Genomic DNA, 57,671 nt, shown 5'->3' with positions numbered 1-57,671 from the left:
GGCGGTGCTGCGGCTGGTGCTGCCGGTGCGGCGCGTCGGGTTCCTCGCCGTCCGCAGCCGCCCGGTCGACGTCGTCCTCATGGCCGGCGCCGGGGTCGCGGTCACGGTGCTCTCCGTCCTGGTGCCGGGCAGTTGAGCGGACCGGCCCGCGGGCGCGGCGACGAGGGTCCCGGGTCTAGGTTGACGCCCATGGCAGAGCAGCCCAGGAACGGCAAGGTCACCGTCGTCGGTGCCGGCTTCTACGGCTCCACCACCGCCCTTCGACTGGCGGAGTACGACGTCTTCGAGACGGTCGTGCTCACCGACATCGTCGAGGGCAAGCCCGAGGGCCTGGCCCTCGACATCAACCAGTCACGCCCGATCGAGGGCTTCGAGACGCGCGTCGTCGGCGTCGGCGGGGGCTCCTACGAGGGCACCGAGGGCTCCGACGTCGTGGTGATCACCGCGGGCCTGCCCCGCAAGCCCGGCATGAGCCGCATGGACCTCATCGAGACCAACGCCGGCATCGTCCGCCAGGTCGCCGAGAACATCGCGCGGAGCTCGCCCGACGCCGTCGTCATCGTGGTGTCCAACCCGCTCGACGAGATGACCGCCCTCGCCCAGCTGGCCACCGGCTTCCCGAAGGAGCGGGTCATGGGCCAGGCCGGGATGCTCGACACCGCCCGGTTCACCAACAACGTCGCCGAGGAGCTCGGCGTCCCGGTCTCCTCGGTGCGCACCCTGACGCTCGGCTCGCACGGCGACACGATGGTGCCGGTGCCCTCGCGCTGCACCGTCGACGGCAAGCCGCTGGCCGACGTGATGGCCCCCGACCGCGTCGAGCACCTCGTGCAGCGCACCCGCAACGGCGGCGCCGAGGTGGTGGCGCTGCTCAAGACCGGCTCGGCGTACTACGCGCCGTCGGCGGCCGCCGCCCGCATGGCCCGCGCCGTCATCGAGGACTCTGGCGCGGTCATGCCGGTGTGCGCGTGGGTCGACGGCGAGTACGGGATCTCCGGCGTCTACCTCGGCGTCGAGGCCGAGATCGGCCGCGGGGGTGTGCGCCGGGTGGTCGAGGGGGACCTGACCGAGAGCGAGCTGGCCGGGCTGCGCGAGGCCGCCGAGGCGGTCCGTGCCAAGCAGGCCGACGTCGCGGACATGTGAGAGCCGGCCGCGACCTGACCGACTCCCGGCCCGACGGGCCGGGGCTGCAGAGAGGGAATGTCTGACGTGAGCAAGATCAAGGTCGAGGGCACCGTCGTCGAACTCGACGGCGACGAGATGACCCGGATCATCTGGCAGTTCATCAAGGACCAGCTGATCCTGCCGTACCTCGACGTGAACCTGGAGTACTACGACCTGGGCATCGAGCACCGCGACGCCACCGACGACCAGGTCACGATCGACTCCGCCAACGCGATCAAGAAGCACGGCGTCGGCGTCAAGTGCGCCACCATCACGCCGGACGAGGCGCGGGTCGAGGAGTTCGGCCTGAAGAAGATGTGGCGCTCGCCGAACGGGACGATCCGCAACATCCTCGGCGGCGTCATCTTCCGCGAGCCGATCATCATGCAGAACGTGCCGCGGCTGGTGCCGGGCTGGACCAAGCCGATCATCGTCGGCCGCCACGCCTACGGCGACCAGTACCGCGCCACCGACTTCAAGTTCCCCACCTCGGGGAAGCTGACCGTCACCTTCACCCCGGACGACGGCTCGCAGCCGATCGAGCACGAGGTCTTCCAGGCGCCCGGCGCCGGCGTCTCGCTGTCGATGTACAACCTCGACGACTCGATCCGCGACTTCGCCCGCGCCTCGCTCAACTACGGCCTGTCGCGCGGCTACCCGGTGTACCTGTCCACGAAGAACACGATCCTCAAGGCCTACGACGGCCGGTTCAAGGACATCTTCGAGGAGACCTTCGAGGCCGAGTTCAAGGACCAGTTCGACGAGGCGGGCATCACCTACGAGCACCGCCTCATCGACGACATGGTCGCCGCGTCCCTCAAGTGGGAGGGCGGCTACGTGTGGGCCTGCAAGAACTACGACGGCGACGTCCAGTCCGACACCGTCGCGCAGGGCTTCGGCTCGCTCGGCCTCATGACCTCGGTGCTGGCCACCCCGGACGGCCGCACGGTCGAGGCCGAGGCCGCCCACGGCACGGTGACCCGCCACTACCGGCAGCACCAGCAGGGCAAGGAGACCTCGACCAACCCGATCGCGTCGATCTTCGCCTGGACCCGGGGCCTCGCCCACCGCGGCAAGCTCGACAACACCCCCGAGGTCACCCGGTTCGCCGAGACCCTCGAGAAGGTCTGCATCGACACCGTCGAGGGCGGTCAGATGACCAAGGACCTCGCGCTGCTGATCAGCAAGGACCAGCCGTGGCTGACCACCCAGGACTTCCTGGCGGCCATCGACAGCAACCTGCAGAAGGCCATGGCCTGAGCAGTGCACCCCCTTCCGTCGCCCTCGGGGTGACGGACACACGTCAGTGGCCCTCTCGGCGCGTCCGAGGGGGCCACTGCCGTGTCGTCGTCCTGTGGACGACGGCCGGGGGCAGGCCGCGGGGCGGCAGGCTCGCCGTCGTGCCCGTGTCGCCCTCCCGTCCCCTCCCGCTGCAGGGGCGCGTGTTCCGCGGCTCCACGGCGATCGGCCGCGGCTGGCTCACGCGGAAGCAGCTGCGCAGCAGTGCCTGGCGCCGGCTCCGCCAGGACGTCTACGCCGACGCCCGGCTCCCGGTCACCCACGGGCTGCACGTCGCGGCCGTCGGGCTCGTCCTGCCGGTCGGCGCGGGCCTCGCCCGGCGGAGTGCCGCCCTGGTCTGGGGCGTGACCGGTATAGCGGGCGCGGACGACGCGGTCGAGGTCGTCGTCCCTCCCGGCGCGCGGTGGAACGCCGGCGACGGCGTCCGCGTCCGCGCGCTCCGGGACGGGCAGGCGCTCGCCGTCCGCCGCGGGCTGCCCTGCACCGGCCGCGTGGACACCGCCGTCGACCTCGTCCGGGACGGGGACCGTGACGAGTGCGTCGTCCTGCTCGACCGGCTCGTCCGCGCGGGGCTCGCCGACCTGGCCGCGGTGCGCGCCGCGGTCGCCCGGCTGCCGCCGTGCCGGGGCAGTGCCCAGGCCCGGGCGGTCGCCGCACTCGCCGACGGGCTCGCGGAGTCGCCGCAGGAGACCCGGCTGCGCCTGCTCCTGGTGCGAGCGGGACTCCCGCCTCCCGTGGCCCAGTACGTCGTCCGGGACGCTCAGGGGTTCGTCGCGCGGGTGGACCTCGCCTACCCGGAGCTCCGCATGGCCATCGAGTACGACGGGCTCTGGCACGGGGTGCGGGCCGCCTTCCTCGCCGACCGGCGACGGGCCAACCGGATGACGGCGGCCGGCTGGGTGACTCTCTCGGTCACCACCGAGGACATGCGCCGGCCCGACCGGCTCGTCGCTCGGGTCCTCGCGCTGCGCGCCCGGCAGGCCGTGGCCGTGGCGCGCTGAGGGTCAGGCGAGCAGGAGGGTCCAGAACGGGCCGCCGGGGCCGCCGACGACCGCCGCGCCCGCGCCGGTCAGCGAGCAGTCGAGCAGCTCTCCGGCAACGGAGCCGGCGAGCCAGCCGGCCACCACCGTGCCGCCGTCGCGGGTGCCGGAGGCCACCGCGCCGCTGCCGACGGGCACCTCCCCGCCCGCGCGCCGCATCTCCTCGCCGTGCTCCTCGGCCCGCGCGGTCAGGCCGGCGTCGCGCACGAGCGGGTCGCAGCCCGCGGCCACCCGCGCGGCGTCCAGCGCGGCGAGCACCGCGGCCGCCCCGCCGGGCACCGCCGCGGCCACGTTGCCGGGCGTCGGAGGGGAGGTGGTCGGGCCGGGTGAGGGTGCCGGCGCGCTGCTGCGCGATGGCGACGGCGACGGCGACGGCGACGGCGACGGCGACGGGGCGGGGGCCGGGGCCGGCGAGCCGGGAGCGGGCTGCGGAGCCGGAGCGGCCTGAGGGGCGGGTGCGGCAGCCGACGAGGACGACGAGCCGGCGGAGGACGAGCCGGCCGCGGAGGGCGATGTCGTCCCGGCCGGAGGAGCCTCCGCCGAGGCGGACGGGGCCTCCGCGGCTGTCGGAGCCGGCGCGTCGGCGGAGGACTCAGCGGAGGACTCAGCGGAGGACTCGACGGACGCGGCGGAGGACGGGGCGCCCGCCGACGCGGACGACGAGGTGGTCCCGGGAGCGGTGGCCGACCCGGTCGACGGAGGGGTGGACGCCGAGCCGGCCGATCCCGGCGCGGGCTCGCCGTCGACGCCCATCGTCACCACACCGGTGCGCGGCCCCGCGTCCTCCGCGGTGGTCGTGACGGCCGACTCGGCCGTCGACAGCGCGCCGCGGCCGGCCATCACCAGCGGGACCACCAGGGCGATCCCGGCCACGACCACCGCCACGGCCAGGGCGGACAGCGTGCGCCGGCCGACGAGGACCCGGAACAGCGACGGCAGCAGCCGACGGCCCGCGGCGGCGAGGCGAGCGGGCAGCGGGGAGGACCGGCGGTGGCGCACGAGCGGGACGTCCTCACGGGACTCGACAGAAACGGACCGTGACTTCGTCGAGACTAGCCGTAGCGGTCCTTCACCCGGGAGGGGGACGTGACCGAGCTCACACGCCTCCGCGCGGAGAGCCCCGGACGCCGTCCTCGCGGCCGGGCGGGCAGCATGGACGGCTCACCCGCCCCGAGTCCCGAGGAGCACGCCGCCGTGAGCGACGTCTGGCTCGACATCGTCCTGGTCGTCGTCTTCGTGCTGGTCGGGGGGTTCTTCGCCGGCGCGGAGATCGCACTGGTGTCGCTGCGGGAGGCGCAGGTCCGCGTGCTGTCCGAGCGGGGCGGCCGGGGCCGCGCGCTGGCTCGCCTGCTCGCCGACCCCAACCGGTTCCTCGCCGCGGTCCAGGTGGGCGTCACCCTCGCGGGGTTCCTCTCCGCGGCCTTCGGCGCGAGCACCCTCGCCGAGCCGTTCAGCGACTGGCTGGTCGCCCGCGGCCTGGGGGAGGGCGTGGCCGACCCGCTGGCCCTCGTCCTGGTCACCGTGGCGATCAGCTACCTGTCGCTGGTGGTCGGCGAGCTGACGCCCAAGCGCCTGGCCCTGCAGCGCGCCGAGGGCTTCTCGCTCATGGTGGCGCGCCCGCTGAACACCATCGCGCGGCTGTCGCGGCCGGTCATCTGGCTGCTCTCGGCCTCCACCGACGTCCTGGTGCGGCTCCTCGGCGGCGACCCGAAGGCCAGCGGCGAGGCGATCAGCCAGGAGGAGCTGCGCGACCTCGTCGCCGCCCACGAGTCGCTCTCCAGCGACGAGCGCCGGCTCATCGACGAGGTCTTCCGGGCCGGCGACCGGGAGGTCCGCGAGGTGATGACCCCGCGCACCGAGGTGGAGTTCCTCGAGGCCTCGACGACGGTCAGCCGCGCCGCGCGGCAGGTGGCCGAGTCCGGCTGGTCGCGCTACCCGGTGACCGGCCGCGACCAGGACGACGTCGTCGGGTTCGTGCACGTCCGCGACCTGCTGCTGCCCACCCACCCCGCCGGGCGCGCGGCCACCGTCGGTGACCTGGCCCGCGAGGTCAAGCGGCTGCCCGGCACCGCCGGCGTGCTGACCGCCCTGTCGGAGATGCGCCGGGAGAACCAGCACCTGGCGATCGTGGTGGACGAGTACGGCGGCACCGACGGGATCGTCAGCCTCGAGGACCTCATCGAGGAGGTCATCGGCGAGATCTACGACGAGTACGACGAGGAGGTCGTGGCCGACGCCGACGAGCGCCCCGGCGGCCCGCACGAGGTCGACGGGCTGCTGAACCTCGACGACTTCGCGGAGGCCACCGGCCTGCGGCTGCCCGAGGGCCCCTACGAGACGGTGGCCGGCTTCGTGCTCGCCGAGCTCGGCCGGATCCCCGGCGTCGGCGACGCGGTGGAGGTGGAGGGCCGCACGCTCACCGTCCTCGAGCTCGACGGGCGGCGGATCGCCCGCCTGTCGGTCACCCCCGCGCCCGACGTCGAACCGGCCGGGGAGGACGCCCCGGCCGGCTGAGCCGGCTCAGCCGCGCCCCTGCGCGGCGCCCGTCAGCCGCGCTCCTGCGCGACCTCCCAGGCGTCGCGCACGATCCCCGTCAGGTCGGTGTGCCGCGGGCTCCAGCCCAGGTCGGCGCGGATCCGGTCGCTCGCGGCCACGAGCTGCGCCGGGTCGCCGGCCCGCCGCTCGCCCACCTGCACCGGCACCGGGTGCCCGGTGACCTCGCGGACGGCGTCGACCACCTGCTGCACCGAGAAGCCGGTGCCGTTGCCCAGGTTGTAGACGCGGTGCTCGCCCGGCTGCGGCGCGGTGAGCGCGAGCAGGTGCGCGTCGGCGAGGTCGGAGACGTGGATGTAGTCGCGGATGCAGGTGCCGTCCGGCGTCGGGTAGTCCTCGCCGTAGACCGTCATCGCCTCGCGCTTGCCGGCCGCGACCTGCAGCGCGATCGGGATCAGGTGGGTCTCGGTGGTGTGCCGCTCGCCGAGGCCGTACGCGGCGCCGGCCACGTTGAAGTAGCGCAGGCTCACCGCGGCGAAGTCGTACGCGGTGGCGTAGGAGGTGAGCATCGCGTCGACGGCGAGCTTCGTGGCGCCGTAGGTGTTGGTCGGCCGGGTCTGCGCGTCCTCGCGGATCGGCACCTGGTCGGGCTCGCCGTAGGTGGCCGCGGTGGAGGAGAACACGATCCGGCGGCAGTCGACGGCCCGCATCGCCTCGAGCAGCGCCAGCGACCCGCCGACGTTGTGCTCCCAGTAGATCTCCGGCTTCACCTGCGACTCGCCGACCAGGCTCTTCGCGGCGAAGTGCAGCACCGCCTCGGGCCGCACCTCGGCCAGCACCGGCGCCGACTCCTGCAGGGTCGCCCGGACGAACCGGGCGCCCTCCGGGACGGCGTCGGCGTGCCCGGTCGAGAGGTCGTCGAGCACGGTGACCTCGTGGCCGCCCTCCAGGAGGGCGGCGGTGACTACGCTGCCGATGTAGCCGGCCCCACCGGCGACGAGAACGCGCATGGGGCCACCCTAGGAGCCGTCGCCCGGGAGGACCTGTCCGTGGTGAGCGCACGTCCGGCGGTGCAGGCGCTGCCGGCCTACAAGCCGGGCCGCAACCCCGCCGACCTCGCCCGCGAGCTCGGCGTCGAGCGCGCCGTCAAGCTGGCCAGCAACGAGGTGCCGTTCCCGCCCCTGCCGGCGGTCGTCCAGGCGCTGTCGGCGACGGCGGGGGAGACCTACCGCTACCCCGACAACGGCGCCGCGGTCCTCACCCGGGCGCTGGCCGAGCGCTACGACGTCGACCCGGCGCAGGTCGTGCCCGGCTGCGGCGCGGTGATGCTGTGCCAGCAGCTCGCCCAGTCGTTCAACGACCCCGGGACGGCGATCGCCTTCGCCTGGCGCTCGTTCGAGATGTACCCGCTGCTGGCGCAGGTGGCCGGGGCGCGCAGCCTGCAGGTGCCGCTGGTGCCCTCCCGCCCCGGCGGGTCGCCCGACACCCACGACCTCGACGCGCTCGCGGCCGCGGTCGACGGCGACACCCGCCTGCTGTTCGTCTGCAACCCCAACAACCCGACGTCGACGGCGGTGCGCCGGGCCGAGCTCGAGCGCTTCCTCGACCGGGTGCCCGACTCCGTGCTGATCGTCCTCGACGAGGCCTACCGCGAGTTCGTCACCGACCCCGACGTCCCCGACGGGCTCGAGCTGATGCGCGGCCGCCCGAACGTCGCGGTGTTGCGGACGTTCTCCAAGGCGTGGGGCCTGGCCGGCCTGCGGGTGGGCTACCTGGTGGCCGAGGACCCGGCCGTCGCCGACGCCGTCCGCCGCACGCACGTGCCCTTCAGCGTCTCCAGCCTCGCGCAGGCCGCCGCGGTCGCCGCGCTGGCCAGCGCCGACGAGGTGGGCCGGCGGGTCGCCGCCGTCGTCACCGAGCGCGACCGGCTCACCGCCGCGCTGCGCGGGCGCGGCCACGAGGTGCCCGACAGCCAGGCCAACTTCGTGTGGCTGCCGCTGGGGGAGGCGACGGCGGGGGTCGCGGCGGCCCTGGAGGCCCGCGGTGTCATCACCCGGCCGTTCGCCGGCGAGGGCATCCGGGTCACCGTCGGCACGCCCGAGGAGGACGACGTCTTCCTCGCCGCGCTCGACGAGGTCACCACCGGCGCGTCGGGTGCGGCGGGCGACGACGTGCGCACCGGCGCGCCGCTCGGCTGAGCCGCGGCTGGTTTGATGGCCGCCGTGCCTCTTCCCCGTGTCCTCTCCGGCATCCAGCCGACGGCGGGCTCCTTCCACCTCGGCAACTACCTGGGTGCGCTCCGCCAGTGGGTCGCGCTGCAGGACACCGCGGAGGCGTTCTACTGCGTCGTCGACCAGCACGCGATCACGATGGACTGGGACCCGGCGCAGCTCCGCCAGAACACCCTCGTCTCCGCCGCGCAGCTCGTCGCCCTCGGCGTCGACCCCGACCGCAGCTCGCTGTTCGTGCAGAGCCACGTGCCGGAGCACGTGCAGCTGTCGTGGGTGCTCGAGTGCCTGGCCCGCTTCGGCGAGGCCAGCCGGATGACGCAGTTCAAGGACAAGAGCCAGCGCGAGGGCGCCGCGGGTTCCTCGGTCGGGCTGTTCACCTACCCGGTGCTGCAGGCCGCCGACATCCTCGTCTACCAGGCCGACGAGGTGCCCGTGGGCGAGGACCAGCGCCAGCACCTCGAGCTGACCCGCGACCTCGCCACCCGCTTCAACGGCCGCTTCGGCGACACCTTCACCGTGCCCGCCGCCCGCATCCCGCAGGGCGCGGCGAAGATCCTCGACCTGCAGTCGCCGGAGAAGAAGATGAGCAAGAGCCTGCCGCCGGCCGGCTGCGTGCTGCTCCTCGACGACCCGAAGGTGTCCGCGAAGAAGATCCGCTCGGCGGTCACCGACACCGGCCGCGAGGTGCTGGCCGACGCCGAGAACAAGCCGGGCGTCACCAACCTGCTGACCATCCACAGCGCCCTGTCGGGCACGCCGGTCCCCGAGCTGGAGGAGCGGTTCGCCGGGCGCGGCTACGGCGACCTCAAGAAGGAGCTCGCCGAGGTCGTCACCGACTTCGTCACCCCGGTGCGCGCCCGCACGCAGGAGCTGCTCGACGACCGCGCCGAGCTCGAGCGGCTGCTCGCCCGGGGCGCGGCGCGGGCGCGGGAGGTCGCCTCGGCCACCGTCGCCACCGTCTACGACCGGGTCGGCTTCCTCCCGCCCGCGGGGTCGGCGTCGTGAACGACGACACGTTCGTCCCGCGCAGCCGGACGGCGCCGCCGCAGACCTCCGTCGTCGGCGTGCTGGTGCCCGTTCCCGAACCGTGGGCGCAGCTGCTGGTCGACTGGCGCGCCAAGGTCGGCGACCTGCAGGCCACCGTCGTCCCGCCGCACGTCACGCTGCTGCCGCCCACCGAGGTGCCGTGCGCCGACCGCGCGGCGATCAGCGAGCACCTGGCGCAGGTGGCCTGCAGCCACCCGCCGTTCGAGATGCACCTGTCGGGGACCGGCACCTTCACCCCGGTCTCCGACGTCGTGTTCGTCGCCGTGGCCAAGGGCATCGGCAACTGCGAGCTGCTGGCCTCCGACGTGCGCACCGGCCCGCTGGCGCGCGACCTCTCGTTCCCGTACCACCCGCACGTCACCGTTGCCCACGACGTCACGCCCGACATGCTCGAGCTGGCCTACAGCGGCCTGGCCGACCTCTCGGCGGAGTTCCTCGTCACCTCGTTCACCGAGTTCGAGCAGACCCCGGCCGGCACCTGGGCGGTCGCCCGCGAGTACCCGCTGACCGGACCGCCGCACCGGCGCTGACCTGCGCCGCGCTCCCCGAGGCAGCAGACTGGACGGGGTGGGCACCCCTCGGGACGACCGGCCGCCCGCCGACGCCGGACGCAGCCCCTGGGCCCGCGTCACCGGCGCCGGCGCGCGGGTCACGGGCTCCGTGGAGACCCTCGTCCGCACCCAGCGCCGCAGGCGGCCGTGGCTCGACCACCTGGCCCGGGCCGGCGGCCGCTACCAGCGCAGCCAGGGTGACCTGCTGGCCGCCGGGGTCACCTACTTCGTCTTCCTCGGACTGTTCCCGGTGCTCCTGCTGGTCGCCTCGGTCATCGCCCTGGTCCTCTCCGGCGACGCGCTCCTGCAGCGGGAGCTCTACACCGCCATCCGCGAGTCCTTCCCGGGCAGCACGGGGCGGCAGATCGTCGACGAGCTGCGTTCGGCGGTGGGCGCGGCCGGCCTGACCGGGATCATCGGCGCGGCCGGCTTCCTCTACGCCGGGCTGCGCGCCATGGACAAGCTGCGCATCGGCATGGAGCAGATCTGGAAGGGCTCCGTCGACGAGCCGGAGTTCTGGCGCGACAACCTCGCCGACGTCGTCGCGCTGGTCGCCCTCGGCGCCGCGGGCCTGCTGAGCATCGGCCTCACCGGCTTCGCCACCCAGGCCACCTCCGTGGTGCTCGACGTCCTGGGCCTGGAGGACGCGCCGGGGCTGGCAGTGGGGACCAGCCTGCTCGGGATCGTGCTGGCCTTCGCCGGTGACGTCGTCGTCTTCCTGTGGCTGCTGCGGGTGGTGCCCTCGATCTCGCACCCGCTGCGGCTGCTGCTCCCCGGCGCGCTGTTCGGCGCCGCCGGGTTCGAGCTGATGAAGCTGGCCGGCAGCCTCTACCTGTCGCTGATCTCCGGCAGCGTCACGTCGTCGGCCTTCGGCGGCGCGGTCGGCGTCCTGGTCTGGATCAACCTCGTCGTCCGCTTCGGGTTCTTCACGGCGGCGTGGACGGCGACCCTCCCGCGCCTGGCCCCGGCGGTGCCCGCCGCCCCGGAGACGCGGCCGCCGGTGGCGGCGACGAGCGGCGCACCGCCCGCCGCCGGCCGATGAGCGTGGCGGCGACGACCGCGACCGCGGCCGCGCCGAGCGCCAGCAGGCCGAGCGCGGGCGGCCCGTCGTCGGCGGCCGCCGGGCCCGTCGCGGGAGGACCCGCGGCCACCCCGGCCGGGCCCGCCGGCGTCGACGTCGCCGTCCGGGTGGGGGCGGGGGAGGGGACCTCGTCGGCCGAGGCGACCAGGCGGCCCACCCCCTCCAGCGACGGGGGGACGGCGAAGCCCCAGTCGAGCAGCCGCGCGGCCTGGTCGGCGGCGCGCAGCGGCACGTTCTCGGTGCCCATGACGCTCACCACCAACCGCCGGCCGTCCCGCTCGGCGGCGGTCACGTAGGTGTGCCGGGCGGCGTCGGTGAAGCCGGTCTTGCCGCCCAGGGTGCCGGGATAGCCGGCCAGCGGGTTCTGGTTCTGGATCTGGAAGCCGGGGGAGCGGCCCTCCACGGCGGGCATCTGCGCGGTCGGCGTGAGGAGGATCCCGGCGGTGACCGGGTCGGCGACCAGCGCCCGGAAGAACAGCGCCAGGTCATAGGGGGAGGAGGACTGCCCGGCGACGTCGAGGCCCGAGACGGAGCCCGCGACCGTGTCGAACGCGCCCATCTGCAGCGCCCGGGCGTTCATCGCCGCGACCGTGGGCGCGGTGCCCCCGGCCGCGCGGGCGAGCGCGTTGGCCGCGTCGTTGCCCGACTGCATGACCAGTGCCTGGAACAGCAGCCCGACCGGGTAGCGGCCGCCGGCCACGATGCCGACCTTGCTGCCCTCCATCTGCTCGTCCTCGACGGTGCCCTCGACCACCAGCGCGGGGTCCAGGCGGTGGGCGAGGGTGAGCAGGGTCAGCGTCTTGAGCGTGCTCGCCGGGTAGTAGCGGCCGTGCGGGTCGCGGGCGGCCAGCACCTCGCCGGTGCCGGCGTCGGCGACCAGCCAGCCGGCCGCCACGACGCCGTCGGGCAGCGGCGGCGCGCCGTCGGCTACCACCGTGCCGCGGGTGTCGAGACCCTCCCCGCCGACGGGGACGCCGCCCGGCGCCGAGCCCTGCGGGGGCCCGCCGGCCGGGGGCGCGGTGGGCGTGGGCGCGGCCGGGTCGGCCGTGGGGCGCGGGGTGTCGTCGGCCGGTGCCGCCGCGGCGGGCGCCGTCCCCAGGAGCACGGCGAGCGCGGCCAGCAGGGCCACCAGCGCACCCCACCGTCGCCGCACGGGGACGACGCTAGCCGCGCCCCGGCCCGGGCCCGCCGCCGGGCGCGGGCGGCCGTGGCCGGGGCCACGCCGGGACGGCTGTTCACAACGATCCCGTCTCGGTCCGTCGCACGGATGGCGGCGGGGGGCGCGAGCGCGGTTAGCGTGCCGGGGTCGTCGCGTCCGGCGTCCCCGGCCGTGCCGGGGCGTCCCCGGGCGTGACGGACCAGGACCCACGGGAGCTCCCCCGTCTGTGCCGGGAGCTCCCCCCAGAGAGGAGTGCGTCTTGCGCCGAGCGCGGAAGATGAAGGTCGCGGCCCTGCTGCTGGCCGGCAGCATGGCCCTGGCCGCCTGTGCCAGCGACGAGACCGGTGGCGGCAGCAGCGGGAGCGGCGGCGGCGAGGGCGGGGGCAGCGAGGAGCCCCGCATCGGCCTGGCCTTCGACACCGGCGGCCGTGGCGACCGCTCGTTCAACGACGCGGCGGTCGCGGGCCTCGAGGCCGCCGTCGAGGAGCACGGCGGTGAGTTCCAGGACCTCAGCCCCAACGCCGACGCCTCCAACCGCGCCGACCTGCTGACCCAGCTGGCCGACGAGGGCTACAACCCGATCATCGCCGTCGGCTTCGCCTACGGCGAGGTCATCGGCGACGTCGTCGAGCAGTACCCGGACACGACGTTCGCGATCATCGACTCCTCAGCGGCGGAGGTCGGCGCGGACAACCTCACCGGCCTGCTGTTCAGCGAGGAGGAGGGCTCCTTCCTCGCCGGTGTCGCCGCGGCGCTGAAGTCCGAGACGGGCCACATCGGCTTCGTCGGCGGCGTCGAGACCCCGCTGATCCAGAAGTTCGAGGCCGGCTACGTGGCCGGTGCCCAGGCGGTCAACCCGCAGATCATCATCGACCGCCAGTACATCTCGCCGGCCGGTGACTTCTCCGGCTTCAACGCCCCCGACCGCGGCCTGCTGGTCGCCCAGGGCATGTACGAGGCCGGCGCCGACATCGTCTACCACGCGGCGGGCGGCTCGGGCCTCGGCGTCTTCCAGGCGGCCGCGGCGGCCGGCAAGCGCGCCATCGGCGTCGACTCCGACCAGTACCAGACGGTCGACGACCCGGCGCTGCAGGCGGTCATCCTGACCTCGATGCTCAAGCGCGTGGACACCGCGGTGGCCTCGTTCATCGACTCCTACGTCGACGGCAGCGTCCAGGGCGGCGAGGACATCGTCTACAACCTGGAGCAGGACGGCGTCGGCCTGTCCACCTCGGGTGGCTTCATCGACGACATCCAGGACCAGATCGACGAGTACCGCCAGCAGATCGTCGACGGCGAGATCGAGGTCCCGTCGACCCCGTGACGGCGGCCGGCCACGAGGCCGGCTGACCCCACGCACGACCGGAGGGCCCGGGGGAGCGCACGCACCCCCGGGCCCTCCGCCGTCAGGGGGATCCCCGCCCGTCACACTCGTCGGGGAGGATGCCCAGCCGACGCACCTGCCGGTCGCCGGCGGGTGCGCACACCGGGGACCGCGGTCGATCCCGCGGCACCGGTGCAGCAGAGTGGACGCGAGCCCGCGCACCCGCGGGCCGCAGGAACGCAGGAAGGGCCCACCATGGCCACACCAGGCTCCCCGGCAGGCGTACCGGCACCGACGCCGGTCGGCCTGAGCAAGGGCGCGACCGGGGACGGCACCGAGGGCGGCGGCGCTGCCCCGTCGGCCCCGCTGGCCGTCGAGCTGCGCGGCATCACCAAGCGCTTCCCCGGCGTCGTCGCCAACAAGGACATCGAGCTGCGCGTCCGGCGCGGCGAGGTGCACGCCATCGTGGGCGAGAACGGCGCCGGCAAGTCGACGCTGATGAAGACCCTCTACGGCATGCACCGCCCCGACGAGGGCCACATCCTGCTGCACGGCCGCGAGGTGCACTTCAAGAGCCCGGCCGACGCGATCGCCGCGGGGATCGGCATGGTGCACCAGCACTTCATGCTCGCCGACAACCTCACCGTGCTGGAGAACGTCGTGCTGGGCGCGGAGAAGGCGCACGGCATCGGCGGGGAGGCCCGCCGGCGGATCCGGGAGATCTCCGACGCCTACGCGCTCGGCCTCGACCCCGACGTCCTCGTCGAGGACCTCGGCGTCGGTGACCGGCAGCGCGTCGAGATCGCCAAGGTGCTCTACCGCGGCGCCACCACGCTGATCCTCGACGAGCCGACCGCCGTCCTCGTGCCGCAGGAGGTCGACGAGCTGTTCGGCAACCTCGCCGAGCTCAAGCGCGAGGGCCTGACGGTCATCTTCATCTCGCACAAGCTCGACGAGGTCCGCAAGGTCGCCGACTCGATCACCGTCATCCGCCGGGGCACCACCGTCGGCACCGCCGACCCGAGGACGACGACGGCGCGCCAGCTCGCCGAGCTCATGGTCGGCACCGAGCTGCCCTCGCCGGAGATCCGCACCTCCACGGTGCGGGAGACGCCGGTGCTGCAGCTGCGCGACGTCACCGTCGCCGCCCCCACCGGCCGCCCGCCGGTCGACGACGTCACGCTGACCGTCCGCGAGGGCGAGGTCGTGGGCATCGCCGGCGTCGAGGGCAACGGCCAGGCCGAGCTCGTCGACGCCGTCATGGGCCTGCGCCCCCTCGCCGCCGGCACGGTGCTGCTCGGCCCCGACGACATCACCGCGTGGAGCACCCGCGCCCGCCGCGAGGCCGGGCTCGGGTTCATCCCCGAGGACCGCCACCGCCAGGGCATGCTGCTCGAGGCGCCGCTGTGGGAGAACCGCATCCTGGGACACCAGACCCGGCCGCCGGCGGTGAAGGGACCCTTCATCGACCGCCGCGGCGCCCGGACCGACACCGCGCGCATCATGCGCGACTACGACGTCCGCGCCCCCGGCCCGGACACGCTGGCCGTCGCGCTGTCCGGCGGCAACCAGCAGAAGCTGATCGTCGGCCGCGAGATGAGCGCCGCCCCGCGGCTGCTGCTAGCCGCCCACCCGACCCGCGGCGTCGACGTCGGCGCGCAGGGCGCCATCTGGCGGCTGCTCGAGGAGGCCCGCGCCGAGGGGATGGGCATCCTGCTCATCTCGGCCGACCTCGACGAGCTGATCGGCCTGTCCGACACGCTGCACGTCATGCTGCGCGGCCGGCTGGTGGCCACCCTCGACCCGTCCGCGGTCACCCCCGAGGAGCTCGGCGGGTACATGACCGGGGCCCGGACGACGGCGGGTGCGGCGTGAATGTCCTCCGCCGGATCGGGCTGGCGCTGTTCGCGCCGGTCCTCGCCGTCGTCGTCGCCGTCGTCATCTCCTCGGCGGTCATGGCGGCCCTGCAGGTCGACCCGCTGCGGGTCTTCGCGGTCATGGTCGACTTCGGCGACACCCCGTCGCAGCAGGTCACCGCGCTCGTGGTGATCCTCAACCGGGCGGTGCCGCTGTTCCTGGCCGGCCTCGCGGTGGCCATCGCGTTCCGCATGGGCCTGTTCAACATCGGCGTCGAGGGCCAGTACCGGCTGGCCACCATCCTCGCCGCCGGTGTCGGGGCCGCCGTCGCGCTGCCGGGCCCGCTGCACGTGCTGCTCATCGTGGTCGTGGCGATGGCCGTGGCCGCGATCTGGGCCGGCATCGTCGCGGTGCTCAAGGTGACCCGCGGCGTCAGCGAGGTCATCAGCTCGATCATGCTCAACGTCATCGCGCTGGGCATCGCGTCGTTCCTGCTCACCGGCCCGCTGCGGGGCAGCCCCGAGGGCGCCTCGATCATCAGCACCGCCGAGATCCCCGAGTCGGGCTGGATGCCGAGCCTCAACGGCATCTTCGGCGCCCTCGGCCTGGCCAACCCTCCGCGTCAGCTCTTCGGCTTCCTGATCGTGGCGGTCGTGGTCGGCGTGCTGGTCGCGGTACTGCTCAACCGCACGCGGTTCGGCTTCGACCTGCGCGCGGCGGGCCTGTCGCCGTCGGCGGCCAGCGCCAGCGGCGTCGACTCCCGCGGCATGGTCGTCAAGACGATGCTGCTGTCGGGCGCCGTCGCGGGCCTGATCGGCATGCCCGACCTGCTCGGCTCCACGCACGCCTACACCACCGACTTCGTGTCGGGTCTGGGCTTCCTCGGCATCGCGGTGGCGCTGCTCGGCCGCAACAAGCCGGTCGGCATCGCGCTGGGCGCGCTGCTGTTCGCCTTCCTCGACCGGTCGCTGGTGCCGCTGCAGATCCAGGACTTCCCGGCCTCGGTCGTGACGATCATCCAGGGCACGATCGTGCTGGCCGTCGTGGTGGCCAACGAGATCGCCCGCCGGGTGGCCCGCCGCTCCGCCGAGCGCGGCTCGGCCACCCCGGCCGTCGTCGCCGGCGACGGCAGCACCGGCCCGGGGCAGGCCGCCTCGGGCGCGGCCTCCACCGGAGGGGCCGCCGACGGCGGCGAGGGCACCGGGGCCGGCGTCAGCCGCGGCACCGGCGCCGGCCAGCGCACCGACGAGCGTCAGGAGACCGGCGCGTGAGCACCGTGGCGACCCCCTCCGGCACCCGGCCCAGCCGCGGACCGCTGACCGACCTGTTCACCGGCGGCGGGCGCTCGCGCCGCCTCGTGTGGCTGTTGCTGGGCATCGTCCTGCTCGTCTCGCTGGTCCGCGTGATCAGCGGCGAGCAGCAGCTCACCAGCTCCTCCACGATCGCCGCGGCCCTGCTCCTGGCGGTGCCGATCGGCCTGGCCGCGCTCGGCGGCCTGTTCAGCGAGCGCGCCGGCGTCGTCAACATCGGCCTCGACGGGATGATGACGCTCGGCACCTGGGGCGCCGGGTTCGCCGGCTACCAGTGGGGCTGGGGCGCCGCGGTCGTCGGCGGGCTGCTGTTCGGCGCGATCGGTGGCCTGCTGCACGCGCTGGCCACCGTCACCTTCGGCGTCGACCACGTCGTCTCCGGCGTGGCGATCAACATCCTGGCCGGCGGCGTCGTGCGGTTCCTCTCCGAGCTGCTCTACACCGACAACCCGGCCGGCGGCGGTGTCACGCAGTCGCCCCCGGTCGACGGCAACCCGCCGTCGTTCTCGGTGCCGGTGCTGTCCTCGGGACCGGACCTGCTCGGCTCCCTGGAGCGGCAGCACTGGTTCCTCGTCAGCGACGTCGCGGGCATCCTGCGCGGGCTCACCAGCGGCATCGGCCTGCTGACGCTCATCGCCGTGCTGCTCGTGCCGGCGAGCTACCTGCTGCTGTGGCGCACCTCCTTCGGGCTGCGCCTGCGTTCCTGCGGGGAGAACCCGGCTGCCGCCGACTCGCTCGGCGTGCCGGTCTACCGGCTGAAGTACATCGCGGTCGTCATCTCGGGCGCGCTGGCCGGCCTGGGCGGTGTCTTCCTCGTCTTCATCGCCGGGATCTACCGCGAGGGCCAGGTCAACGGGCGCGGGTTCATCGGCCTCGCCGCGCTGATCTTCGGCAACTGGCGTCCCGGCGGGCTCGCGGCCGGCGCCGGCCTGTTCGGGTTCACCGACGCGCTGCAGCTGCGCAGCCGCTCCGCCGTCGTCGCGCTGTTCCTGCTGGTGGCGATCCTGCTCGCGGTGATCGCGGTCGTCCAGGCCCGGCGCGGCAAGCTGCTGCCGGCCGGCATCGCCGCCGTCGTGGCCGCGGCCGCGCTGGTCGGGTTCCTCACCGTCGACGAGCTGCCGCCGGGCCTGGTGTCGTTCACGCCGCACCTGACCACGCTGCTGGTCCTGTCGCTGGCGTCCCAACGGCTGCGGATGCCCAAGGCCGACGGTCTGGTCTACCGAAGGGGAGAGCACTAGTGCCGGAGCTGGACTGGGACGCCCTGCGCGCGGCGGCCCGGGAGGCCATGACGCACGCCTACGCGCCGTACTCGCGGTTCCCCGTGGGCGTGGCCGGGCTGGTCGACGACGGGCGGCTGGTCACCGGCTGCAACGTCGAGAACGCCAGCTACGGCCTGGGCCTGTGCGCCGAGTGCGGGATGGTCAGCGACCTCGCCCGCACCGGCGGCGGCCGGCTGGTCGCGGTGGCGTGCGTCGGCGGCGACGGGCAGCCGCTGATGCCCTGCGGGCGCTGCCGCCAGCTGCTGTGGGAGCACGGCGGCCCGGAGATGCTCATCGAGACGGTGTCGCTGGGCATCGTGCCCATGCGCGAGGTGCTGCCCGACGCCTTCGGCCCCGAGGACCTGGTGGCCGCGGCCGCCCGGGACGGCGGCGCGGGCGCGGCCGAGGGGGGACGGGGCTGATGGACGCCATCGACGTGCTGCGCGCCAAGCGCGACGGCGAGGAGCTCACGCCCGAGCAGATCCGCTGGGTCATCGGCGCCTACACCGACGGCACGGTCCCCGACGAGCAGATGAGCGCGCTGCTCATGGCCGTGTTCTTCCGGGGCATGTCGCCGGGCGAGCTGTCGGTGTGGACGCAGGCGATGATCGACTCCGGCGAGCGCAAGGACCTGTCCTCGCTGGGCCGCCCGACCGCCGACAAGCACTCCACCGGCGGGGTGGGCGACAAGATCACGCTGCCGCTCGCGCCGCTGGTCGCCGCCTGCGGTGTCGCGGTGCCGCAGCTGTCGGGCCGGGGCCTCGGGCACACCGGCGGCACGCTGGACAAGCTCGAGTCGATCCCCGGCTGGCGGGCCGACGTCCACGAGGACGCCTACCTGCGGCAGCTCGCCGAGGTGGGCGCGGTGATCTGCGCGGCCGGGCACGACCTGGCGCCGGCGGACAAGAAGCTCTACGCGCTGCGCGACGTGACGGCGACGGTCGAGTCGATCCCGCTGATCGCCAGCTCGATCATGAGCAAGAAGATCGCCGAGGGCGCCGACGCGCTGGTCCTCGACGTCAAGACCGGGTCCGGGGCGTTCATGAAGGACCCGGAGGCCTCCCGCGAGCTGGCCCGCACGATGGTCGGCCTGGGCGAGGCCGCCGGGGTGAACACCGTGGCCCTGGTGACCGCGATGGACCGGCCGCTCGGGCGCGCCGCGGGCAACGCGGTCGAGGTGGCGGAGTCGGTGGAGGTGCTCGCCGGCGGCGGCCCGGCCGACGTCGTGGAGCTGACGCTCGCGCTGGCGCGGGAGATGCTCACCGGCGCCGGGCGCCCCGACGTCGACCCCGCCGACGCGCTGCGCGACGGCCGGGCCATGGACGTGTGGCGGCGCATGGTCGCCGCGCAGGGCGGGGACCCCGACGCCCCGCTGCCGCAGCCGGCGGAGCGGCACGTGGTGACCGCTCCCGCCACCGGCACGCTGACCCGCCTGGACGCCTACGCCCTCGGTGTCGCCGCCTGGCGGCTCGGGGCCGGGCGGGCGCGCAAGGAGGACCCGGTGTCGGCCGCGGCCGGCGTCACCTGGACGGCGACGGTGGGGGAGCAGGTCACCGAGGGCCAGCCGCTGCTGGAGCTGCACACCGACGACCCGGCGCGCATCGATCGGGCGCTGGAGGCGCTGGAGGGCGCGGTCGGCGTCGACACCGGCGACGAGCCGCTGCCCCTGCTGCTGGACCGCATCTCGGCCTGACGAGCGGGGCCCGGAGGGTCCCCGACGAGGGCCGGGACGGGCTCCGCTCCACCGGGGGACGGCACCTGGTCGCGAGGCGGCGGGAGGAGCGGGGCCCGGAGGGTCCCCGACGAGGGCCGGGACGGGCTCCGCTCCACCGGGGGACGGCACCTGGTCGCGAGGCGGCGGGAGGAGCGGGGCCCGGAGGGTCCCCGACGAGGGCCGGGACGGGCTCCGCTCCACCGGGGGACGGCACCTGGTCGCGGTGCGGCCCGGAGGGTCGCGATGTGGCAGTGGAACACTGGGTCCTCGTGACCAGCACGTCCGCGGCGCCGACCTCCGCCGCCGCCCCGCACGCCGGGGCGCCCCTCGACCCGGACGCCGCGATCTCGGTCCGCGGCCTGGTGAAGCGCTACGGCGCCGCCACCGCCGTCGACGGCCTCGACCTCGACATCCGGCGGGGCGAGATCTTCGCGCTGCTCGGCCCGAACGGCGCCGGCAAGACCACCACGGTCGAGATCTGCGAGGGCTTCCGCGACCGTGACGGCGGCGAGGTGCGGGTGCTCGGCACCGACCCGGCCTCCGGCGGGCGCCGGTGGAAGGCGCAGCTGGGCATCGTGCTGCAGTCCGGCGCGGGCGACAGCCAGCTGACCTGCCGCGAGCTGCTGCGCGCGCAGGCGTCGTACTTCCCCGACCCGCGCGACCCCGACGAGGTGCTCGAGCTGGTCGGCCTGACGGAGAAGGCCGGGGCGCGCGGCCGGTCGCTGTCGGGTGGGCAGCGCCGCCGGCTCGACGTCGCGCTCGGCATCGTCGGCCGGCCGACGCTGCTGTTCCTCGACGAGCCGACCACCGGCTTCGACCCCGAGGCCCGCCGCCAGTTCTGGTCGCTGATCCGCTCGCTGCGCGACCTCGGCACCACCATGCTCCTGACCACCCACTACCTCGACGAGGCCGAGGCGCTCGCCGACCGCGTCGGGGTGATCGCCCGCGGCCGGCTGGCGGAGGTCGCCGTCCCCTCGGAGCTGGGCGGCCGGGGCCGGGCGCCCGCCGTGGTCACCTGGAGTGAGGACGGCGTCCGGCGCACCGAGGCCACCGACACCCCCACCGCCCTCGTGCGCGACCTGGCCGCGCGCTTCGGCGGCGAGGTGCCCGACCTGGCCGTGGCCCGGCCGACGCTCGAGGACGTCTACCTGCAGATGATCGGGGAGGAGCGCGCGTGAGCGCCGCGACGACCGACCGCCCCGCCCCGCCGCTGCCCGCGCTGGGCGCCGTCTACCGCTCCCGCGCCGGGGTGGAGCTCAAGGAGTTCTTCCGGCAGCGCGAGTCGGTGGTCTTCACCCTCGTGTTCCCCGTGCTGCTGCTGGTCGTCTTCGGTGCGGTGCTGGACTACGACCTCGGCAGCGGCGTCAGCTTCACCCAGTACTTCCTGGCCGGGGTGATCGCCGCGGGCATCCTCGGGGCGAGCCTGCAGAACATGGCGATCTCCATCGCCACCGAGCGCGCCGACGGCACGCTCAAGTCGCTCTACGGCACCCCGATGCCGCGCAGCGCCTACTTCGTCGGCAAGGTGGTGCAGGTCCTCGCCGTCACCGTGCTCATCATCGCGATCCTGCTGCTCGTGGGCGTCGTGTTCTACGACGTCGACCTGCCGACCGGGGCCGACTGGCTGACCTTCGCCTGGGTGACCGCGCTCGGCGCCGCCGCCTGCACCCTGCTGGGCATCGCGGTGTCCTCGCTGGCCCGCAACGGCCGGTCGGCGTCGGCCACGGTCACGCCGATCGCGCTGGTGCTGCAGTTCATCTCCGGCGTCTTCTTCCAGTTCAGCCAGGTGCCCACCTGGATGCAGACGGTCGCCTCGCTGTTCCCGCTCAAGTGGATGGCCCAGGGCCTGCGCTCGGTGTTCCTTCCCGACGCCCTCGCCGCGTCGGAGCCGGCGGGCACCTGGGAGCTCGGCCGGGTGGCGCTCGTGCTCGCCGCCTGGTGCGTGGCCGGGCTGGTGCTGTGCGTCCTGACCTTCCGCTGGCAGGAGCGCGGCACCAGATAACGTCGCCGGGTGCCTGTTCCGCTCGACGCCGACTCGATCCGCCGTGCCCCCAAGGTCCTGCTGCACGACCACCTCGACGGCGGGCTGCGACCGCAGACGGTGCTCGAGCTCGCCGACGAGGCGGGCTACCGCGACCTGCCGGCCGGCGACGCCGACGCGCTCGGCCGCTGGTTCCGCGAGGCCGCCGACTCCGGCTCGCTGGTGCGCTACCTGGAGACCTTCGCGCACACCGTCGGCGTGATGCAGCGGCCCGAGGCGGTGCGCCGGGTGGCCCGCGAGTGCGCGCTCGACCTGGCCGCCGACGGCGTCGTCTACGCCGAGGTCCGCATGGCGCCCGAGCTGGTGACCGCGGGCGGCACGCCGATCGAGGAGGCGGTCGAGGCCATCCTCGACGGCTTCGCCCAGGGCAGCGCCGAGGCCGCCGCCGCGGGCACCCCGATCACCGTGGGCGCGCTGCTGTGCGCGATGCGGCAGGCCGACCGGTGGGAGGAGGTCGCGCGGCTCGTCGTCCGCTACCGCGACGCCGGCGTCGTCGGGTTCGACCTGGCGGGCCCGGAGATCGGCTTCCCGCCGGACCGGCACCCCGAGGCGATCGCGCTGCTCGACCGGGCCGGCGCGCACCGCACCATCCACGCCGGGGAGGCCGCGGGCATCGACAGCATCCGCGCCGCCCTCGACGGCGCCCGCGCCGAGCGGCTCGGCCACGGCGTGCGCATCGCCGACGAGGTGCCCGGCGACGGCCCGCTCGGCCCCGTGGCGCAGCGGGTGCTCGACGCGCGGGTGCCGCTGGAGGTCGCCCCGTCGTCGAACGTGCAGACCGGCGCCTACCCCTCGATCGCCGCGCACCCGGTCGACCGGCTGCACCGGCTCGGCTTCGCCGTCACGGTCAACACCGACAACCGGCTGATGAGCGGGGTGTCGGTGACCAGCGAGCTGGCCGACGTGGCCGCCGCGCACGGCTGGGCCTGGGACGACGTGCAGGCGGTCACCGAGCGCGCGCTGGCCGCCGCCTTCGCCGACGACGCCGTCCGCGCCCGCCTGCTCACCGACGTCGTCCGGCCGGGGTACGCCGCGCTGCGCGGGTGACCACGCCCACCGCCCGCGCCGGAATGGGCAGGTGATCTCCGCTGCTACCGTGGGTGTGCCGGCACTCGCCGGACATCCTCCCGGACGGTCCGTCCGGGCATGAGCGCATCCGTGCAGGCCCGCCGCGTCCCGCGACGCCGCGACCGCCAGTGAGGACGCCGGACCCCGACGCAGGGGGTGGCGCCCGCGCAACACCACGGGACGCGCCCGAGCTGTATCGGAGTCCCACACCCGCATGTCCTTGATCGACCCCGTCGACGTCGTCGACATCCAGCTCGACCCCGAGAACACCCCCGCGCCGGCGCCCGAGCAGACCGGCCCCACGTTCGCCTCGCTGGGCCTGCCCCAGCAGCTGGTGACGGCCCTGGAGCGGCGCGACATCCGCGCGCCGTTCGCCATCCAGGCCACCGTGCTGCCCGACGCCCTCGCCGGGCGTGACGTGCTCGGCAAGGCCGCCACCGGCTCGGGCAAGACGCTGGCCTTCGGCCTGCCGATGCTCGCCCGCATGGGCCTCACCGCCCGCCGCGGCCCCAGGGCGCCCCGCGCGCTCGTGCTGGTGCCCACGCGCGAGCTGGCCCAGCAGGTCGCCGACAACCTGGCCCCGCTCGGCCAGGCCATCGGCGCCCAGTTCGTCACCGTCTACGGCGGCGCCCCGATGCACCGCCAGATCACCCAGCTGCGCCGCGGCGTCGACGTCGTCGTCGCCACCCCCGGCCGGCTGCAGGACCTCATCGCGCAGGGCGAGGCCACCCTCGCCGAGGTCGAGGTCAGCGTGGTCGACGAGGCCGACTTCATGTCCGACCTCGGCTTCCTGCCGGTCGTGCAGGAGCTGCTCGACCAGACCCGCCCCGACGCCCAGCGGCTGCTGTTCTCGGCCACGCTGGACGGCGAGGTCGACACCCTGGTCCGCCGCTACCTCAAGGACCCGGCCCGGCACGAGGTCAAGCGCCCCGGCGACGACGCCCCGCCGGCCGAGCACCGGGCCTACAGCCTCGCGTTCCGCGACAAGGTGCCCGTGACGCAGGAGCTGGCCGCCCGCCCGGGCCGCACCATCGTCTTCGCGCGCACCCAGCTCGGCGTCGACCGGCTGACGGAGAACCTCAAGGCCGTCGGCATCAAGGCCGAGGCGATCCACGGCGGGCTGCCCCAGTCGGCGCGCCGCCGGGCGCTGGAGGCGTTCATGGACGCCCGCAGCCCGGTCCTGGTGGCCACCGACGTCGCCGCGCGCGGGATCCACGTCGACGACGTCTCGCTGGTGCTGCACTACGACCCGCCGGCCGACCACAAGACCTACCTGCACCGCTCGGGCCGCACCGCCCGCGCCGGTGCCGCCGGTGTCGTGGTCTCGCTGCTGCTGCCCGACCAGGTCGGCCAGGCCAAGCGCCGGTTCCGGCAGGCGAAGGTCGACCCGCGCGTCGACCGCGTCCGGCCGGGCGACGCCCCGATCGCCGAGCTCGTCGCCAGCGGCGTGCCGGTGGAGCCGATCGAGCGGCCGGCGCGGGAGTCCCGCCGTCCGCACGGGGGCCCCGGCGGCCGGCGTCCGCGCCGTGACGGCGACCGTCCGCGCCGCTCGTACGGCGAGGGTGACCGCGGGCGCCGCGACGGCGACCGTCCGCGCCGCCCCGCCGGCGAGGGCGACCGTTCCCGCCGTCCGTTCGGCGAGGGCGAGCGCCCGCGCCGTCCGTTCGGGGACCGCGACCGGTCCCGCGGGCCGGGGGAGCGCGGCGGCCGTCCCGACCGTCCGGCGCCCGCCCGCGACTGACACACGCAGCGGCCGGTCCCCGTCCCGGGGGCCGGCCGCTGTGCTGTCCGGAGCCGGGTCGTGCTCTGCCCACGGGGGCGGGGCAGAGCACGAGCGTCCTGACGAACCGGCTCGAGCTCTGCCCACCGGGGCGGGGCAGAGCACGAGCGTCCTGACGAACCGGCTCGAGCTCTGCCCACCAGGGCGGGGCAGAGCACGACCTCCCCCGAGCCGGGTCGTGCTCCGGGTCCGGGCCGGACCCGGAGCACGGGCGTCACCGGCGGAAGACCAGCGCCCCGCCCACCTCGGCGACGACCTCGTCCCACGCGGTCCGCAGCGCCGCGGCGTCCTCCGCCCGCAGCGGGGTGCCGGGCTCGCGCTCGCCGATCACCACGGCGCGGCCCAGCGGGGCCCCCGGAGCGAGCAGCTCCTCGACCCGGGAGAGCCCGGCGTACTCGGCGACGTCGCGCACGCCCTCCACCGGCTGCGCCAGCGTGCTGTGGTCGACCAGCCCCGCCGCGCCGCCGGCGACCTCGGCCAGCAGCTCGGAGAGCTCGGTCAGGTCGTAGCGGTCCTGCTCGGCCGGCAGCGGCAGGGTGTCGGTGTCGGCGACCTCCGGCCACGAGGCGATCTCGGTGAGGTCGTGGTCCTCGTCCCCGGCGATGAAGCGGGCGAGCTCGGCCGGGGTGTCGAAGAGGTACACCTCGCCGTCGCGGCCGAGGAAGCGGGCGACGTCGTCGACGTAGCAGCGCAGCGTCACCCCGGCGCCCTCGGGGACCACCAGCTCGACCGGCAGGATCCCCACCGCCTCCCAGAACTCCGCCGCGGCGGCGACGGCGGCCGGGGTGGCGGTGATCCGGCTGCCGCCGCGGATGGTGCTCACGCCGGCCGTGGCGGCCTCCGCGGGCGCGGCCGCGGTGGACCCGGCGGCCGGGCGGTTGCCGCTGCCGTCGGAGCCGCGCGCGACCGTGCGCTCCGCCGGGGTGCCGTCGTCCGGCTCGTCGCCCAGGTCCTCGTCGAGGTCCTCGTCGTCGGCCGAGGGGTAGGCGTCGACCGTGGTGGTGCCCGAGCCGGTCCAGTCCAGGTGGCCGGACAGCTCCTCGATCACGTCCTCCCACAGCTCGTCGAGCGCCCCGCCGACGCCGACCCAGGCGTCCTCCCCGGAGCGGCCCACGAAGGCGTCGACGCCCAGGCCGAGCGAGCCGATCTCCGGGCGGGCGACCAGCTCGGCCAGCGCCGGGAACTCGGTCTCCTCGTCCTCGAGGTCCTCGTCGTCGTCCTCACCATCGGCGTCGGTGCGGGCGCGCGGGGCGTCCTCGTCGTCGGCGCCGGCGGTGTCCAGGCACTCGGCCAGCCGGCTGACGATGTCGATGGTGGCCGCCAGCTCCTCGACCGCCCACCGGTCGGGGTTCTCGGCGGCGATGTCGTAGACGCCGTCGAGGTCGTAACGGTGGTCGTCGTCGGGCGTGAGGTCCTCCGCGCCCAGCCCGCTGACGACCGGCCAGACCGGGTGGTCGGCGAGGTCGTGGTCGGTGCGGGTGCGGCAGAAGGCGGCCAGCGCCGACGGGGTGGGGAACAGGTGCACCGTGGCGGTGTCGCCCTCGGACGTGCCGAGGAACGCCTGCCACTCCTCGCCGTCCTCCTCCCACGGCGGCGCCCACAGCGTGTAACCGGTTCGGTCGTCGACGGTGAGCGCGATGGGGACGATGCTGGGCCTGGCCACGGAGCCCATCCTGCCGGGTCCGACCCGGCAGCGCGCCCGTGGGACCGGGTCGGCACCGATCCGGCCGGACCCACGCCGCCCGTCGGCCGACGGGCGGCGTGGGCGGGCGTCCTCAGACCCCCTTGGGGTGCCAGACCGTCTTGGTCTCCAGGAACGGCGTCATCCGGGAGGTGCCGGGGTCGGCGGACCAGTCCGGCTCCTCCACCGGCGGGCGGACGACCCGCTTGATGCTCCCGGCCGCCAGCCGCTCGAGCTCCAGCGCACGGTCGGCCGGGGCGCCGGTGAGGTCGATGGCGTCGACGTCGTCGTGCTCGGCCAGCCACGGGCCGATCTCCGCGGCGTCGCCGGTGAGCAGGTTGACCACCCCGCCGGGGACGTCGCTGGTGGCCAGCACCTCGCCGAGCGTCACCGCCGGCAGCGGCCGGCGGTGGGAGGTCACGACGACGGCGGTGTTCCCGCCGGCCAGCACCGGCGCGAGCACGCTCACCAGGCCCAGCAGCGACGACCGCTGCGGCGCCAGCACCGCCACGACGCCGGTGGGCTCGGGCAGCGAGAAGTCGAAGAACGGCCCGGCGACCGGGTTGGCGCTGCCGAGCACGGCGGCGAGCTTGTCGGTCCACCCGGCGTACCAGACCCAGCGGTCGATGGCGGCGTCGACGAGCGCCCGCGCGCGGCCGGAGGAGACCCCCTCGCCGGCGGCGACCTCCTCGCAGAACTGCGCGTGCCGGCCCTCCATCACCTCGGCCACCCGGTAGAGCACCTGGCCGCGGTTGTAGGCGGTGGCGCGCGACCACTTCCCGAACGCGCCGCGGGCGGCGACGACGGCGTCGCGGGCGTCCTTGCGGGAGGCCCACGCGGCGTTGGCCAGGAACGCCCCGCGGCTGTCGGTCACCTCGTAGGTGCGGCCGGACTCCGAGCGGGGGAAGGCCCCGTTCACGTACAGCTTGTAGGTCTTGCGGACGGCGAGCCGGTCCGACATCAGTGCGAGGCCCCCTTCAGGTAGGCGGCCAGCCCGTGCCGGCCGCCCTCCCGGCCGTAGCCGGACTGCTTGTAGCCGCCGAAGGGCGACGTCGGGTCGAACTGGTTGAACGTGTTCGCCCACACCACGCCGGCCCGCAGCTGGTTCGCGATCGCCAGGATCCGCGAGCCCTTCTCCGTCCAGATGCCGGCCGAGAGCCCGTAGGTGGTGTTGTTGGCCTTGGCCACGGCCTCGTCGGGCGTGCGGAAGGTGAGCACCGACAGCACCGGCCCGAACACCTCGTCGCGGGCGATCCGGTGGGCGGGGGAGACGTCGGTGAACACCGTCGGCGGGAACCAGAAGCCGCGGTCGGGCAGGTCGCAGGCCGGCTGCCAGCGGTGCGCGCCCTCGGCCTCGCCGACGTCGGACAGCTCGCGGATGCGGGCGAGCTGCTCGGCGGAGTTGATGGCGCCGATGTCGGTGTTCTTGTCCAGCGGGTCGCCCACCCGCAGCGTGCCGATCCGCCGCTGCAGCGAGGCGATCACCTCGTCGTGCACCGACTCCTGCACCAGCAGCCGCGAGCCCGCGCAGCAGACGTGGCCCTGGTTGAAGAAGATGCCGCGCACGATGCCCTCGACGGCCTGGTCGATCGGGGCGTCGTCGAAGACGATGTTCGCCGCCTTGCCGCCGAGCTCCAGCGTGAGCACCTTGCGGGTGCCCGCGACGGCGCGGGCGATGGAGCGGCCCACCTCGGTGGAGCCGGTGAAGGCGACCTTGTCGACGTCGGGGTGCTCGACCACGGCGCGGCCGGTGTCGCCGGCGCCGGTCACGATGTTGACCACGCCCGGCGGCAGGTCGGCCTGGCGGCACACCTCGGCGAACAGCAGCGCCGTCAGCGGGGTGGTCTCGGCGGGCTTGAGGACGACGGTGTTGCCGGTGGCCAGCGCCGGGGCGACCTTCCACGCCAGCATCAGCAGCGGGAAGTTCCACGGGATGACCTGGCCGGCCACGCCGTGCGGGCGCGGGTCGGGGCCGAGGCCCGCGTGGGCCAGCTTGTCGGCCCAGCCCGCGTGGTAGAAGAAGTGCGCCGCGGCCAGGGGCACGTCGACGTCGCGGGACTCCCGGATCGGCTTGCCGTTGTCCAGCGACTCCAGGACGGCGAACTCCCGCGCCCGCTCCTGCAGGATCCGCGCGATCCGGAACAGGTACTTGCCGCGGTCGGCGGGGCGCATCGGCCCCCAGACGCGGGTGAACGCGCGCCGGGCCGCCCGCACGGCGCGGTCGACGTCGGCTTCGGTGCCCACGGCGACCTCGCTGAGCACCTCCTCGGTGGCCGGGTTGACGGTCTTCATCGACTCGCCGGAGCCGTCGACGAACTCGCCGTCGACGAACAGGCCGTAGGAGGGCCGGACGTCGACGATCGAGCGCGACTCGGGGGCGGGGGCGTACTCGAACAGGGGGCTGGTGGTCATCAGTCGACGCTCACGTGGTCGGGGCCGGAGTAGTGGCCGGTGCGCAGCTTCTGCCGCTGCAGGAGCAGGTCGTTGAGGAGGCTGGAGGCGCCGAAGCGGAACCAGTCGGGGGACAGCCAGTCGGCGCCGACGGTCTCGTTGACGAGCACCAGGTGCTTGATCGCGTCCTTGGTGGTGCGGATGCCGCCGGCGGGCTTGACGCCGACCTGGGTGCCGGTGGCGGCGCGGAAGTCGCGGACCGCCTCGAGCATGACCAGGCAGACCGGCAGCGTGGCGGCGGGGGAGATCTTCCCGGTGGAGGTCTTGATGAAGTCGCCGCCGGCGAGCATCGCCAGCCAGGAGGCGCGGCGGGCGTTGTCGAGGGTGACCAGCTCGCCGGTCTCGAGGATGACCTTGAGGTGGGCGGAGCCGGAGCCGTCAGGCCGGGCACACGCCTCCTTGACGGCGACGATCTCCTCGAACACCTCGAGGTAGCGGCCGGCGAGGAACGCGCCGCGGTCGATGACCATGTCGATCTCGTCCGCGCCGCCCGCCACGGCGTCGCGGACGTCGGCGAGCTTGACCTCCCGGCTGGCGCGCCCGCTGGGGAAGGCGGTGGCCACGGCGGCGACGTGGATGCCGGTGCCGGCCAGCGCCTCCCGCGCGACGCCGGCGAGGTCGCCGTACACGCAGACGGCGGCCACCGGCGGGACGGTGGGGTCGGTCGGGTCGGGACGGCGGGCCTTCGCGGCCAGGCTGCGCACCTTGCCGGGGGTGTCGGCGCCCTCGAGCGTGGTCAGGTCGACCATCGAGATCGCGGTGTCGATCGCCCACGCCTTGGCCGTGGTCTTGATCGAGCGGGTGCCGAGCGTGGCGGCGCGCTGCTCGGCACCGACCTGGTCGACGCCGGGCAGCCCGTGCAGGAAGGCGCGGAGGGCGGCGTCGGACCGGGTCACGTCGTCGAGCGCCGCCCGGGACCCGAGGGCGGGCCGGGTCCCGGCCGCGAGCGTCCCGGGGTCGAGCACGTGGGTCATGCGCCCATCCTCCCAGTGCGGCGGCCCGCCCCGGGACCGCGGTTCCCCCGTGCGGGGAGGGGCTCCCTGTTCCTCGCCGTCGCCCCCTGAGCGCGACCGATACGGTGGCGCCCGTGCAGCTGACCGTCGTCGACCACCCGCTCGCCCGGGCCCGGCTCTCGCGCATGCGCGACGAGCGGACCGACAACGCCGCCTTCCGGGCGGCGCTGCGGGAGCTGACCCAGATGCTGGTCTACGAGGCCACCCGCGACCTCGAGGTCGCCGAGGAGCCGATCACCACCCCGGTCACCGAGACCACCGGGTACCGGCTGGCCTCCCCGCCGCTGATCGTGCCGGTGCTGCGCGCCGGCCTCGGGATGGCCGACACCGCGCACGGGATGCTGCCGGAGTCGCAGATGGGCTTCGTGGGCCTGGCCCGCAACGAGCGGACCTTCCAGCCCGAGGCGTACATGGCCTCGCTGCCGGAGTCGCTGGTCGGCCGGCACGTGTTCGTGCTCGACCCCATGCTGGCCACCGGCGGCTCGCTGGTGCACTGCTGCACGCTGCTCACCGACCGCGGCACCACCGAGATCACCGTGCTGTGCGCGCTCGCCGCCCCGGCCGGGCTCGAGCGGCTGGAGCAGAGCGGGCTGCCGCTGCGGGTGTTCACCGCCAGCGTCGACGAGGGCCTGAACGACAAGGCCTACATCGTCCCCGGCCTCGGCGACGCCGGCGACCGCCAGTTCGGCGCGGTCTGACCATGCGCTTCGCCGTCCTGGGCACCGGTCATTGGGCCCGCACCGTCCACGCCGCGGCGATCGCGGCGCACCCCACCGCGGAGCTCGCCGGGATCTGGGGCCGCGACGCGGAGAAGGCCGCCGCCGTCGGCGCCGAGTTCGACGTGCCCGGCACCTCCGACCTCGCCGCGCTGCTCGAGCAGGTCGACGCCGTCGCCGTCGCGGTGCCGCCCGACGTCCAGGTGCCGCTGGCCGAGCAGGCCGCCGCCGCGGGCCGCCACCTGCTGCTGGAGAAGCCCATCGGGCTCACCACGGCCGACGCCGACCGGGTGGTGACGGCGGTCCGCGCGGCCGGCGTGGCCTCGGTCGTGTTCTTCACCTTCCGCTTCCAGGCGGCGACGACGACCTGGCTCGGCCAGGCCGCGCGCACCCGGCTCGCCGGCGGCGCCGCCTCGTGGCTGAGCGCCCTGGCCGGCAGCCCCTTCGACTCCGCCTGGCGCCGCGAGCACGGCGCGCTGTGGGACATCGGGCCGCACGCGCTGTCGCTGCTGGTGCCGGCGCTCGGCCCGGTGACGTCGGTGCAGGCCGGCGCGGGGGCCGGCGACACCGTGCACCTGGTGCTGCAGCACGCGACGCCGGGCGTGGCCTCCACGGTCACGCTCTCGCACACGGTCGCGCCGCTGGCCACCGGCATCGAGTTCTCCGTGCACGGCGACGCCGGCCGGCTGGTGCTGCTGCCCGACACCGAGAGCGCCGTGGAGTCGCTGTCGGCGGCGGTCGACCAACTGCAGGCCGCGGCGCTCACCGGCGGCGACCACCCGTGCGACGTCGGGTTCGGCCGCGACGTCGTCGTGGTGCTCGAGACCGCCGAGCGGGCGCTGGCCTCGGGCTGCCGGGAGCTGGTCCCGACCCCCTAGCGGTCCGCTTGCGGCGGGGGTGCAGCCGCGCCCAACCGAGGGCCAAGCGGCCGCCGCCATCGTCTCCCCGACGACAGGGAGCCCCGGGCACCGGGGCCGGACAGGGGAGACATCCACATGAGCGAGTACGCCCACCTCGGCTACGGCAACGGCAGCGGCACCGGCTACGGGACCGGCTACGGGACCGGCTACGGCACTGGCCACGGCGCCCGCCCGCCGGCGTACCAGGACCAGGGCAGCTGGTACGTGCGCCGCGGCCGGATCGACCGGCGCACCTACTGGCTGCACTACGCGCTGCCGCTGTGGGCGGCGAGCATCGCCGCGATCGTCGCCGACATCGCGCTCGGCCTCGCCTGGTACTCCTCGAGCTACCAGTCCTACGGCTACGACTACTACAGCGCCGACGTCAGCTTCTCCGGCGGGCCGATCACGCTGCTGGTCTCGCTGGCGCTGTTCGCGCCGTCGATCAGCGCGGCGGTCACCCGGCTGCACGACACCGGCCGCTCCGGCTGGTTCCTGCTGTGGGGCCTGGTGCCGATCGCCGGCCCGATCGTGCTGTTCGTCGTGGTCGGCTGCCTGCCCGGCGAGCCGGGCGCCAACCAGTACGGCGGCGCCGGCGGCTCCCGCCCCGCACGGCGGGAGCCCCTGCTCGCGACCTGGTGAAACCGGTTGACCCCGTCGGCCAGCCTGGAGAGGTGCGACTGACCTTCTCCCGGCTGGCCGACCGGCGTCCGGTGGAGACCGTCGTCGAGCGGGACGACGGCGTCGTGTTCGCCATGCGAGGCGCCGGCGGGGGCGCGGACCTGCCGCACGACCTGGTGCACGCGCTGGTGGAGGCCGAGCTCGGGATGGCCGACGGGATCTGGGGCTGCGTGGCCGACGGCGTCGTCTGGGGCAGCATGCGGCACGTCAGCGGCCGCCAGCCGCCACACGCGGCCGAGCGCTCCGCGCGGCTCAAGGAGGACCGGGCGGCGGCGATCCAGCGGGCCGAGGGGGTGGCCGACCTGGTGGCCCGCAGCGCCCGCGGCGCGCAGGTGCTGCCCGGCGAGGCCGCGGGCCTGGGGCTGCCACCGGACCGGCTCGCCGCCGTGGCGGGTGCGCTGGCCGACGCCGAGCGGCGCTGGCGGGCGCTGCCGGTGGGGGAGACCTGGACGCTCGAGTGGCGCCCGCCGGTCAGCAGCCGAGGGCGCCCGCCAGCTCCGCCAGGGAGCCGACCGAGAGGTCGGCGCCGGGGTCGCTGACCGGAGGCACCGGGTTCCCGCCGAACTCGTCGGGGCGGTGCACGTACGCCGTCCGCAGGCCCCGCTCGCGGGCGGCGGCGAGGTCGTCGACGTGCGCGGCCACCATGCACACCCGCTCCGGCGGCAGCCCGAGCAGCCGCGGCGCGGAGTCGTAGACCTCCGGGTCGGGCTTGTAGCGGCCGACCACCTCCGCGCCGAGCACGGCGTCCCACGGCAGCCCGCCGCGCCGGGCGAGGTCCACCTGCAGCCGGACGCCGCCGTTGGACAGCGGCGCGAGCAGGTGCCGGCGCCGCAGCCGGACGAGCCCGGGCGCGGAGTCCGGCCACGGGTCGAGCCGGTGCCAGGCCAGCACGAGCTCGCCGGCGACGTCGTCGGGGACGGGGCCCGCGCCCACCTCGGCGAGCGCGGCCGGCAGCGACTCCCGGTGCAGGGTGTCCAGCGGCACGAACGGCCGCCGGCCGGAGCGCACCTCCTCCATCGAGGGCTGGTAGCGCGCCCGCCAGGCGTCGGCGAACGCGGCGGCGTCGACGCCCGCGCCGAGCAGGCGCGCCGTCTCGCGCGCGACGCCGGCGCGCCAGTCGACGACGGTGCCGAAGACGTCGAAGACCAGCGCGCCGGCGTCCACGGCTACAGCCCCAGCGCGTGCGCCATCTCGCCGCGCAGCTGGTCGAGCTCGTCCTCACCGCGGCCGCGGGCGGCGATGATCCCGGCGTCGTCGTGCACCGGGACGACCGTCTCGAGGTAGGCCTTGAGCTTGGGCTCGGTGCCGCTGGGCCGCACGATCACGCGGACGCCGTCGCCGAGCAACCGGACGGCGTCGACGGGCGGGTCCTCGGCCAGCAGGTCGGTCGCGGTGACCGGCCGGCCGAGCAGCTCCGCCGGCGGGTCGGCGCGCAGCCGCTCCATCGCCCCCGAGATCAGCGACAGGTCCTCGACCCGCACGGAGAGCTGGCCGGTGGCGAACAGCCCGTGCTCGCGGGCCAGCTCGTCGAGCCGGTCGACCAGCGTGCGGCCGGTGGCCTTGAGCTCCGCGGCCAGCAGGGCGACGGCGAGGGCGGCGGAGATGCCGTCCTTGTCGCGGGCGACGTCGGGGGTGACGGCGTAGCCGAGCGCCTCCTCGTAGCCGAACACCAGCGGCTCGGCGTCGGTGCCCGCCCGGATGATCCACTTGAACCCGGTCGGCGTCTCGGCGGACCGGACGCCGTGCGCCTGCGCCAGCGCGTGCATCAGCGAGCCGCTGACCAGCGAGGACGCGTACGTCCCCCGCACGCCGCGGCGCAGCAGCCAGTCGGCGAGCAGCGCCCCGACCTCGTCGCCGGTGAGCTGGCGGCCGTCGACCACCACCGAGCAGCGGTCGGCGTCGGGGTCCTCGGCGATGCCGACGGTGGCGCCCACGCGGGAGGACAGGTCCTGCAGCAGGTCGACCGCGCCGGGCTCCTCCGGGTTGGGGAAGGCGACCGTCGGGAACGCCGGGTCGGGCGCGTCCTGCTCGGGCACGCTCACCAGGGGCCCGAACCCGGCGGCGGCGAACACCGCCCGCGTGGTGGCCGCGCCGACGCCGTGCATCGCGGTGTAGGCCACCGTCACGCCCTGCCGCACGATCGCCGGCACCTGCGCCGGGTCGAGCGCCCGCACGACCGCGGCCACGTAGCCGGCCTCCACCTCGTCCCCGAGGGTGGTCCAGTCGTCGGAGGTGGGCACCTCTCGGGCGGGGCCGACCGCGGCGATCGCGGCCTCGATCTCCCGGTCGGCCGGCGGGACGAGCTGGGCACCGTCGGCGAGGTAGACCTTGTAGCCGTTGTCCTGCGGCGGGTTGTGGCTGGCGGTGACCATCACGCCGGCCACGCAACCGAGCGAGCGGACCGCCGAGGACAGCACCGGGGTGGGCAGCGGCCGGGGGAGCACCGACACGGTGAACCCGGCGGCCGACAGCACCGCGGCGGTGACCCGGGCGAACTCGTCGGAGCGGCGGCGCGCGTCGAACCCGACGACGACGCCCCCGCCGGCGTGCCCGTGCGCGGTGAGCCAGGCGCCGAGTCCCGCGGCGGCCCGGGTGACGACGGCGGCGTTCATGCCGGCCGGCCCGGCGCGCAGCGGGCCGCGCAGCCCAGCGGTGCCGAAGGTCAGCGGCCCGGCGAAGCGGCGCTCGAGCTCGGCGGTGTCGCCGGCCGCGACGAGCGCCTCGATCTCGGCGCGGTCGCCCTCGTGCGGGTCGGCCGCCGCCCAGGCCCGCGCCTGCTCGAGCAGGGTCACGGCAGCCGGCCGATGAGCTCGACGAGGGTCCGGCCGAGGCGGCCCGCCGCGGCCCGGCCGGCGGCGAGCACCTCCTGGTGGTCGAGCTTCTCGCCGGTGATGCCGGCGGCGGCGTTGGTGACCATCGACAGGCCGAGCACCTCCGCCCCGGCGGCGCGGGCGGCGATCGCCTCCAGCCCGGTGGACATGCCGACGAGATCGGCGCCGAGGGTGCGCAGCATCCGGATCTCGGCCGGCGTCTCGTAGTGCGGGCCGGGCAGCTGGGCGTAGACGCCCTCGGTGAGCTCCGGGTCGATCTCGCGGGCCAGGGCGCGCAGGCGGGAGGAGTAGAGGTCGGTGAGGTCGACGAAGTCCGCGCCGACCAGCGGCGAGCGGGCGGTCAGGTTGAGGTGGTCGCTGATCAGCACGGCCTGGCCCACCCGGTGCTGCGGGTCCAGCCCGCCGGCGGCGTTGGTCAGCACGACCGTGCGCACGCCCGCCGCGGCGGCGGTGCGCACGCCGTGCACGACCGGCTCGACGCCGCGGCCCTCGTAGAGGTGGGTGCGGCCGAGGAACAGCAGCACCCGCCGGTCGCCGGCGCGGACCGAGCGGACCTCGCCGCCGTGGCCGACCGCCGTCGGCGCGGCGAAGCCGGGCAGGTCGCCGATGCGGACGGTGGCCGCCGGGTCGCCGAAGGCGTCGGCCGCCGGGGCCCAGCCCGAGCCCATGACGACGGCGACGTCGTGGCCACCGCCCAGGGCGTCGGTCAGCGCGGTCGCGGCGGTGGCGGCCAGGGCCGCGGGGTCGGAGGTGCTCTCGCTCACCGGGCGACGCTAACCCAGCCCGCCGGGGCGGTCGCGGGCTCCGGGGGACGGCGCACCCGTCCCATCCGTCCCGCCGAGGGCGTGTCGCCGACGGGCCGGGGGAGGCGTCCGCACCATGGCCGCGTGCAGACCTCGCAGATCGACGGCGTGCCGGTCTTCTCCGCCCCCGGGCCGCGGCGCACCACGCTCGTGCTGGTGTTCGGCGTCGGTGTCCAGGACGAGACCTACCAGACCCGGGAGCTCACCCACCTGGTCGAGCACCTGGTGATGGGGTCGCTGCCCAAGCGCAACATCCAGTGCAACGCGACGACGACGGTCGACACCACGTCCTTCTACGCGACCGGCCGCCCCGAGGCGGTCCGCGAGTTCGTCGAGGGCGTGTGCGCGGCGGTGTCGGACCTGTCGCTGCAGCGCGCGGACGCGGAGATCGGCGTGCTGCAGGCCGAGGACTGCTCGAGCTCCGGCGGCGGGCTGGTCGAGAGCCTGTGGGCGGCCCGCTACGGCCTGACCGGCCCCGGCGTCGCGTTCGCCGGCGGCCCCGGCCCGCAGTTCCTGCCCGACGAGGCGATCCGCGCGCACGCGGCGGCGTGGTTCGTCCGCGGCAACGCGGCGCTGGTCTGCCACGGCGAGCTGCCCGAGAGCCTGCGGCTGCCGCTGCCCGACCGGCCGGTCCCGCCGCACCGGCCCGCGCTGCCCCGGCACCAGGCAGCCGCGGCGTGGACGAAGTCGTGGACGCCCGGCGTGGGTCTGCAGCTGTCGGCCACCGGCCCGTGGGACCCGGCGCTGCGGATGGCCGCCGACGTGCTGCGCGAGCGGGTGCAGGACGTGGCCCGCACCGAGCGCGGCCTGAGCTACTCCGCCGAGGTCGTTCCCCACGACGTCACGCCCGACCGCCGCGAGGTCGCCGTCGTCGTCGACGCCCGGGAGGGGCAGGAGGGCGCCGTCGCGGAGATCCTCTGGACCCAGTTCCAGGACCTGTGCCGCACCGGCCCGAGCGCGGCCGAGCTGTCGCACGCCCGCGAGGCCCTCGAGGAGGCGCTGGACGCCGCCGACGAGGACGAGCTCGTCCGCTCCGACCTCATGGACGCCGCCGTCGCGGCCGTGACCGGCATCCCGGCCCTGCCGCTGGCGCGGTGGATGGAGGCCTGCACCGCGGTGACCGCGCCGCAGGCGCAGGAGGCGCTCGAGCGGGTGCGCCGCAGCGCGCTGCTGCAGGTGCCCGAGTGGTCGGACTTCGCCGGCCTGCCGGGCCTGCAGCGCTGGCTGATCTGCGGCCTGACCCGCGAGGCGGTGCCCGGCCGCACCATCCGGCCCTCGCTCGCCCAGCGGGTGCTGGGTCGCGCGGGCAACCGGGCGATCGTCCTGGGCGACCAGGGCATCGCCCACCGCGACCCCGACGGCGACGTGCACGCCATCGCCTGGTCGCAGGTGGAGAACGTCTTCCCGATCCTCGACGACGGCGGCGTCGTGGTCGTCGGCGGCAACATGTGCCTGGTCCCGGTGGAGAGGGCGGTCTTCGGGCAGCGCGCGGTCGACCAGGTCAGCGCGCGGCTGCGCGAGGTCGTGCACCCGCAGCGCTGGTCGGCGCCGCGGCCGGGAGCGGTCGTCCCCGGCCCCGTGCCCGTCGCCTGAGCCGGCGGGGAGGCGGCGGGGACGCGGCGGGGACGCGGCGGGGACGCGGAGCCGGTCACCGGGGGCACGCCGGGCGGTCACCCGGCGGCCACCGGCGCGTCACCGGCGGCGGCTTGGGTCGGCGGGACCCCTCCGCCGGACCCCCGAGGACCCCCGTGACGCGTTCGTCCCTCCGCCTCCTGCGCACCGCCGCCCCGCTGGCGCTGCTCGCCCTCGCCGCCTCCGCCGCGCCGGCCGCCGCCGCGCCCGCCCGGCCCGCGCCGGCGTTCGCCGAGCTGGCGAGATTCGACGTCGCCGGCGAGGTGGCCGAGATCCTGTCGGTCACCCCCGACGGCCGCACCGTGCTCTACACCGACTCCGCCACCGGGGAGGTCGGCGTGGTCGACCTCGGCCGCCCCGAGCAGCCGCGCCAGGTGGGCGCCGTCGACGTCGGCGGGGAGCCCACCTCGGTGGCCGTGACCCGCGACGGCCGGTTCGCGCTCGCCGTCGTCGACGACACCGACGGCCAGTTCACCGCCCCGGCGGGCCGCCTGGTCGTCATCGACCTGCGCACCCTCGACGTCGTCACCGAGCGGCAGCTCGGCGGGCAGCCGGACTCGATCGGGCTCAGCCCCGACGGCCGCTACGCCGCCATCGCCATCGAGAACCAGCGCGACGAGGAGCTCGAGGTCGGCGGCGTCGAGGGCGGGCTCCCGCAGGCGCCGGCCGGCTTCCTGTCGGTCGTCGAGCTGCAGGGCCAGCCGGCCCGCTGGACGGTCGACCGGGTGGAGCTCACCGGCCTGCCCGGCGCGGCGTTCCCCGGCGACCCGGAGCCGGAATACGTGGACGTCGACCAGCGGAACGTGGCCGCGGTGACGCTGCAGGAGAACAACGCCGTCGCCCTGGTCGACCTGCGGCAGCGGCGCGTGGTGGGTTCATTCTCGGCCGGCACGGTGTCGCAGCTCGCCGACACCGCCGACGACGGCACGGTCGCCTTCGACGACGCCTTCACCGCCCCGCGCGAGCCCGACGCCGTGCAGTGGACGCCGGGCGGGAACCTGCTCACCGCCGACGAGGGCGACCTCGCGGAGGAGCCCAGCGGCGGCCGCGGCTGGACGGTGTTCTCGCCGTCGGGCACGGTCCTGTTCTCGTCGGGGACCTCGGCCGAGCAGGCGCTGGCCGGCGCCGGGCGGTACCCCGACGGGCGCAGTGACGACAAGGGCGCGGAGTTCGAGGGCGCGGAGGTCGCCGCCATCCGCGGCACTCCCCACGCCTTCGTCGGCTCCGAGCGCGGCGACGCCGTCCTCGTGTACGACCTGCGCGACGAGACCGCGCCGCGGCTGCTGCAGGTGCTGGCCACCGGCGACGCCCCCGAGGGCCTGCTCGCCGTCCCGAACCGGGCACTGTTCCTCGCCAGCAACGAGGACGACGGCACGATCTCGGTGTTCGGCCTGACCCGCTGACCCACCCGTCCCAGCCGTCCCCGGCCGCGTGTCGGCCGGGGACGGCGGGGCGCCGGGCACCGACGATGACCGGGTGCAGCGGACGGTGGTCGACGGGGTGCCCGTGTTCAGCGCGGGCGGGCGGGAGCGGACCACCGCCGCGCTGGTGTTCGGCGTGGGCCTGCGCGACGAGACGTTCGCGACCATCGAGGTCACCCACCTCGTCGAGCACCTCGCCATGGCCGCGCTGCCCCGCACGCACCTGCGCTGCAACGCCGTCACCGACGTCGACAGCACCTCCTTCTTCGCCACCGGCCGGCCCGAGGCGGTGCGCGCGTTCCTCGAGGGCGTCTGCCGGGCGCTGGCCGACCTGCCCACCGACCGGATCACCGCCGAGGCGGGCGTGCTGCAGGCGGAGGGCTGCGGCTCGGCGTCCTCGACGGTCAGCGCGCTGTGGGCCGCCCGCTACGGGCTGACCGGACCCGGGCTCACCGTCTCCGCGGGGCCGGGCGCCGAGTACCTCGACGAGGACACCGTCCGCGCGCACGCCGCCCGCTGGTTCGTCCGCGGCAACGCGGCGCTGTGGTGCCACGGCCCGCTGCCGGCCGGCCTGCGCCTGCCGCTGCCCGACGGTCCCCGGCCGGTGCGCCGGGCGCCGGCGCCGCGACCGCAGGACGGCCCGGTGTGGACCCGCACCGACGTCCCCGGCGTCGGGCTGCTGCTGGCCACCGACACCCCCGCCGACGCCGCGCTCGCCGTCGGTGTGCAGGTGGCGGGGGAGCGGCTGCGGGAGCGGGCGCGGCACACGCGCGGCCTGTCCTACGCCGTCGACTCGCTCACCCTCGACCTCGCTCCCGACCGCCGGGAGGTCGCCCTCGTGGTCGACGCCCGCTCCGGCCGCGACGCCGAGGTCGCCGACCTGCTGTGGGCCACCTTCGCCGAGCTCTGCGCCGACGGGCCGGCCGGCGGCGAGGTCGCGCACGCCGTCGCCGGGCTGGAGGCCGAGCTCGACGAGGAGGACGCCGCCGGCGCCGAGCTCGCCGACGCCGCCTACTGCGCCGCCACCGGGCTGCCGTTCCGCACCGCCGCGCAGACGCTCGCCGCCTGGCGCGCGGTGACGCCGGCCGCCGTGCGGGAGGCGCTGCGCCGCGCCGAGCCGACCGCCGTCCTGGCCGTGCCCGACACCGTCGCCTGGGAGGGGCCGGCCGGAGTGCCCCGCCGGCCGCTGTGCGGGACGCTGCCGGAGCTGCCCGCGGGCACCCCGTTCCGCCCGCCGTGGCACCGGCGGCTGCTCGACCCGGCCGCGCGGGTGGCGCTGGTCCTCTCCGACGAGGGCCTGGCCCACCGCGACGCCGACGGCGACGTGCACGGCATCCCGTGGTCCCGGGTGGAGGCGCTGGTCCCCACCGACGACGGCCGCGGGGTCACCGTGGTCAGCCGCGACCTGTGCTGCGTGCTCGTGCACCCGGACCTCTACGGCCGCCGCGCGCTGGCCGCGGTCGTCGAGCGGGTGCCCGCCGCGCTGCTGCGGCTGCCCGAGGCGGCGGGCGCGGAGCTGGTCCCCGTCCCCTAGTCCGCGCTGTTCGGGCGGTGGACGGGCCCGGTCGTCCCTATCCTCATCGCGTGCAGATCCCGTTCTCCTCCTCCGAGCGCGCCAGCCTGGGCGTCGAGTGGGAGCTGCAGCTCGTCGACCGCGGGACCCGGGAGCTCACCGCCGGGGCGACGGAGATCCTCGAGGAGATCCGCCCCGACGGCGCCGAGGAGCACCCGAAGGCCAAGCACGAGCTGCTGCAGTCGACCGTCGAGGTGATCACCGGCGTCTGCACCACCGTCGAGGAGGCCACCGCCGACCTCGCCGCCACCGTCGCCGAGGTGGCCGCCGCCGCCGACCGGCGCGGGCTGGGGCTCCTGTGCGCCGGCACCCACCCGTTCACCGACTGGCAGACCCAGCTCATCTCGCCGAAGGAGCGCTACCTGCAGCTCGTCGAGCGGATGCAGTGGCTGGCCCGGCGGCTGCAGATCTTCGGCGTCCACGTGCACGTCGGCGTCCGCTCGCCGGACAAGGCCATGCCGATCGTCAACGCGCTCACCCAGTACGTGCCGCACTTCCTGGCACTGTCGGCGTCCTCGCCGTTCTGGGTCGGCTGCGACACGGGCCTGGCCTCGGCACGCAGCAAGGTGTTCGAGGGCATGCCCACCGCCGGGCTCCCCACCCAGCTGCCGGACTGGGCCGGCTTCGAGACCTACATGGAGACCCTGATCTCCACCGGCTCCATCGAGAGCGTCCGCGAGGTGTGGTGGGACATCCGCCCGCACCCCGGCTTCGGCACCGTCGAGCTGCGCATCTGCGACGGCCTGCCCACGCTCGAGGAGATCGGGGTGGTGGCGGCGCTGTCGCAGTGCCTGGTCGAGCAGTTCGACGGCCAGCTCGACCGCGGCTACACGCTGCCCACCCCGCCGAGCTGGGTGCTCAAGGAGAACAAGTGGCGGGCGGCCCGCTGGGGGCTGGACGCCGACGTCGTCGTCGACGAGAAGGGCACCGTGCGGCCGGTCCGGCAGGCGCTGCTCGACCTCGCCGAGGACCTCGAGCCGACCGCGCGCCGGCTCGGCTGCGAGGCCGAGCTCGCCGGCGTCGAGCGGGTGCTGGCCGTGGGCGCCTCCTACCAGCGGCAGCGGGCCGCGGCACTGTCCGCCGACGGCGACCTGCGCGCCGTCGTCGACCTGCTGCTGGCCGAGCGCGAGAACGGGCTGCCCACCTCCGGCCCGGCGTCCGGCCCCGGCGGCCCGGCCACCGACGGTCCCGTCCCCGGCCCGGCGGCGTGCGCCGGCGGGCACGCCGCATGACGCGGACCCCCGAGGAGCTGGCCGCCGGGCTCGACGCGTGGGTGGCCGACCGCACCGACTCCCTGGTCGGCGTGCGCCGTCACCTGCACATGCACCCCGAGCTCGCGTTCGCCGAGGTGGAGACGACGGCGTTCCTCGAGCAGCGGCTCGCCGGGGCCGGACTCGCGCCGCGCCGGCTGCCCAGCGGCACGGGGCTGGTGGTCGAGGTCGGGTCCGGCGACCCCACGGTGGTGCTGCGCGCCGACATCGACGCGCTGCCGCTGGCCGACCTCAAGGACGTGCCGTACGCCTCCACCCGCGAGGGCATGTGCCACGCCTGCGGCCACGACGTGCACACCACGGTGCTCCTCGGCACGACGCTCGCGCTCGCCGCGCTGGACGACCTGCCGGGCCGGGTGCGCTGCGTGTTCCAGCCGGCCGAGGAGACCGTCCCCGGCGGTGCGACGCACGTGGTGGCGGCCGGCGTCCTCGACGGCGCGTCCCGGGCGTTCGCGCTGCACTGCGACCCGGCGATCCCGGTGGGCACGGTGGGTCTGCGCACCGGCTCGATCACCGCCGCCTGCGACCGCATCGACGTCACGCTCACCGGCCCCGGCGGGCACACCGCCCGCCCGCAGCTGACCGTGGACCTGGTCGACGCCCTGGGCCGGCTGGTCACCGGGCTGCCCGGGCTGCTGTCGCGCAAGGTCGACCCGCGGGCCGGGTTCTCGCTGGTCTGGGGCGCGGTGAACGCCGGGGTGGCGGCCAACGCCATCCCGCAGCGGGGCACCCTGCGCGGCACCGTGCGGGTGCTCGACCGCGACGAGTGGCAGCGCGCCGAGAAGCTGCTGCGCGGGCTGGTCGAGCAGGTGGTGGCGCCCACCGGCGCCGGTGTCGAGGTGGAGTACGTGCCCGGCGTGCCGCCGGTGGTCAACGACCCGCGGGCCGTGGCGCTGCTGCGCGCCGCGGCGCTGCAGACCGTCGGCGCGGAGAACCTGCGCCAGTCGCCGCAGAGCATGGGCGGGGAGGACTTCGGCTGGTTCGCCGACGTCCTGCCGATCGCGCTGGCGCGACTGGGCACGCACGGCGGCGGGGCCCCGCTGGACCTGCACCGGGGCACCTTCGACGTCGACGAGCGGGCCATCGGGGTCGGGATCCGGCTCATGGTGCGCACCGCGCTGCACGCCCTCACCGCCGCCGCCGGGACGTCGGGCTCGGCTGCCGGTGCGCCCGGCCCGGGCCACCCCGCGCGTCCGCACTCCCGGGAGCGCCGGTAGAACACTCCTCGACTGGGAGGAGTTCGACGATGAGCGCCACCGAGACGGCGACGCCCGGCGAGGACGAGGTCCCCGCGGAGCACGCGGTCCCCGACGAGCTGTCCCTCGCCGGCGGGTTCGCCCCCGCCGACCGCGGCGCCTGGCGCGAGCTGGTGGCCGGCGTCCTGCGCAAGGCCGGCCGGGAGGAACTGCCCGACCCGGTCGAGGACGCGCTGCGCCGCACGGTGGCCACCGGGGTGCAGGTCGCGCCGCTCTACGACGCCGACGACGCCGGCGACCTCCCGACGGCGGTCGGCGTGCCCGGCCTGCCGCCGTTCGTCCGCGGCGCCCGCGCGGGCTCCGCGCCCGACAGCGGGGTGCCGGCCGGCTGGGACGTCCGGCAGCGGCACGCGCACCCCGACGTGGCGACGACCCGCGAGGCGATCGCCGCCGACCTGGAGAACGGCGTCACCTCGCTGTGGCTGCAGCTCGGCGAGGGCGCGGTGCCCGTGGACGCCCTCGGCGACGTGCTCGCCGACGTCTACCTCGACCTCGCGCCGGTCGCGGTGTCGGGCGGGGTGCCGGCCGCCGAGGCGCTGCTGGCCCTGGTCGGCGACCGCACCGATCTCGCCCCCGGCGGCTCGCTCGGCCTCGATCCGCTCGGCGTGCACGCCGCCTCGGGGGAGGAGCAGGACCTCTCCGGCCTGGCCGCCCTCGCCCGCCGCGCGCCGGCCGGCTGGCGCACCGTCGTCGTCGACGCCACCGTCTTCGCCGACGCCGGAGCCACCGCCGTCGAGGAGCTCGGCTGCTCGCTGGCCGCCGGGGTGGCCTACCTGCGGGCGCTCACCGACGGCGGGCTCCCGGTGGACGAGGCCTTCGCCGCGCTGGAGTTCCGCTACTCCGCGTCGGCCGACCAGTTCACGACGATCGCCGCCCTGCGCGCCGCCCGCCGGCTGTGGGACCGGGTGGGCGAGGTGAGCGGCGCCTCCGAGGGCGCCCGTGCGCAGCGGCAGCACGCGGTCACGTCGTCGGTGATGACGACCAGGCGCGACCCGTGGGTGAACATGCTGCGCACCACGGTCGCCTGCTTCGCGGCCGGCGTGGGCGGGGCCGACGTCGTCACGGTGCAGCCGTTCGACGCCGCGCTCGGCCTGCCCGACGCGTTCTCCCGGCGGATCGCGCGCAACACCCAGAGCCTGCTGGTCGAGGAGGGGCACCTCGCCCGCGTGCTCGACCCGGCCGGCGGCTCCTGGTACGTCGAGTCGCTCACCGAGGGCCTCGCGCAGGCGGCCTGGGCCTGGTTCACCGAGATCGAGCGGGCCGGCGGGCTGGCCGCGGCGCTCACCTCCGGCCTGGTGCGCGACCGGCTGGCCGCCGCGTGGGACGCCCGCGCGCAGCGCCTGGCGACGCGGACCGACGCCATCACCGGCGTCAGCGAGTTCCCCGACCTGACCGAGAAGCTGCCGCAGCGGCAGCCGGCGGCCGACCTGCACCCGACCGGCGGGCTGCCCCGGGTGCGCGCCGCGCAGGAGTACGAGGAGCTGCGCGACCGCGCCGACGCTGCGCCGTCGCGGCCCCGCGTCTACCTGGCCACGCTCGGCCCGATCGCCCGGCACATCGCCCGGGCCACGTTCGCGGCCAACCTGTTCCAGGCCGGCGGCGTGGAGACCCCCGCGGCCGACGGCGCGTCGGGCCTCGCCGACGCCGGGACGACCGTGGCCTGCATCTGCGGCACCGACGCCGACTACGCCGAGTCCGCGGCCGCGCTGGCCGCCGAGCTGCGGGCCGCCGGAGCGACGTCCGTCTGGCTGGCGGGCAGGCCCTCGCCCGGGGTGGACGGCGTCGACGGGTACGTGTACGCCGGGTGTGACGCGCTGGCCGCCCTCCGGACGGTCCACGAGCAGCTGGGAGTCAAGGCATGAGTGCGATCCCCGACTTCGGCGGCGTCGAGCTGGGCCGCCCGGCCGCGCACGCCGGCGCCGACGACTGGGCCAAGGCCTTCGAGGAGACCACCGGGCGCGGCGTGGAGGAGGCGACCTGGGAGACCCCCGAGGGCATCGCCGTCCCGCCGCTGGCCACCCCGGCCGACCTCGCCGGGCTGGACTTCCTCCGCACCTACCCCGGCCTGCCGCCCTACCTGCGCGGGCCCTACCCGACGATGTACACGACCCAGCCGTGGACGGTCCGCCAGTACGCGGGCTTCTCCACCGCGGCGGAGTCCAACGCCTTCTACCGGCGCAACCTCGCCGCCGGGCAGAAGGGCCTGTCGGTGGCCTTCGACCTGCCCACCCACCGCGGCTACGACTCCGACCACCCGCGCGTCGTCGGCGACGTCGGCATGGCCGGGGTGGCGATCGACTCGATCCTGGACATGCGGCAGTTGTTCGACGGCATCCCGCTGGACCGGATGAGCGTCTCGATGACCATGAACGGCGCGGTGCTGCCGGTCCTGGCGCTCTACGTCCTCGCCGCCGAGGAGCAGGGGGTGAGGCCGGACCAGCTCACGGGGACCATCCAGAACGACATCCTCAAGGAGTTCATGGTCCGCAACACCTACATCTACCCGCCGAAGCCGTCGATGCAGATCATCAGCGACATCTTCGCCTTCACCTCGGCGGAGATGCCCCGCTTCAACTCGATCTCCATCTCCGGCTACCACATCCAGGAGGCCGGGGCGACGGCCGACCTGGAGCTGGCCTACACCCTCGCCGACGGTGTCGAGTACCTCGACGCCGGCAAGGCCGCGGGCCTGGACATCGACGCGTTCGCGCCACGGCTGAGCTTCTTCTGGGCCATCGGCATGAACTTCTTCATGGAGGTCGCCAAGCTCCGCGCCGGGCGGCTGCTGTGGGCCCGCCTGGTGAAGGAGGCCGGCGCGCAGAAGGACAAGTCGCTGTCGCTGCGCACCCACTCGCAGACCTCGGGCTGGTCGCTGACCGCGCAGGACGTCTACAACAACGTCGTCCGCACCTGCCTGGAGGCCATGGCCGCCACCCAGGGGCACACCCAGTCGCTGCACACCAACGCCCTCGACGAGGCGCTGGCGCTGCCCACCGACTTCTCCGCGCGGATCGCCCGCAACACCCAGCTGCTGCTGCAGCAGGAGTCGGGGACGACGCGGGTCATCGACCCGTGGGGCGGCTCGGCGTACGTGGAGAAGCTGACCTACGACCTGGCCCGCCGCGCCTGGGCGCACATCCAGGAGGTCACCGAGCACGGCGGCATGGCGCAGGCCATCGACGACGGCATCCCGAAGCTGCGCATCGAGGAGGCCGCCGCCCGCACCCAGGCGCGCATCGACTCCGGCCGCCAGCCGGTGATCGGCGTCAACAAGTACCGGGTCGAGGCCGACGAGGCGATCGAGGTGCTGCGCGTCGACAACGCCGAGGTGCTCGCCCAGCAGAAGGCCAAGCTCGACGAGCTGCGGGCCTCCCGGGACGCCGGGGCGGTGGCCGACGCGCTGCGCCGGCTCACCGACGCCGCCCGCGCCGCGGCCGAGGGACGGCGGGGACGCGACCTCGGCGACAACCTGCTCAAGCTCGCGGTCGACGCCGCGCGGGCCAAGGCGACCGTCGGGGAGATCTCCGACGCGCTCGAGGAGGTCTACGGGCGGCACGCCGGCCAGGTGCGCACCATCTCCGGTGTGTACCGCGACGAGGCAGGCAGCTCCGGGCCGGTCGAGGAGACCCGCCGGATGACCGAGGCGTTCGAGGAGGCCGAGGGACGGCGCCCCCGCATCCTGGTCGCCAAGATGGGCCAGGACGGCCACGACCGCGGGCAGAAGGTCATCGCCACGGCGTTCGCCGACCTGGGTTTCGACGTCGACGTCGGCCCGCTGTTCCAGACGCCGGAGGAGGTGGCCCGGCAGGCGGTCGAGGCCGACGTGCACGTCGTCGGCGTCTCGTCGCTGGCCGCGGGCCACCTGACGCTGGTGCCGGCGCTGCGCGACGCGCTGGCCGAGCTCGGTGCCGACGACGTCCTCGTCGTGGTCGGCGGGGTGATCCCGCCCGACGACGTGCCGCGGCTGGTGGAGATGGGCGCGGCCGCGGTGTTCCCGCCGGGCACGGTCATCGCCGAGGCGGCGCAGGAGCTGCTGCGGACGCTGTCCTCCCGTCTCGGCCACTGATGGCGGCTCCGGACGTCCCGGCGCTCGTCGAGGGGGTGCTAGGCGGCGACCGCCGGTCGCTGGCGCGGGCGATCACGCTGGTCGAGTCACGCCGCGCCGACCACCGCGAGCGGGCGCAGGAGCTGCTGGTCGAGCTGCTGCCGCACGCGGGGGACGCCCGGCGGGTGGGCATCTCCGGGGTGCCCGGGGTGGGCAAGTCGACGTTCATCGACCAGCTCGGCGTCGACCTCACCGGCGCCGGGCACCGGGTGGCGGTGCTGGCGGTCGACCCGTCGTCGGCGCGGTCGGGCGGGTCGATCCTCGGCGACAAGACCCGCATGGCGCGCCTGGCCGTCGACCGCAACGCCTTCATCCGGCCGGCGCCCACCGCGGGGACGCTGGGCGGGGTCGCGCAGGCGACGCGGGAGTCGATGGTCGTCGTCGAGGCGGCCGGCTACGACGTCGTGCTGGTGGAGACGGTCGGCGTCGGGCAGTCGGAGGTCACCGTCGCGGAGATGGTCGACTCCTTCCTGTTCCTCACGCTGGCCCGCACCGGCGACCAGTTGCAGGGCATCAAGCGCGGCATCCTCGAGCTCGCCGACGTCATCGCCGTGAACAAGGCCGACGGGCCCGCCGCCGGGGACGCGCGCAAGGCCGCCCGCGAGCTGGCCGGGGCGATCCGGATGCTGCGCGGGCACTCCGAGTGGGACGTGCCGGTGCTGACCTGCGCCGGGCTGACCGGCGAGGGCCTGGCCGAGGTGTGGGCCAAGCTGGTCGAGCACCAGGACCGGGCGCGGGCGTCGGGCGCCTTCGACGAGCGGCGCCGCGCGCAGCAGGTGCGCTGGACCTGGCAGCTGGTGCGCGACGGGCTCGAGCACCGGCTGCGGGCGCACCCCGCCGTGCGGTCGCTGGCGCCGGAGCTGGAGAAGTCGGTGCTGGCCGGCGAACTCACCCCCGCCCTGGCCGCCCGCCGGCTGCTGGAGACCTTCCTCGGCTCCTGACTTCCCCGCGATCATGGAGCGCCGGTGGCGACACGCCGCCGACTCCCGGTGTGTCGCCACCGCGACTCCATGATCGCCGCGGGTCCACAGGTGGGCCGGCGTCCACAGTGGGTCCGCGAGGGCGCTCGACGAGCACCAGCGGACCCAGGGTCCCGCCCGTGGACTTCGCGCTGTACCGGACGATCGCGCGCCAGGGCGGCGTCTTCACCGTCACCCAGGCCAGCGAGCGACTGACCGAGTGGGAGATCCGGCGGCTGGTCGCCACCGGGCGCCGGCGGCGGACCCGCTGGCGCGGCGTGCTGGCCGACGCCGAGCTGCCGGACTCCCTCGGGCAGCAGGTGCGCGCCGCGGCGCTCGTCGTCGGCCCCGACCTCGTCGCCTGCCACTCCACCGCGGCGGCGCTGTGGGGGTTCGACGTCCTCGGCGGCGACACGGTGCACTTCCTCGGTCCGCCGTCCGTGGCGAACCGGAGCCGGCCGGGCATCCGGGTGCACCCGTCGGTCCTCGGCACGGACGACGCCGTCCTCGTCGACGGCGTCTGGTGCACCCCGCCGGCGCGGACGGCCTGCGACGTCGTGCGCGGCACCGCGCCGATCGACGGGCTGGCCACGCTCGACGCCGCCTTGGGCACGAGGGAGTGCACCCGGGCGGACCTCGCCGTGGAGGTCGAGAGGCAGCGCGGGCTCCGCGAGGTCGTCCGGCTGCGGCGGCTGGTGCCGCACGCGAACGGGGGAGCCGACTCGCCGATGGAGTCGCGGATGCGCTGGCGCTTCATCGACGGCGGCCTACCGGCGCCCGACGTCCAGGTGCGCGTCCTCGGCGACGGGCGGAGCTGGTATCTCGACACCGGCTGGCGGGAGCAGCGGGTGGCGGCGGAGTTCGACGGCCACGAGGCGCACATGACGCCGCAGCAGCTGCGGGACGACCGGCGTCGGCACAACTGGCTCACCGAGCACCGGTGGACGCTGCTGCACGTGACCGCCGCCGACGTCTACCGCGACCACCGGCGGATGGTCGCCGAGGTGGCGCGGGCTCTCCGGCTGCCCTCCCGGCGGTGATCATGGAGTACCGGTGGCGACACACGGGACGACGGTGGCGTGTCGCCACCGCAGCTCCGTGATCGCGGGCCAGTGGTGCCGGAGGAGGGGTGTGGGCGGTGCGCGGCGCGGGGACGTCGGGTCAGAAGGCGGAGCGGCACTCGCGGGCGCGGAGCTCGGCGAGGTAGTCGGCCGGGGCGCCGGCGGCCTCGGCGGCGTCGGCGATCGCGCCCAGGTGCCGCGCCGAGGGCAGCCCGCCCTCGAAGGCGTCCAGCGCGTAGACGTAGGCGACGACGTCGCCGCCCAGGGTGTGCACCCGCAGGTTCAGCTTCCGGTAGAGCCCGCGGTCGGCGCCCTCCCACGCGTCGAGCTCGCGCTCGTCGGCGGGCGTGAGGTCGTAGAGCGCGACGAAGACGCCGGGCGCCTCGCGGTCCTCTGCCGGGACGAGCGTCGCCAGCGCGCCCTCCCAGCCGTACTCCTCGCCGCCGAAGGCGAGCCGCCAGCCGCGGATCCAGCCGGTGCCCACGTGCGGCGAGGACGGGCAGCGGCGCAGCATCTGCTCGGGGTCCATGTTGGACCCGTACGCGGCGTAGAGACCCATCGCCGCCCGAGCCTACGGGCGGTGTGGCCAGTCCGACCCGTGAGTCTGCCGACACGGACGGTCCCGGCTGGGAGGATGTGGGGGAGCACCCCCCCCGTTCCGCGACGCAGGAGACCCGCATGACCCGCATCGTCATCATCGGTGGCGGCCCGGCCGGCTACGAGGCCGCGCTGGTGGCCGCCTCGCTCGGTGCGCAGGTCACCGTCGTCGAACGCGACGGCCTCGGTGGGGCGAGCGTGCTCACCGACTGCGTCCCGTCGAAGACGCTGATCGCCGCCGCCGGCACGATGACGTCGGTCCGCGACTCGTCGGTCCTCGGCCTGCGCGGCGCCGACCTGGCCACCGTCGGCCTCGACCTCGCCACCGTCAACGCCCGCGTGAAGGGCCTGGCCGTCGCGCAGTCGGCCGACATCCACGCCCGGCTCGAGGCCGAGGGCGTGCGCCTGCTCTCCGGGCAGGGCCGGCTCGCCGACGAGGCCCGCGGGCTGATCGAGCACCGCGTCGAGGTCCTCGGCCCCGACGGCGGGGTGCGCGAGACGCTCGAGTGCGACGTCGTCCTCATCGCCACGGGTGCCGACCCGCGCGTGCTGCCCGGCAGCGAGCCCGACGGCGAGCGGATCCTCGACTGGCGCCAGCTCTACGACCTCGCCGAGCTGCCGGAGCACCTGGTCGTCGTGGGCTCCGGCGTCACCGGCGCCGAGTTCGCCTCGGGCTACCTCGAGGCGGGCGTGCCGGTCACCCTCGTCTCCTCCCGCGACCAGGTGCTGCCCGGCGAGGACGCCGACGCCGCCGACGTCATCGCCGAGGTCTTCCAGGCCCGCGGCGGGCGGATCGCCGAGCGCGGCCGCGCCGCCAGCGTCACCCGCACCGAGAAGGGCGTGCTGGTCGAGCTCACCGACGGGCGCACCGTCGAGGGCTCGCACGCGCTGATGACCGTGGGCACCGTGCCGAACACCGCCGGGCTGAACCTGGAGGCGTGCGGCGTCGAGCTGCGCGAGTCCGGCCACGTCGTCGTCGACCGGGTGTCGCGCACCAACGTCCCCGGCGTCTACGCGGCCGGCGACGTCACCGGCGTCTTCCAGCTGGCCAGCGTCGCGGCCATGCAGGGCCGCATCGCCATGTGGCACGCGCTCGGCGAGGCCGTGCAGCCGATCCGGCTCAAGACCGTGTCGGCGAACGTCTTCACCCACCCGGAGATCGCCACCGTCGGCGTCCAGGAGAAGACGCTCCCCGAGGGCCACGACCTCGACGTCGTCCGGCTGCCGCTGGCCACCAACGCGCGGGCCAAGATGAGCGACCTGCACGCCGGGTTCGTGAAGCTCTTCGCCCGCAAGGCCACCGGCGTCGTCGTCGGCGGCGTGGTCGTGTCGCCGGGCGCGAGCGAGCTGATCCTGCCGATCGCGCTCGCCGTCACCAAGGGCCTGACCGTCAGCGACCTGGCGCAGACCTTCGCCATCTACCCGTCGCTGTCGGGCTCGATCACCGAGGCGGGCCGGAGGCTGATGGGGGCCGACGCGCTGGCGTGACCGGTGTGACGCCGGGGGCTCCCGGGACGGGGCCTCCGGGACCGGTGTGACGGACGGGTCCCCGATGGTGCGGCTGGGACGCCGCACCGCCGATGCCGGGAGCGATGCACGCCTCCCGAGCACTGCGGACCCTGGCCCTCGCCGGCATGGCGGTCGCCGTCTGCGCCGGCCCCGCGGCCGTCGCGCGGGCCGACGCCGGGACCACCGTGGTCGGCGAGCTGGTGCAGGCGTGGCCGGAGACGTCGCTGGAGGGCCAGCACGCGGGGGAGTCGCACGAGGAGCCGCTGACCTTCGTCGAGGGCGCCGACGGCACGTCGGTCCGCATCCCGACCGAGGCGGCCGCGGGCCTCGACGTCGGCTCGACGGTCGAGGTGACGGTCGGCGGCGCCACCGACGACGAGGCCGGCGAGCACGGCTACGCCCCGGCGCGCGAGGTCCTCGGCGCCGAGGTCCTCCAGACGCCCCGGCCGGCGACCACCGTGCCGGCCGGCTCGGTCACCAACCAGGTCACCGTCGTGATGGTGGCCCCCGCGGGCGGCACCCCCGACGGCACCGCGCTCGCCGACGTCGTCGACACCGTCAACACCGGCGTCGCGTCCTTCTGGGCCGAGCAGACCGGCGGCGCGGTCAGCGTCGGCGTCACCGCCGCGCACGACTGGATCACCACCGCCGCCGGCTGCGCCGACCCGACCGCCCTGTGGGACGAGGCCGCCGCCCGCGTCGGGTTCGTGCCCGGCCCGGGGAAGCACCTGCTGCTCTACGTGACCAGCCGCCCGCAGGACCTGCCCGGCTGCTCCTACGCGCTGGGCCAGGTCGGCACCGGCACGACGTCGGGCGGGCGGCTCTACGTCCGCGACGACCTCCCCTCGCTCGTCGCCCACGAGCTCGGCCACAACTTCGGCCTCGGCCACTCCAGCGGCCTGCAGTGCGACGGCACGGTGGAGGCGGCCGTCGAGACCGGCACCTGCCGCACCGCCGCCTACCGCGACTTCTACGACGTCATGGGCGTCTCCTGGGACCGCGTCGGCAGCCTCACCGCCGCCCAGGCCCAGCGGCTCGGCGTGCTCCCCGCCGCGGCCACCCAGGTCGCGGGCACCGGCACGACGACGGCCACGCTGGCCCCGCTCGGCGCCGGCACGGGCACCCGCGTGCTGCGCATGTCCACCGCCGCCGGCACCGACTACTGGCTCGAGTACCGCACCGCCACCGGCCGGGACGAGTGGCTCGCCACCGACAACCGCTACCGCCTGGACAGCGGCGTGCTGCTGCACCGCTCCGGTGCGCTGCCCGACACCTCGCTGCTGCTCGACGGCAGCCCCTCGGCCGCCGCGGGCTGGGAGGCCGACCTGCAGACGGCGCTGCGCCCGGGCGTGCCCGTCGTCGTCGCCGGCGGGGAGCTCACCGTCACCGTCGGGGCGACCACGCCGGCCGGCGCGACCGTCACCGTCGTCCGCACGCCCGTGGCGGCCACGGCCCCGCCGGCCGCGCCCGCCCCGGCGCCGTCGGTCCTGCCCGGGAACGGCGCCGCCGCCCCGGCCCCGGCGCCCGCCGCTGCCGACCCCGTGCCCGTGACCGCCCCGGCCGCCGTCGCGCCGGCTCCGGTCGAGCCGGGCGCGGAGGTCCGGGCGGCGACCGTCGCGGCTCCGGTCGAGGCGGCCGCCACCGAGCCCGCCGGCTCTCCCTGGACCACCCCGGCGGTGGCCGCCGGCGCGGTCGCGGGCCTCGGCGGCGCGGCGCTGGCCACCCGCCGGGTCCTGCCCCGCCTCCGTTCCCGCGGCTGACCGCGACCTCCTCCTCGCGAGGGGTCCAGTACCGGCCCCGACACGCCGATGACGAGTCGGGGAGGGCCGACCCGCGGCCTCCTGACCTGGAGAGACACGTGCACCTCGCAGTCCGGCCGCGCTCCCCGCGGCTGCTCGTGCTGGCGGCGGCCGCCGCCGTGCTGTCGCCGCTGGCCCTCGCCCTGCCCACGGCCGGCGCCGCGCCGCAGGAGACCGTCGTCGGCGAGCTCGTGCAGGGCTACGCCGACCCCGGGCCGGACGCGGCGCACGAGGACGACGCCGGCAGCGGCCTGTTGAGCTGGGTGCAGACCGACGACGGCGAGGCCGTGCGCGTGCCCACCGAGGACGTCGCCGCCGTGGACAACGGCGCGACGGTCGAGGTGACCCTCGGCGGCACCGTCCGCGACGAGGCCGCGGCCGACGGCCTGGAGCCCGCACGCGACGTGCTGGCCGCCGAGCAGGTGGCCGCGGCCGAGGCGCCGGCGACCGCGCCGGCCGTCGGCCCGGTCAACCACCGGGTCACCGTCGTCATGCTGCAGCCCCGCGGAGTGGCCCGGGACGCCCGCACGCTCGACGACGTCGTGCGGGCGGTGAACGGCCCGGTGGCCGACTTCTGGGAGCAGCAGACCCGCAACCAGGTGACCTTCGGCGTCGTCAAGGGCGTCGACTGGGGCGCGGAGGCCACCGTCGGCTGCGACAAGCCCTTCGAGTTGTGGGCGCAGGCCGCCCAGCGGGCCGGCTGGACCGGCGCCGCCGGGGACCACCTGCTCGTCTACGTGCCCGCCAGCTCGCCCGGCTGTGCCTACGGCCTCGGCACGGTCGGCCGCAGCCTGCACGGCGGCGGCCTGGCCTACGTGCGCGCCACCGCCACCTCGGTGATCGCCCACGAGTTCGGCCACAACCTGGGGCTCGGCCACAGCTCCGAGGTGCAGTGCGACGGCACCGTCGACTCCGGTGCCTGCGAGACCGCGCCCTACATGGACCTCTACGACGTCATGGGCATCTCGTGGGAGGAGGTCGGCACCCTCAACACGGTGCAGGCCGCCGAGCTCGGCGTCCTCGGCCCCGACGACGCCGCCGTCGTCTCCACCGCCACGGGCCCGGCCGACGTCACCCTGGTGCCGGTCTCGGCCGGTGCGCTGCCCCCGGGCACCCGCCGCGCCGTCGACATGGCCGACGCCGACGGCGTCACGCACTACTGGCTGGAGTACCGCCAGGCCAGCGGGCAGGACGCCTGGCTGGGGAGTGGCCGCAACCGCTACGGCCTGCAGCAGGGCGTCGTCCTGCGCCGGTCGGTGGTGTCCGACTCCGACAGCTCGCTGCTGCTGGACGCCACGCCGTCGGCGCGGGCGAACTGGAGCCGCGACCTGGCCGTGGTCCTGCCGGTGGACACGCCGGTGCGCTTCGCCGGCGGCCGGTTCACCGTGACGGTCACCAGCGTCACCGCCGGGCAGGCCGTGCTCCGCGTGGTGCCGGCCACCCCGACGGTCGCCGTCCACTCGCTGGCCGGCGGGGACAGCGGCCCGCAGGGCACGCTGGTGGAGGCCGAGACCTGCGACGCCGCCAAGCGCTGCACCGCCCGCTACCAGAACGCCCGCGTCTTCTGGTCGCCGACGACTGGCGGCCGCTCGGTGGCCGCGCCGGAGCTCGCCGCGTGGGAGCGCGAGTCGGCCGCCCTGCGCTTCCCGACCACCGACCGCACCTGCGGCCTGCGCGAGAGCGGCTGCTACCAGGGCTTCGAGGGTGGCGGGGTCTACACCACCCCGGGCACCGGCACGCACGCCGTCGCGGGGGACCGCTACGCGCGCTGGGCCGCCAGCGGCTGGGAGTTCGGCTCGCTGGGCTACCCGGTCACCGACGCGGGCTGCGGCCTGGTCGACGGCGGCTGCTACCAGCACTTCCAGCGCGGCACCCTGATGACCGGCCCGGCCGGCACCTGGGCGCTGTCCGGGGGCCTGCGCGACGGCTGGTTCGCCTCCGGCTCCGAGACCGGCTTCCTCGGCTACCCGACGGCGGCCGCGGTGTGCGGGCTGCGCAACGGCGGCTGCTTCCAGCCGTTCCAGGGCGGGCCGCTGTACTGGTCCGCCGCGAGCGGCGCGCACGCGGTGCTCCCGCCGGTGTGGGACCGTTGGGCCGCGTCGGGCTGGGAGTTCGGCTCGCTCGGCTACCCGACCAGCGACATGGGCTGCGAGCTCGCCGACGACGGCTGCTACCAGCACTTCCAGGGCGGCACGGTCATGTGGAGCCCCGACAGCGGGGCCTGGGCCGTCTCCGGCGGGCTGCGCGACGGCTGGTTCGCCAACGGGTCGGAGGCCGGCTTCCTCGGCTACCCGACGGCGGCCGCGGTGTGCGGGCTGCGCAACGGCGGCTGCTTCCAGCCGTTCCAGGGCGGGCCGCTGTACTGGTCCGCCGCGAGCGGCGCGCACGCGGTGCTCCCGCCGGTGTGGGACCGCTGGGCCGCGTCGGGCTGGGAGTTCGGCTCGCTCGGTTACCCCACCAGCGAGACCGGCTGCGGCCTGGCCGGCGGCGGCTGCTACCAGCACTTCGAGCGCGGCACCGTGATGTGGAGCCCGTCGACCGGCGCCCGCGTCCTGTCCGGCCAGATCCGCGACCGCTGGTTCCGCACCGGCGCCGAGGCCGGCCGGCTCGGGTACCCCGTGGAGGAGGCCGTCTGCGGACTGCGCGACGGCGGCTGCCTGCAGCGCTTCACCGGCGGCAGCGTCTACTGGTCGCCGGCGACGTCGGCCTACGAGGTGCCGCAGCCGGTGATGGCCGCCTGGGCCGCCGTCGGCTGGGAGGGCAGCTGGCTCGGCTACCCGATCCTGCCGATGAGCTGCCCGACGGCGGGCACGTGCCAGCAGGCGTTCCGGAACGGGACGATCGAGACGCGGCCGGACGGCACCGCGCGCTACGTCCGCGGCCAGTCGCTGCCGGCCAGTCCGTTCCCGCGCTGAGCGCGCGCCGAGCCCGCGCCGGGCGACTTCCGGAACTCGACTGGTGCCCGAGCCGGTGCTGCCGATGAAGTGATCATGCGGCGTGTCGTGCCCCTGTCCCGGATCGGGGTCGTCTCGGCCCTCCTCGCTGTCGGCGCGGTCGCCGGCGCGCCCCCGGCGCTGGCGGCGGAGGACCAGGCGACCGTCGACGTCCTCCGCGTCGTCGACGGCGAGTACGTGGTGGAGACGGTCGTCGTCCCGGCGCGCAGCGCCGAGGCGACCGCGGACGGCCTGGCCGACGACCCCGGCGTGGTGGCGGCGAGCCCGCAGGTCGTCTACGAGGTCGACGGACAGCCGGACCCGTACTGGGACGAGCAGGACCCGCAGGCCGCGAGCCGCGTCCGGGAGGCGTGGAGCCGGACGCGGGGTGCCGGGCAGATCGTCGCGGTGCTGGACACGGCCGCGGACCTCACCCACGAGGACCTGGCGGGTGCCACCGTCCCCGGCGTCGACATCGCCCGTGGGCCGGGCGACGGCTGGCACGGGCTGGGCGCCGCGGGTGTCGTCGCGGCCCGCGCGGACAACGGCCTGGGCGGCGCCGGGATGGCGCCCGACGCGAAGGTCATGCCGGTGCGGGTGTGCAACGAGAGCGGCTGCTCGTCCGGCGACGTGGCCCGCGGGATCCTCTGGGCCGCCGACCACGGCGCCGACGTCGTCAACATGTCCCTGGCCGGGGCCGGGTGGTCCGACGTCACCGCCGCCGCCGTCCAGTACGCCCTCGACAAGGGCATCTCGGTGGTGGCCTCGGCGGGCAACGACGGGCTCAACGGCAACCCGGTGATGTACCCGGCCGCCAACAGCGGGGTGATCGCGGTGTCCGCCACCACCCCGACGGGGGAGCCTGCGGATTGGGCGGAGCACGGGTGGCAGGTGGACGTCTCGACCGTCGGGGACAGCGTCTTCCTCACGCTGCCGGGGGACGGCTACGGGAACGGGTCGGGGACGTCCTTCTCGGGCCCGGCGGTGGCCGGAGCGGTGGCGCTGCTCCGCAGCAGCCACCCCGGCATCGAGCCGGAGGCCGTGCAGGCCGCGCTGCAGGCCGGCGCGGACAGCAGCGGCGTCTGGGACCGCGGCTACGGGGCCGGCCGGCTCGACGTGCCCGCCGCCCTCGCCGCGGCCGACCGCACCGGCACCTCGGTGACCGTCACGCCGCGGGCGGGCGCGGTCGACGTCAGCTGGGACCCGGTGCCCGGCGCGACCGGCTACACCGTGCGCGTCGACGGGACGGTGCGCGCGACCGTCACCGGGACCTCGGCCTCCGTCTCGGGTCTGATCGACGGGAACCAGGTCGCCGTCGACGTGCAGCCCGCCGGCGGGGAGCGCAGCCGCCCGGTGCTCGCCACCGTCGGCGGCGCCCCGCCGGCCACGCCGGTGCTGCAGTCGGCGGCGGTCCGCGGCACCAGCACCAGCGCGGTCGTGGACCTGACCGCCACGGTCGCCGGCGCCGCGGCCTCCCGGTACTCGATCCTGCGGGACGGGATGAGCATCGGGACGATCACCTTCACCTTCGGCCCCACACCCCGCACGCTGTCGCTGGGGATCGGCGCCATGCCCACCGTGGAGACGCGCTGGCAGCTGCGCGCGATGGGCGACTACGGCCGCAGCTCACCCGCGTCCAACGTCGCGGTCGCCGGCTCCGGAACCCCCGCGCCGCCGTCCGGGATCACCGGCCTGACCGCCCAGACCCGGGACGACGAGGTGCTGCTGACCTGGGACGACCAGGGTCCGGCCCTCACCTACCGGGTGAGCGCGGGCGACGCCGTGGTCGCCACACCGCGCACCGCGGGGGCGGTCGTCCCGGCCCCGGCGCCGGGCTCGTCGCGCACCTACGCGGTGTCCGCCGTCGACGCCTGGGGGCAGAGCGGACCGGCGGCGACCGTGACGGTGGTCGGGCCCACCACGTCCGTGCCCGGTGCGCCGTCGGGGGTGACCGCGGTGGCGGGGAACGGGAGCGCGACGGTGTCGTGGTCGGCGGCGCCGGACGGCGGCAGCCCGGTCACCGGCTACACCGTGACCGCCTCCCCGGGCGGGCGCACGGCCA

At 75.8% G+C, this 57,671-nt stretch carries 47 protein-coding genes (1 of these 47 running past the window's edge); 36 read left to right on the top strand and 11 right to left on the bottom strand.

Going from position 1 to position 57,671, the window contains the following annotated elements; all coding sequences use genetic code 11:
* From ACI79X_RS15790 to ACI79X_RS15775, 4 genes are all read left to right on the top strand, one after another.
* Positions 1–136, top strand: the 3' end of a protein-coding gene (locus ACI79X_RS15790; protein WP_457026364.1) for a DUF3017 domain-containing protein. 164 nt of this gene lie to the left of the window's left edge; the window shows 136 of its 300 coding nt (coding positions 165–300); its start codon lies off the left edge, out of view; its stop codon occupies positions 134–136.
* Between the two features lie 53 nt (positions 137–189).
* Complete coding sequence (mdh, locus tag ACI79X_RS15785; RefSeq protein ID WP_457026363.1) at positions 190–1,143, top strand: malate dehydrogenase; 954 nt, start codon at positions 190–192, stop codon at positions 1,141–1,143.
* Between the two features lie 66 nt (positions 1,144–1,209).
* Positions 1,210–2,424, top strand: a complete 1,215-nt coding sequence (locus ACI79X_RS15780) for an NADP-dependent isocitrate dehydrogenase (protein ID WP_457026362.1) — start codon at positions 1,210–1,212, stop codon at positions 2,422–2,424.
* Between the two features lie 140 nt (positions 2,425–2,564).
* On the top strand, positions 2,565–3,464 hold the full coding sequence (locus ACI79X_RS15775; RefSeq protein WP_457026361.1) for an endonuclease domain-containing protein: 900 nt from the start codon (positions 2,565–2,567) through the stop codon (positions 3,462–3,464).
* A gap of 3 nt (positions 3,465–3,467) precedes the next feature.
* On the opposite strand, the gene ACI79X_RS15770 is transcribed toward ACI79X_RS15775, so the two are convergent.
* Positions 3,468–3,794 carry a hypothetical protein gene (locus tag ACI79X_RS15770; RefSeq protein ID WP_457026360.1) on the bottom strand — a complete coding sequence of 109 codons (327 nt, stop codon included), beginning with the start codon at positions 3,792–3,794 and terminating at the stop codon, positions 3,468–3,470.
* 903 nt (positions 3,795–4,697) lie between these two features.
* On the opposite strand from ACI79X_RS15770, the gene ACI79X_RS15765 reads away from it, so the two are divergent.
* Entirely contained in the window at positions 4,698–6,017 is a 1,320-nt protein-coding gene (locus tag ACI79X_RS15765; RefSeq protein WP_457026359.1) for a hemolysin family protein, read from the top strand.
* A 32-nt stretch (positions 6,018–6,049) separates the two neighbouring features.
* Here ACI79X_RS15765 and galE read toward each other — a convergent pair whose 3' ends face one another.
* Positions 6,050–7,006, bottom strand: coding sequence for a UDP-glucose 4-epimerase GalE (gene galE, locus ACI79X_RS15760; RefSeq protein ID WP_457026358.1), 957 nt, complete (start codon positions 7,004–7,006; stop codon positions 6,050–6,052).
* 42 nt (positions 7,007–7,048) lie between these two features.
* Between galE and hisC the strand changes: the two genes are divergently transcribed.
* From hisC to ACI79X_RS15740, 4 genes are read left to right on the top strand one after another with little or no spacing between them, the layout of a single operon-like run.
* Positions 7,049–8,194 (top strand): histidinol-phosphate transaminase, encoded by a 1,146-nt coding sequence (gene hisC, locus ACI79X_RS15755; protein WP_457026357.1) that lies wholly within the window; start codon positions 7,049–7,051, stop codon positions 8,192–8,194.
* Between the two features lie 15 nt (positions 8,195–8,209).
* Positions 8,210–9,232 carry a tryptophan--tRNA ligase gene (gene trpS / locus ACI79X_RS15750; RefSeq protein ID WP_457026356.1) on the top strand — a complete coding sequence of 341 codons (1,023 nt, stop codon included), beginning with the start codon at positions 8,210–8,212 and terminating at the stop codon, positions 9,230–9,232.
* On the top strand, positions 9,229–9,804 hold the full coding sequence (locus tag ACI79X_RS15745; RefSeq protein ID WP_457026355.1) for a 2'-5' RNA ligase family protein: 576 nt from the start codon (positions 9,229–9,231) through the stop codon (positions 9,802–9,804). Before trpS ends, ACI79X_RS15745 begins: the two co-directional genes overlap by 4 nt.
* A 37-nt stretch (positions 9,805–9,841) precedes the next feature.
* Entirely contained in the window at positions 9,842–10,867 is a 1,026-nt protein-coding gene (locus ACI79X_RS15740; RefSeq protein WP_457026354.1) for a YihY/virulence factor BrkB family protein, read from the top strand.
* Here the strand turns inward: ACI79X_RS15740 and ACI79X_RS15735 are convergent.
* The gene (locus ACI79X_RS15735) at positions 10,752–12,059 is read right to left on the bottom strand and encodes a D-alanyl-D-alanine carboxypeptidase family protein (RefSeq protein ID WP_457026353.1); all 1,308 of its coding nucleotides are present in this window, start codon (positions 12,057–12,059) and stop codon (positions 10,752–10,754) included. The genes ACI79X_RS15740 and ACI79X_RS15735 overlap by 116 nt on opposite strands.
* A gap of 265 nt (positions 12,060–12,324) precedes the next feature.
* Here ACI79X_RS15735 and ACI79X_RS15730 point away from each other — a divergent pair, with 265 nt between their 5' ends.
* The 10 genes from ACI79X_RS15730 (at position 12,325) to ACI79X_RS15685 (ending at position 24,379) form a co-directional block, all read left to right on the top strand.
* Positions 12,325–13,389 carry a BMP family lipoprotein gene (locus tag ACI79X_RS15730; protein ID WP_457026352.1) on the top strand — a complete coding sequence of 355 codons (1,065 nt, stop codon included), beginning with the start codon at positions 12,325–12,327 and terminating at the stop codon, positions 13,387–13,389.
* A 255-nt stretch (positions 13,390–13,644) separates the two neighbouring features.
* Positions 13,645–15,264 (top strand): ABC transporter ATP-binding protein, encoded by a 1,620-nt coding sequence (locus ACI79X_RS15725; protein ID WP_457026351.1) that lies wholly within the window; start codon positions 13,645–13,647, stop codon positions 15,262–15,264.
* Positions 15,261–16,517: an ABC transporter permease gene (locus ACI79X_RS15720; RefSeq protein ID WP_457026350.1), complete on the top strand. Its 1,257-nt coding sequence runs from the start codon at positions 15,261–15,263 to the stop codon at positions 16,515–16,517. The genes ACI79X_RS15725 and ACI79X_RS15720 overlap by 4 nt, the downstream gene beginning before the upstream one ends.
* Positions 16,514–17,794, top strand: a complete 1,281-nt coding sequence (locus ACI79X_RS15715; protein ID WP_457026349.1) for an ABC transporter permease — start codon at positions 16,514–16,516, stop codon at positions 17,792–17,794. Before ACI79X_RS15720 ends, ACI79X_RS15715 begins: the two co-directional genes overlap by 4 nt.
* The gene (locus tag ACI79X_RS15710) at positions 17,794–18,237 is read left to right on the top strand and encodes a cytidine deaminase (protein WP_457026348.1); all 444 of its coding nucleotides are present in this window, start codon (positions 17,794–17,796) and stop codon (positions 18,235–18,237) included. The genes ACI79X_RS15715 and ACI79X_RS15710 overlap by 1 nt, the downstream gene beginning before the upstream one ends.
* Positions 18,237–19,508: a thymidine phosphorylase gene (locus tag ACI79X_RS15705; RefSeq protein WP_457026347.1), complete on the top strand. Its 1,272-nt coding sequence runs from the start codon at positions 18,237–18,239 to the stop codon at positions 19,506–19,508. Before ACI79X_RS15710 ends, ACI79X_RS15705 begins: the two co-directional genes overlap by 1 nt.
* Positions 19,509–19,798: 290 nt before the next feature.
* On the top strand, positions 19,799–20,707 hold the full coding sequence (locus ACI79X_RS15700; protein ID WP_457026346.1) for an ABC transporter ATP-binding protein: 909 nt from the start codon (positions 19,799–19,801) through the stop codon (positions 20,705–20,707).
* On the top strand, positions 20,704–21,531 hold the full coding sequence (locus ACI79X_RS15695; RefSeq protein ID WP_457026345.1) for an ABC transporter permease: 828 nt from the start codon (positions 20,704–20,706) through the stop codon (positions 21,529–21,531). The genes ACI79X_RS15700 and ACI79X_RS15695 overlap by 4 nt, the downstream gene beginning before the upstream one ends.
* A gap of 9 nt (positions 21,532–21,540) precedes the next feature.
* A complete protein-coding gene (locus tag ACI79X_RS15690; RefSeq protein WP_457026344.1) occupies positions 21,541–22,617 on the top strand; it encodes an adenosine deaminase in 1,077 nt (358 codons plus the stop codon).
* Between the two features lie 235 nt (positions 22,618–22,852).
* Positions 22,853–24,379, top strand: coding sequence for a DEAD/DEAH box helicase (locus ACI79X_RS15685; protein WP_457026343.1), 1,527 nt, complete (start codon positions 22,853–22,855; stop codon positions 24,377–24,379).
* A 253-nt stretch (positions 24,380–24,632) separates the two neighbouring features.
* Here the strand turns inward: ACI79X_RS15685 and ACI79X_RS15680 are convergent, their stop codons facing one another.
* The 4 genes from ACI79X_RS15680 to deoC all read right to left on the bottom strand — a co-directional run bounded on the left by ACI79X_RS15680 (position 24,633) and on the right by deoC (position 29,524).
* On the bottom strand, positions 24,633–26,081 hold the full coding sequence (locus ACI79X_RS15680; protein ID WP_457026342.1) for a hypothetical protein: 1,449 nt from the start codon (positions 26,079–26,081) through the stop codon (positions 24,633–24,635).
* 112 nt (positions 26,082–26,193) lie between these two features.
* On the bottom strand, positions 26,194–27,060 hold the full coding sequence (locus tag ACI79X_RS15675) for an aldehyde dehydrogenase family protein (RefSeq protein ID WP_457026341.1): 867 nt from the start codon (positions 27,058–27,060) through the stop codon (positions 26,194–26,196).
* Positions 27,060–28,511, bottom strand: coding sequence for an aldehyde dehydrogenase family protein (locus ACI79X_RS15670; RefSeq protein ID WP_457026340.1), 1,452 nt, complete (start codon positions 28,509–28,511; stop codon positions 27,060–27,062). Before ACI79X_RS15670 ends, ACI79X_RS15675 begins: the two co-directional genes overlap by 1 nt.
* The gene (gene deoC, locus ACI79X_RS15665) at positions 28,511–29,524 is read right to left on the bottom strand and encodes a deoxyribose-phosphate aldolase (protein WP_457026339.1); all 1,014 of its coding nucleotides are present in this window, start codon (positions 29,522–29,524) and stop codon (positions 28,511–28,513) included. Before deoC ends, ACI79X_RS15670 begins: the two co-directional genes overlap by 1 nt.
* A 113-nt stretch (positions 29,525–29,637) precedes the next feature.
* Between deoC and upp the strand changes: the two genes are divergently transcribed.
* The 4 genes from upp (at position 29,638) to ACI79X_RS15645 (ending at position 32,398) form a co-directional block, all read left to right on the top strand.
* The gene (upp, locus tag ACI79X_RS15660) at positions 29,638–30,261 is read left to right on the top strand and encodes a uracil phosphoribosyltransferase (protein WP_457026338.1); all 624 of its coding nucleotides are present in this window, start codon (positions 29,638–29,640) and stop codon (positions 30,259–30,261) included.
* A 2-nt stretch (positions 30,262–30,263) separates the two neighbouring features.
* Complete coding sequence (locus ACI79X_RS15655; protein WP_457026337.1) at positions 30,264–31,157, top strand: Gfo/Idh/MocA family protein; 894 nt, start codon at positions 30,264–30,266, stop codon at positions 31,155–31,157.
* A gap of 117 nt (positions 31,158–31,274) precedes the next feature.
* Positions 31,275–31,820 (top strand): DUF805 domain-containing protein, encoded by a 546-nt coding sequence (locus tag ACI79X_RS15650; RefSeq protein ID WP_457026336.1) that lies wholly within the window; start codon positions 31,275–31,277, stop codon positions 31,818–31,820.
* A gap of 32 nt (positions 31,821–31,852) precedes the next feature.
* The gene (locus ACI79X_RS15645) at positions 31,853–32,398 is read left to right on the top strand and encodes a hypothetical protein (RefSeq protein ID WP_457026335.1); all 546 of its coding nucleotides are present in this window, start codon (positions 31,853–31,855) and stop codon (positions 32,396–32,398) included.
* Here ACI79X_RS15645 and ACI79X_RS15640 read toward each other — a convergent pair.
* From ACI79X_RS15640 to ACI79X_RS15630, 3 genes are read right to left on the bottom strand one after another with little or no spacing between them, the layout of a single operon-like run.
* Positions 32,331–33,023, bottom strand: a complete 693-nt coding sequence (locus tag ACI79X_RS15640; protein WP_457026334.1) for a haloacid dehalogenase type II — start codon at positions 33,021–33,023, stop codon at positions 32,331–32,333. The genes ACI79X_RS15645 and ACI79X_RS15640 overlap by 68 nt on opposite strands.
* Positions 33,024–33,025: 2 nt before the next feature.
* Positions 33,026–34,651: a phospho-sugar mutase gene (locus ACI79X_RS15635; RefSeq protein WP_457026333.1), complete on the bottom strand. Its 1,626-nt coding sequence runs from the start codon at positions 34,649–34,651 to the stop codon at positions 33,026–33,028.
* Entirely contained in the window at positions 34,648–35,454 is an 807-nt protein-coding gene (locus ACI79X_RS15630) for a purine-nucleoside phosphorylase (protein ID WP_457026332.1), read from the bottom strand. The genes ACI79X_RS15635 and ACI79X_RS15630 overlap by 4 nt, the downstream gene beginning before the upstream one ends.
* A gap of 123 nt (positions 35,455–35,577) precedes the next feature.
* Between ACI79X_RS15630 and ACI79X_RS15625 the strand changes: the two genes are divergently transcribed.
* From ACI79X_RS15625 to ACI79X_RS15585, 9 genes are all read left to right on the top strand, one after another.
* Entirely contained in the window at positions 35,578–37,086 is a 1,509-nt protein-coding gene (locus ACI79X_RS15625; RefSeq protein ID WP_457026331.1) for a hypothetical protein, read from the top strand.
* Between the two features lie 155 nt (positions 37,087–37,241).
* A complete protein-coding gene (locus tag ACI79X_RS15620) occupies positions 37,242–38,528 on the top strand; it encodes a hypothetical protein (protein WP_457026330.1) in 1,287 nt (428 codons plus the stop codon).
* A gap of 73 nt (positions 38,529–38,601) precedes the next feature.
* The gene (locus tag ACI79X_RS15615; RefSeq protein ID WP_457026329.1) at positions 38,602–40,080 is read left to right on the top strand and encodes a hypothetical protein; all 1,479 of its coding nucleotides are present in this window, start codon (positions 38,602–38,604) and stop codon (positions 40,078–40,080) included.
* Positions 40,081–40,130: 50 nt separating this feature from the next.
* Positions 40,131–41,351 (top strand): glutamate--cysteine ligase, encoded by a 1,221-nt coding sequence (locus tag ACI79X_RS15610; RefSeq protein WP_457026328.1) that lies wholly within the window; start codon positions 40,131–40,133, stop codon positions 41,349–41,351.
* Positions 41,348–42,607: an amidohydrolase gene (locus ACI79X_RS15605; protein WP_457026327.1), complete on the top strand. Its 1,260-nt coding sequence runs from the start codon at positions 41,348–41,350 to the stop codon at positions 42,605–42,607. Before ACI79X_RS15610 ends, ACI79X_RS15605 begins: the two co-directional genes overlap by 4 nt.
* Before the next feature lie 29 nt (positions 42,608–42,636).
* Positions 42,637–44,508 carry a methylmalonyl-CoA mutase subunit beta gene (locus tag ACI79X_RS15600; RefSeq protein WP_457026326.1) on the top strand — a complete coding sequence of 624 codons (1,872 nt, stop codon included), beginning with the start codon at positions 42,637–42,639 and terminating at the stop codon, positions 44,506–44,508.
* Entirely contained in the window at positions 44,505–46,712 is a 2,208-nt protein-coding gene (gene scpA, locus ACI79X_RS15595) for a methylmalonyl-CoA mutase (RefSeq protein WP_457026325.1), read from the top strand. The genes ACI79X_RS15600 and scpA overlap by 4 nt, the downstream gene beginning before the upstream one ends.
* The gene (gene meaB / locus ACI79X_RS15590) at positions 46,712–47,692 is read left to right on the top strand and encodes a methylmalonyl Co-A mutase-associated GTPase MeaB (protein WP_457026324.1); all 981 of its coding nucleotides are present in this window, start codon (positions 46,712–46,714) and stop codon (positions 47,690–47,692) included. The genes scpA and meaB overlap by 1 nt, the downstream gene beginning before the upstream one ends.
* Positions 47,693–47,850: 158 nt before the next feature.
* Complete coding sequence (locus ACI79X_RS15585) at positions 47,851–48,750, top strand: hypothetical protein (protein ID WP_457026323.1); 900 nt, start codon at positions 47,851–47,853, stop codon at positions 48,748–48,750.
* A gap of 121 nt (positions 48,751–48,871) precedes the next feature.
* Here the strand turns inward: ACI79X_RS15585 and ACI79X_RS15580 are convergent, their stop codons facing one another.
* Positions 48,872–49,330, bottom strand: coding sequence for a gamma-glutamylcyclotransferase family protein (locus ACI79X_RS15580; protein ID WP_073421500.1), 459 nt, complete (start codon positions 49,328–49,330; stop codon positions 48,872–48,874).
* Between the two features lie 119 nt (positions 49,331–49,449).
* Here ACI79X_RS15580 and ACI79X_RS15575 point away from each other — a divergent pair, with 119 nt between their 5' ends.
* The 4 genes from ACI79X_RS15575 to ACI79X_RS15560 form a co-directional block, all read left to right on the top strand.
* Positions 49,450–50,856, top strand: coding sequence for an NAD(P)H-quinone dehydrogenase (locus ACI79X_RS15575; protein ID WP_457026322.1), 1,407 nt, complete (start codon positions 49,450–49,452; stop codon positions 50,854–50,856).
* Positions 50,857–50,960: 104 nt separating this feature from the next.
* Positions 50,961–52,637 (top strand): reprolysin-like metallopeptidase, encoded by a 1,677-nt coding sequence (locus tag ACI79X_RS15570; RefSeq protein ID WP_457026321.1) that lies wholly within the window; start codon positions 50,961–50,963, stop codon positions 52,635–52,637.
* 98 nt (positions 52,638–52,735) lie between these two features.
* Positions 52,736–55,591 carry a reprolysin-like metallopeptidase gene (locus ACI79X_RS15565; protein ID WP_457026320.1) on the top strand — a complete coding sequence of 952 codons (2,856 nt, stop codon included), beginning with the start codon at positions 52,736–52,738 and terminating at the stop codon, positions 55,589–55,591.
* A gap of 87 nt (positions 55,592–55,678) precedes the next feature.
* Positions 55,679–57,671: S8 family serine peptidase (locus ACI79X_RS15560; protein WP_457026319.1), on the top strand; the 1,993-nt coding region annotated here is incomplete at its 3' end.

This window comes from Geodermatophilus sp. SYSU D01119 (assembly GCF_054049975.1).
The sequence above is the reverse complement of the archived record's forward strand: the minus strand, read 5'-3'. Positions and strand labels throughout refer to the sequence as shown.

Bases quoted from the DNA above. Each gene is read 5' to 3' on its own strand.
- mdh (WP_457026363.1), top strand. From the start codon at position 190: ATGGCAGAGCAGCCCAGGAACGGCAAGGTCACCGTCGTCGGTGCCGGC.
- galE (WP_457026358.1), bottom strand. From the start codon at position 7,006: ATGCGCGTTCTCGTCGCCGGTGGGGCCGGCTACATCGGCAGCGTAGTC.
- trpS (WP_457026356.1), top strand. From the start codon at position 8,210: ATGGCCGCCGTGCCTCTTCCCCGTGTCCTCTCCGGCATCCAGCCGACG.
- ACI79X_RS15725 (WP_457026351.1), top strand. From the start codon at position 13,645: ATGGCCACACCAGGCTCCCCGGCAGGCGTACCGGCACCGACGCCGGTC.
- ACI79X_RS15705 (WP_457026347.1), top strand. From the start codon at position 18,237: ATGGACGCCATCGACGTGCTGCGCGCCAAGCGCGACGGCGAGGAGCTC.
- ACI79X_RS15685 (WP_457026343.1), top strand. From the start codon at position 22,853: ATGTCCTTGATCGACCCCGTCGACGTCGTCGACATCCAGCTCGACCCC.
- ACI79X_RS15675 (WP_457026341.1), bottom strand. From the start codon at position 27,060: ATGTCGGACCGGCTCGCCGTCCGCAAGACCTACAAGCTGTACGTGAAC.
- ACI79X_RS15670 (WP_457026340.1), bottom strand. From the start codon at position 28,511: ATGACCACCAGCCCCCTGTTCGAGTACGCCCCCGCCCCCGAGTCGCGC.
- deoC (WP_457026339.1), bottom strand. From the start codon at position 29,524: ATGACCCACGTGCTCGACCCCGGGACGCTCGCGGCCGGGACCCGGCCC.
- ACI79X_RS15655 (WP_457026337.1), top strand. From the start codon at position 30,264: ATGCGCTTCGCCGTCCTGGGCACCGGTCATTGGGCCCGCACCGTCCAC.
- ACI79X_RS15650 (WP_457026336.1), top strand. From the start codon at position 31,275: ATGAGCGAGTACGCCCACCTCGGCTACGGCAACGGCAGCGGCACCGGC.
- ACI79X_RS15605 (WP_457026327.1), top strand. From the start codon at position 41,348: ATGACGCGGACCCCCGAGGAGCTGGCCGCCGGGCTCGACGCGTGGGTG.
- ACI79X_RS15600 (WP_457026326.1), top strand. From the start codon at position 42,637: ATGAGCGCCACCGAGACGGCGACGCCCGGCGAGGACGAGGTCCCCGCG.
- scpA (WP_457026325.1), top strand. From the start codon at position 44,505: ATGAGTGCGATCCCCGACTTCGGCGGCGTCGAGCTGGGCCGCCCGGCC.
- meaB (WP_457026324.1), top strand. From the start codon at position 46,712: ATGGCGGCTCCGGACGTCCCGGCGCTCGTCGAGGGGGTGCTAGGCGGC.
- ACI79X_RS15580 (WP_073421500.1), bottom strand. From the start codon at position 49,330: ATGGGTCTCTACGCCGCGTACGGGTCCAACATGGACCCCGAGCAGATG.
- ACI79X_RS15575 (WP_457026322.1), top strand. From the start codon at position 49,450: ATGACCCGCATCGTCATCATCGGTGGCGGCCCGGCCGGCTACGAGGCC.
- ACI79X_RS15570 (WP_457026321.1), top strand. From the start codon at position 50,961: ATGCACGCCTCCCGAGCACTGCGGACCCTGGCCCTCGCCGGCATGGCG.